This is a genomic window from Ruegeria lacuscaerulensis (assembly GCF_013031245.1).
GTDB classification, from domain to species: domain Bacteria; phylum Pseudomonadota; class Alphaproteobacteria; order Rhodobacterales; family Rhodobacteraceae; genus Ruegeria; species Ruegeria lacuscaerulensis_C.
Window position 1 is genome coordinate 227,969 of record NZ_WPZL01000004.1, and the last position, 56,784, is coordinate 284,752.

At 58.9% G+C, this 56,784-nt stretch carries 57 protein-coding genes (2 of these 57 only partly in view); 34 read left to right on the top strand and 23 right to left on the bottom strand.

All coding sequences use genetic code 11. The features are described 5' to 3' along the window. The 3 genes from GOX66_RS07550 to amaB form a co-directional block, all read left to right on the top strand. Nucleotides 1-1,161: the 3' portion of an ABC transporter ATP-binding protein gene (locus GOX66_RS07550; protein WP_170761203.1), read on the top strand. 549 nt of this gene lie to the left of the window's left edge; the window shows 1,161 of its 1,710 coding nt (coding positions 550-1,710); its start codon lies off the left edge, out of view; it ends in the stop codon at nt 1,159-1,161. 800 nt (nt 1,162-1,961) lie between these two features. Then, nucleotides 1,962-3,068, top strand: a complete 1,107-nt coding sequence (locus GOX66_RS07555) for a saccharopine dehydrogenase family protein (protein WP_170761205.1) — start codon at nt 1,962-1,964, stop codon at nt 3,066-3,068. Nucleotides 3,069-3,071: 3 nt separating this feature from the next. Beyond that, nucleotides 3,072-4,583: an L-piperidine-6-carboxylate dehydrogenase gene (gene amaB, locus GOX66_RS07560; RefSeq protein ID WP_170761206.1), complete on the top strand. Its 1,512-nt coding sequence runs from the start codon at nt 3,072-3,074 to the stop codon at nt 4,581-4,583. Nucleotides 4,584-4,619: 36 nt separating this feature from the next. On the opposite strand, the gene GOX66_RS07565 is transcribed toward amaB, so the two are convergent. Next, nucleotides 4,620-6,197, bottom strand: coding sequence for a DUF5928 domain-containing protein (locus GOX66_RS07565; RefSeq protein WP_170761208.1), 1,578 nt, complete (start codon nt 6,195-6,197; stop codon nt 4,620-4,622). 142 nt (nt 6,198-6,339) lie between these two features. Between GOX66_RS07565 and GOX66_RS07570 the strand changes: the two genes are divergently transcribed. Then, nucleotides 6,340-7,158: a sulfotransferase family protein gene (locus tag GOX66_RS07570; protein WP_170761210.1), complete on the top strand. Its 819-nt coding sequence runs from the start codon at nt 6,340-6,342 to the stop codon at nt 7,156-7,158. 162 nt (nt 7,159-7,320) lie between these two features. On the opposite strand, the gene ilvD is transcribed toward GOX66_RS07570, so the two are convergent. Beyond that, nucleotides 7,321-9,153, bottom strand: coding sequence for a dihydroxy-acid dehydratase (gene ilvD, locus GOX66_RS07575; protein WP_170761212.1), 1,833 nt, complete (start codon nt 9,151-9,153; stop codon nt 7,321-7,323). 106 nt (nt 9,154-9,259) lie between these two features. Between ilvD and GOX66_RS07580 the strand changes: the two genes are divergently transcribed. The 5 genes from GOX66_RS07580 (at nt 9,260) to GOX66_RS07600 (ending at nt 13,474) form a co-directional block, all read left to right on the top strand. Further along, on the top strand, nt 9,260-9,823 hold the full coding sequence (locus tag GOX66_RS07580; protein ID WP_170761214.1) for a helix-turn-helix domain-containing protein: 564 nt from the start codon (nt 9,260-9,262) through the stop codon (nt 9,821-9,823). A 29-nt stretch (nt 9,824-9,852) separates the two neighbouring features. Next, entirely contained in the window at nt 9,853-10,134 is a 282-nt protein-coding gene (locus GOX66_RS07585; RefSeq protein WP_170761216.1) for a CBU_0592 family membrane protein, read from the top strand. Nucleotides 10,135-10,156: 22 nt separating this feature from the next. Beyond that, nucleotides 10,157-11,293, top strand: a complete 1,137-nt coding sequence (locus GOX66_RS07590) for a Hint domain-containing protein (protein ID WP_170761218.1) — start codon at nt 10,157-10,159, stop codon at nt 11,291-11,293. A gap of 142 nt (nt 11,294-11,435) precedes the next feature. Further along, nucleotides 11,436-12,290, top strand: a complete 855-nt coding sequence (sseA, locus tag GOX66_RS07595) for a 3-mercaptopyruvate sulfurtransferase (RefSeq protein WP_170761220.1) — start codon at nt 11,436-11,438, stop codon at nt 12,288-12,290. After that, complete coding sequence (locus tag GOX66_RS07600; protein ID WP_170761222.1) at nt 12,290-13,474, top strand: amino acid aminotransferase; 1,185 nt, start codon at nt 12,290-12,292, stop codon at nt 13,472-13,474. Before sseA ends, GOX66_RS07600 begins: the two co-directional genes overlap by 1 nt. Nucleotides 13,475-13,515: 41 nt before the next feature. On the opposite strand, the gene GOX66_RS07605 is transcribed toward GOX66_RS07600, so the two are convergent. The 3 genes from GOX66_RS07605 to GOX66_RS07615 form a co-directional block, all read right to left on the bottom strand. Continuing rightward, entirely contained in the window at nt 13,516-13,941 is a 426-nt protein-coding gene (locus GOX66_RS07605) for a hypothetical protein (RefSeq protein WP_170761224.1), read from the bottom strand. A 128-nt stretch (nt 13,942-14,069) separates the two neighbouring features. Further along, nucleotides 14,070-15,392: an ammonium transporter gene (locus GOX66_RS07610; RefSeq protein WP_170761226.1), complete on the bottom strand. Its 1,323-nt coding sequence runs from the start codon at nt 15,390-15,392 to the stop codon at nt 14,070-14,072. A gap of 33 nt (nt 15,393-15,425) precedes the next feature. Continuing rightward, on the bottom strand, nt 15,426-15,764 hold the full coding sequence (locus GOX66_RS07615) for a P-II family nitrogen regulator (protein ID WP_170761228.1): 339 nt from the start codon (nt 15,762-15,764) through the stop codon (nt 15,426-15,428). 257 nt (nt 15,765-16,021) lie between these two features. On the opposite strand from GOX66_RS07615, the gene GOX66_RS07620 reads away from it, so the two are divergent. Then, on the top strand, nt 16,022-18,208 hold the full coding sequence (locus tag GOX66_RS07620; RefSeq protein ID WP_170761230.1) for a transglycosylase domain-containing protein: 2,187 nt from the start codon (nt 16,022-16,024) through the stop codon (nt 18,206-18,208). A 62-nt stretch (nt 18,209-18,270) separates the two neighbouring features. On the opposite strand, the gene leuB is transcribed toward GOX66_RS07620, so the two are convergent. Together leuB and GOX66_RS07630 are read right to left on the bottom strand one after the other, a co-directional pair. Continuing rightward, nucleotides 18,271-19,374 (bottom strand): 3-isopropylmalate dehydrogenase, encoded by a 1,104-nt coding sequence (leuB, locus tag GOX66_RS07625; protein WP_170761232.1) that lies wholly within the window; start codon nt 19,372-19,374, stop codon nt 18,271-18,273. A gap of 131 nt (nt 19,375-19,505) precedes the next feature. After that, complete coding sequence (locus tag GOX66_RS07630) at nt 19,506-20,399, bottom strand: LysR family transcriptional regulator (protein ID WP_170761234.1); 894 nt, start codon at nt 20,397-20,399, stop codon at nt 19,506-19,508. Between the two features lie 85 nt (nt 20,400-20,484). On the opposite strand from GOX66_RS07630, the gene GOX66_RS07635 reads away from it, so the two are divergent. After that, nucleotides 20,485-21,384, top strand: coding sequence for a Rossmann-fold NAD(P)-binding domain-containing protein (locus tag GOX66_RS07635; protein ID WP_170761236.1), 900 nt, complete (start codon nt 20,485-20,487; stop codon nt 21,382-21,384). Between the two features lie 6 nt (nt 21,385-21,390). Here GOX66_RS07635 and GOX66_RS07640 read toward each other — a convergent pair whose 3' ends face one another. The 5 genes from GOX66_RS07640 to leuC form a co-directional block, all read right to left on the bottom strand. Then, complete coding sequence (locus GOX66_RS07640) at nt 21,391-22,419, bottom strand: endonuclease/exonuclease/phosphatase family protein (protein ID WP_170761238.1); 1,029 nt, start codon at nt 22,417-22,419, stop codon at nt 21,391-21,393. After that, entirely contained in the window at nt 22,416-23,246 is an 831-nt protein-coding gene (locus GOX66_RS07645) for a hypothetical protein (RefSeq protein ID WP_170761240.1), read from the bottom strand. Before GOX66_RS07645 ends, GOX66_RS07640 begins: the two co-directional genes overlap by 4 nt. A 332-nt stretch (nt 23,247-23,578) precedes the next feature. After that, a complete protein-coding gene (gene leuD / locus GOX66_RS07650; protein ID WP_170761242.1) occupies nt 23,579-24,184 on the bottom strand; it encodes a 3-isopropylmalate dehydratase small subunit in 606 nt (201 codons plus the stop codon). Nucleotides 24,185-24,226: 42 nt separating this feature from the next. Further along, nucleotides 24,227-24,781, bottom strand: coding sequence for an HdeD family acid-resistance protein (locus tag GOX66_RS07655; RefSeq protein ID WP_170761244.1), 555 nt, complete (start codon nt 24,779-24,781; stop codon nt 24,227-24,229). A 37-nt stretch (nt 24,782-24,818) separates the two neighbouring features. After that, the gene (leuC, locus tag GOX66_RS07660; RefSeq protein ID WP_170761247.1) at nt 24,819-26,222 is read right to left on the bottom strand and encodes a 3-isopropylmalate dehydratase large subunit; all 1,404 of its coding nucleotides are present in this window, start codon (nt 26,220-26,222) and stop codon (nt 24,819-24,821) included. Between the two features lie 252 nt (nt 26,223-26,474). Here leuC and GOX66_RS07665 point away from each other — a divergent pair, with 252 nt between their 5' ends. From GOX66_RS07665 to GOX66_RS07680, 4 genes are all read left to right on the top strand, one after another. Then, nucleotides 26,475-27,827 carry a mechanosensitive ion channel family protein gene (locus tag GOX66_RS07665; protein WP_170761249.1) on the top strand — a complete coding sequence of 451 codons (1,353 nt, stop codon included), beginning with the start codon at nt 26,475-26,477 and terminating at the stop codon, nt 27,825-27,827. A 164-nt stretch (nt 27,828-27,991) separates the two neighbouring features. Beyond that, entirely contained in the window at nt 27,992-28,351 is a 360-nt protein-coding gene (gene rsfS / locus GOX66_RS07670) for a ribosome silencing factor (protein ID WP_058276550.1), read from the top strand. A gap of 44 nt (nt 28,352-28,395) precedes the next feature. After that, on the top strand, nt 28,396-28,866 hold the full coding sequence (gene rlmH / locus GOX66_RS07675; RefSeq protein WP_170761251.1) for a 23S rRNA (pseudouridine(1915)-N(3))-methyltransferase RlmH: 471 nt from the start codon (nt 28,396-28,398) through the stop codon (nt 28,864-28,866). 1 nt (nt 28,867) lies between these two features. Next, nucleotides 28,868-29,353 (top strand): flavodoxin family protein, encoded by a 486-nt coding sequence (locus GOX66_RS07680; protein WP_170761253.1) that lies wholly within the window; start codon nt 28,868-28,870, stop codon nt 29,351-29,353. Between the two features lie 2 nt (nt 29,354-29,355). On the opposite strand, the gene GOX66_RS07685 is transcribed toward GOX66_RS07680, so the two are convergent. Next, nucleotides 29,356-29,703, bottom strand: a complete 348-nt coding sequence (locus tag GOX66_RS07685; RefSeq protein ID WP_170761255.1) for a hypothetical protein — start codon at nt 29,701-29,703, stop codon at nt 29,356-29,358. Nucleotides 29,704-29,739: 36 nt separating this feature from the next. After that, nucleotides 29,740-30,438, bottom strand: a complete 699-nt coding sequence (locus GOX66_RS07690; protein ID WP_170761443.1) for a DUF599 domain-containing protein — start codon at nt 30,436-30,438, stop codon at nt 29,740-29,742. An 82-nt stretch (nt 30,439-30,520) separates the two neighbouring features. On the opposite strand from GOX66_RS07690, the gene GOX66_RS07695 reads away from it, so the two are divergent. From GOX66_RS07695 to GOX66_RS07720, 6 genes are all read left to right on the top strand, one after another. Beyond that, nucleotides 30,521-31,969: an FAD-linked oxidase C-terminal domain-containing protein gene (locus GOX66_RS07695; RefSeq protein ID WP_170761257.1), complete on the top strand. Its 1,449-nt coding sequence runs from the start codon at nt 30,521-30,523 to the stop codon at nt 31,967-31,969. A 25-nt stretch (nt 31,970-31,994) separates the two neighbouring features. Beyond that, the gene (glcE, locus tag GOX66_RS07700; protein WP_170761259.1) at nt 31,995-33,095 is read left to right on the top strand and encodes a glycolate oxidase subunit GlcE; all 1,101 of its coding nucleotides are present in this window, start codon (nt 31,995-31,997) and stop codon (nt 33,093-33,095) included. A gap of 4 nt (nt 33,096-33,099) precedes the next feature. Further along, nucleotides 33,100-34,422 (top strand): glycolate oxidase subunit GlcF, encoded by a 1,323-nt coding sequence (glcF, locus tag GOX66_RS07705; RefSeq protein ID WP_170761261.1) that lies wholly within the window; start codon nt 33,100-33,102, stop codon nt 34,420-34,422. 118 nt (nt 34,423-34,540) lie between these two features. Then, nucleotides 34,541-35,332, top strand: coding sequence for a trypsin-like serine peptidase (locus GOX66_RS07710; protein WP_237212535.1), 792 nt, complete (start codon nt 34,541-34,543; stop codon nt 35,330-35,332). Continuing rightward, nucleotides 35,329-36,144, top strand: coding sequence for a trypsin-like serine peptidase (locus tag GOX66_RS07715; RefSeq protein WP_170761263.1), 816 nt, complete (start codon nt 35,329-35,331; stop codon nt 36,142-36,144). The genes GOX66_RS07710 and GOX66_RS07715 overlap by 4 nt, the downstream gene beginning before the upstream one ends. A gap of 122 nt (nt 36,145-36,266) precedes the next feature. Continuing rightward, entirely contained in the window at nt 36,267-36,734 is a 468-nt protein-coding gene (locus tag GOX66_RS07720; protein ID WP_170761265.1) for an Hsp20 family protein, read from the top strand. Between the two features lie 221 nt (nt 36,735-36,955). On the opposite strand, the gene GOX66_RS07725 is transcribed toward GOX66_RS07720, so the two are convergent. The 3 genes from GOX66_RS07725 to GOX66_RS07735 all read right to left on the bottom strand — a co-directional run bounded on the left by GOX66_RS07725 (nt 36,956) and on the right by GOX66_RS07735 (nt 39,819). Beyond that, entirely contained in the window at nt 36,956-37,705 is a 750-nt protein-coding gene (locus GOX66_RS07725) for a hypothetical protein (protein ID WP_170761267.1), read from the bottom strand. Between the two features lie 330 nt (nt 37,706-38,035). Further along, nucleotides 38,036-38,215, bottom strand: a complete 180-nt coding sequence (locus GOX66_RS07730) for a hypothetical protein (RefSeq protein WP_170761269.1) — start codon at nt 38,213-38,215, stop codon at nt 38,036-38,038. Between the two features lie 128 nt (nt 38,216-38,343). Continuing rightward, a complete protein-coding gene (locus GOX66_RS07735) occupies nt 38,344-39,819 on the bottom strand; it encodes an NAD-dependent succinate-semialdehyde dehydrogenase (protein WP_170761271.1) in 1,476 nt (491 codons plus the stop codon). A gap of 270 nt (nt 39,820-40,089) precedes the next feature. Between GOX66_RS07735 and GOX66_RS07740 the strand changes: the two genes are divergently transcribed. From GOX66_RS07740 to GOX66_RS07775, 8 genes are read left to right on the top strand one after another with little or no spacing between them, the layout of a single operon-like run. Next, a complete protein-coding gene (locus GOX66_RS07740) occupies nt 40,090-41,169 on the top strand; it encodes a coiled-coil domain-containing protein (RefSeq protein WP_170761272.1) in 1,080 nt (359 codons plus the stop codon). Nucleotide 41,170: 1 nt separating this feature from the next. Further along, nucleotides 41,171-41,425 carry a hypothetical protein gene (locus GOX66_RS07745; protein WP_170761274.1) on the top strand — a complete coding sequence of 85 codons (255 nt, stop codon included), beginning with the start codon at nt 41,171-41,173 and terminating at the stop codon, nt 41,423-41,425. Continuing rightward, the gene (locus GOX66_RS07750) at nt 41,418-42,536 is read left to right on the top strand and encodes a hypothetical protein (protein ID WP_170761276.1); all 1,119 of its coding nucleotides are present in this window, start codon (nt 41,418-41,420) and stop codon (nt 42,534-42,536) included. The genes GOX66_RS07745 and GOX66_RS07750 overlap by 8 nt, the downstream gene beginning before the upstream one ends. Nucleotides 42,537-42,592: 56 nt before the next feature. Beyond that, entirely contained in the window at nt 42,593-44,521 is a 1,929-nt protein-coding gene (locus GOX66_RS07755; RefSeq protein WP_170761278.1) for an AAA family ATPase, read from the top strand. Then, nucleotides 44,518-45,441 carry a hypothetical protein gene (locus tag GOX66_RS07760; protein ID WP_170760765.1) on the top strand — a complete coding sequence of 308 codons (924 nt, stop codon included), beginning with the start codon at nt 44,518-44,520 and terminating at the stop codon, nt 45,439-45,441. The genes GOX66_RS07755 and GOX66_RS07760 overlap by 4 nt, the downstream gene beginning before the upstream one ends. Then, on the top strand, nt 45,438-46,775 hold the full coding sequence (locus GOX66_RS07765) for a DUF6638 family protein (RefSeq protein WP_170761280.1): 1,338 nt from the start codon (nt 45,438-45,440) through the stop codon (nt 46,773-46,775). Before GOX66_RS07760 ends, GOX66_RS07765 begins: the two co-directional genes overlap by 4 nt. Further along, the gene (locus GOX66_RS07770) at nt 46,776-47,042 is read left to right on the top strand and encodes a hypothetical protein (RefSeq protein ID WP_170761282.1); all 267 of its coding nucleotides are present in this window, start codon (nt 46,776-46,778) and stop codon (nt 47,040-47,042) included. A gap of 11 nt (nt 47,043-47,053) precedes the next feature. Beyond that, a complete protein-coding gene (locus tag GOX66_RS07775) occupies nt 47,054-47,698 on the top strand; it encodes a DUF1523 family protein (protein WP_170761284.1) in 645 nt (214 codons plus the stop codon). Between the two features lie 65 nt (nt 47,699-47,763). Here the strand turns inward: GOX66_RS07775 and GOX66_RS07780 are convergent, their stop codons facing one another. The 6 genes from GOX66_RS07780 to GOX66_RS07805 all read right to left on the bottom strand — a co-directional run bounded on the left by GOX66_RS07780 (nt 47,764) and on the right by GOX66_RS07805 (nt 55,005). Continuing rightward, the gene (locus tag GOX66_RS07780) at nt 47,764-48,858 is read right to left on the bottom strand and encodes a flagellar basal body P-ring protein FlgI (RefSeq protein ID WP_170761286.1); all 1,095 of its coding nucleotides are present in this window, start codon (nt 48,856-48,858) and stop codon (nt 47,764-47,766) included. Then, on the bottom strand, nt 48,855-49,865 hold the full coding sequence (locus GOX66_RS07785) for a flagellin (RefSeq protein ID WP_237212536.1): 1,011 nt from the start codon (nt 49,863-49,865) through the stop codon (nt 48,855-48,857). Before GOX66_RS07785 ends, GOX66_RS07780 begins: the two co-directional genes overlap by 4 nt. Next, on the bottom strand, nt 49,865-51,316 hold the full coding sequence (gene flgK / locus GOX66_RS07790) for a flagellar hook-associated protein FlgK (protein ID WP_170761288.1): 1,452 nt from the start codon (nt 51,314-51,316) through the stop codon (nt 49,865-49,867). The genes GOX66_RS07785 and flgK overlap by 1 nt, the downstream gene beginning before the upstream one ends. 33 nt (nt 51,317-51,349) lie before the next feature. After that, complete coding sequence (locus GOX66_RS07795) at nt 51,350-52,645, bottom strand: flagellar hook protein FlgE (RefSeq protein WP_170761290.1); 1,296 nt, start codon at nt 52,643-52,645, stop codon at nt 51,350-51,352. A gap of 98 nt (nt 52,646-52,743) precedes the next feature. After that, the gene (locus GOX66_RS07800; protein ID WP_170761292.1) at nt 52,744-53,580 is read right to left on the bottom strand and encodes a flagellar motor protein MotB; all 837 of its coding nucleotides are present in this window, start codon (nt 53,578-53,580) and stop codon (nt 52,744-52,746) included. Nucleotides 53,581-53,667: 87 nt separating this feature from the next. Beyond that, nucleotides 53,668-55,005: a FliI/YscN family ATPase gene (locus tag GOX66_RS07805; protein ID WP_170761294.1), complete on the bottom strand. Its 1,338-nt coding sequence runs from the start codon at nt 55,003-55,005 to the stop codon at nt 53,668-53,670. 87 nt (nt 55,006-55,092) lie between these two features. On the opposite strand from GOX66_RS07805, the gene GOX66_RS07810 reads away from it, so the two are divergent. The 5 genes in view from GOX66_RS07810 to GOX66_RS07830 are tightly spaced (at most 11 nt apart) and all read left to right on the top strand, a layout consistent with a single transcriptional unit that may run on beyond the window. Beyond that, entirely contained in the window at nt 55,093-55,479 is a 387-nt protein-coding gene (locus tag GOX66_RS07810) for a FlgB family protein (protein ID WP_170761297.1), read from the top strand. An 11-nt stretch (nt 55,480-55,490) separates the two neighbouring features. After that, nucleotides 55,491-55,877, top strand: coding sequence for a flagellar basal body rod protein FlgC (flgC, locus tag GOX66_RS07815; RefSeq protein WP_170761299.1), 387 nt, complete (start codon nt 55,491-55,493; stop codon nt 55,875-55,877). Between the two features lie 11 nt (nt 55,878-55,888). Beyond that, nucleotides 55,889-56,179, top strand: coding sequence for a flagellar hook-basal body complex protein FliE (fliE, locus tag GOX66_RS07820; RefSeq protein ID WP_170761301.1), 291 nt, complete (start codon nt 55,889-55,891; stop codon nt 56,177-56,179). 4 nt (nt 56,180-56,183) lie between these two features. Beyond that, on the top strand, nt 56,184-56,456 hold the full coding sequence (locus GOX66_RS07825) for a flagellar biosynthetic protein FliQ (RefSeq protein WP_170761303.1): 273 nt from the start codon (nt 56,184-56,186) through the stop codon (nt 56,454-56,456). Beyond that, nucleotides 56,456-56,784: the 5' end (the start) of a flagellar hook-basal body complex protein gene (locus tag GOX66_RS07830; protein ID WP_170761305.1), read on the top strand. The gene runs 382 nt beyond the window's last position; 329 of the gene's 711 nt are visible here — the first part of the coding sequence; its start codon is at nt 56,456-56,458; its stop codon lies off the right edge, out of view. The genes GOX66_RS07825 and GOX66_RS07830 overlap by 1 nt, the downstream gene beginning before the upstream one ends.

Genomic DNA, 56,784 nt, shown 5'->3' on the forward strand with positions numbered 1-56,784 from the left:
CTGGATGTATCCGTTCAGGCCCAAATTCTGGGCCTGATCAAAGAACTGGCGCAGGAACGGCAAGTCGGCGTCATTCTGATCACCCACGACATGGGTGTGATTGCGGACACAACTGACAAGGTGACGGTGATGTACGCGGGCAAGGTCGTCGAATCCGGCCCAACGGCGCAGGTGATGGGGCAGCCCAGACATGAATACACCAAATCGCTGATTGCCGCCGTACCGCGGCCTACGTTGAAACTGCACCGCTTTCCTCAGATCAGCTATGGCGGACGCGAAACCCGCTTCGCGATTGAGGATATGGCCCGGCATTGGCCCAAGGTGAACAATGATACCTCGAAGCCAGTGTTTGAAATCCGCAACCTGACCAAGAAATTCCTGCAACGTCGCGGATTGTTGCCGTGGGACCGCACCTATTTCACTGCTGTTGACGATGTCAGTTTCGATATTCGGGCGGGCGAGGTGTTCGGCGTTGTGGGCGAGTCCGGCTCGGGCAAATCCACTGTCGCGCGGATGATTGCTGGCCTCTATCCCGTGGACGGAGGCACAATTACCTTTGACGGGCAGGTGGTCAGCGATCTGACCAACAAGGCTGCGTTGGATGCCTATCGCAGGAACATCCAGATGATCTTTCAAGACCCTTATTCCTCGCTCAACCCCCGTATGCGGGTTGACGATATCGTGGCCGAACCGATCCGCCATCACCGCCTGATGGACGGGGTCGATATCAAGCGCCGCGTTGACGAATTGCTGGATCAGGTCGGGTTGGGCCACGAGGCCGGGCTGAAATACCCGCACGAATTCTCGGGCGGTCAGAGGCAGCGGATTTCCATTGCCCGCGCACTGGCAACGCAGCCGCGGTTCCTGATCTGTGATGAGCCGACCAGCGCGCTGGACGTTTCGATTCAGGCGCAGATCCTGAACATCCTCAAGGACCTGCAGGAACATCTTGGCCTGACACTTCTCTTTATCAGCCACGACCTGCCGGTGGTGCGTCAGATGTGCGATCGGGTGGCCGTGATGAAGCAGGGCAAGGTGGTCGAGCTTCAGGAGACCAACGACCTGTTTGCCAATCCACAGACCGACTATGCAAGCGAATTGCTACGGCTGATGCCCAAGTTGGATGACCTGTCGACCGACGGTCTGGAGGCAGAGGCCTGAAAATTGGATACCCAACGGCCCTTCACCCGGGCATTTGGACGTGCGCAGTCATTAAAGCATTCAACTGTTTCAGACTCATGCGGGTGTGTTGTGTCAGGTCTGTCTCTGAAGCTGGGGGCTTCAGAGGGGAGACGTGTTTCAGGACATTAGGGACTTGCTGAGCGCGCCTGAGGCGCTACGCGAGCCCGCCAAACGGCAGGTGTCGGCGAATCCATGGGAACCAGGGCGATCAAGGGGCTCAGCGAACCGGTCGAGCTGTGGCGCCTGGATCAAATGACGCACTACACCCGGTCATGCCGGCACTGCTTTGTCGGGCGCGAACACGAGCTGTTTCTGTTCTCGGCTATATTCGACCCTGATCCGGTCGGTCCTGATCCGCTTGGCCGGGACGGACCTGATTTTCGCCCACGCCCTGATCCGTTACGGATCCTATGCGACGCTGGTGAAACCCGAACGCGCGGCTGCAATGATGCGTTCGACCAGTTTCGGCACATTGTCCACCGCAGTAGAGTCGCAGGCGCAAAGCAGAGCGCTATGCTTTTCTGTCAGCGCAGTATTGGTTTGGCACCCGTGTAGCTGGTTGTGATCTGCTGTAGAAGATTAATGTCAGTTCCTCCCGTTCGGTCCAAACAATGGCCTGCCGCGTGGTGAGGTTGAATGACCGGGCCAGACAGCAATGGCGACGTATTGACGAAAATGCCGTCGAAATGACGCCGGTTTCAGCGATTTCGTCAAGATTACCCCTGCAGTTCGAACAGCCGCAGCCTCATACTTATTGAAAGCGAATGAGGAGGCGCGTTTTGAGCTGGAATATTTGTGTCATCGGAGCAGGCAAGATCGGTCAGATGATCGCCACCTTGCTGCAATCATCTTCCAACTATTCGGTCACGGTAGCCGACCGGGACCTGGCGGCGTTGTCAGGATTGAACCGGCAGGGGATATCGACGCGGCAGATCGATGTGGATGACGAAAAACAGTTGACCAAAGGGCTTATTGGTTTCGATGCCGTCATTTCGGCAGCCCCGTTCTTTCTGACACCCAGAATTGCCAGTGCTGCCAAAGCCGCGGGTGCGCATTACTTTGATCTGACCGAAGACGTTGCGGCCACCAATGCCGTACGCGAACTGGCGCAGGACAGCGAAACGGCGTTCATGCCGCAATGCGGTCTGGCACCGGGATTTGTCGGCATCGCCGGGTCGTCGCTGGCGTCCGAGTTCGATGAACTGGACAGCCTGCACATGCGGGTGGGTGCCCTGCCGCTTTATCCGACCAACGCCTTAAAATACAACCTGACATGGTCGACCGACGGTCTGATCAACGAATACTGCAACCCCTGCGATGCCATCGTGAATGGCGAGCGCGTCAAAACCGCTCCGCTGGAAGATTATGAGCTGTTGGGTCATGATGGCGTGGAATATGAATGCTTTAACACTTCGGGCGGGTTGGGAACTTTGCCCGAAACGCTGGACGGCAAGGCGCGGGCGGTGTCTTACCGCTCGATCCGGTATCCCGGTCATTGCGACATCCTGAAACTGCTGCTCAAGGATCTGGGGCTGGAGCGCCGCCGCGATCTGCTGAAGGACATCTTTGAGACTGCGTTGCCGCGCACGGATCAGGACGTGGTGCTGGTCTATTGCACCGCCAAGGGCATGATCGACGGTACCCTGCGCGAGAAATCCCTGATCAACAAGAGCTTCGCCCGCACCATCAACGGGCAGGTCTGGAGCGCCATTCAGGTCACTACCGCCGCAGGCGTTCTGGGCGTGGTCGACATGATGCGAGCCGGTGCTCTGCCCACGAAAGGATTTGTCCGGCAAGAGCAGGTGAAGCTTGCCGATTTCCTCAACACTGAATTTGGCCGGCTCTATCGCGCCGGCGACGTAACCGAACAGAACAAGGCGGCCTGAGATATGAAAGACATCGTAATGACAGCCCAAACCACACTTGCGAACCTGGATCTGACAGAGGCCGAACTGACGGGTGGAACGCTCAAGGTGACGTCTCCGATCGATGGCAGCCTGCTGGCCGAAGTGCATGAGACACCGGTGGCCGAGATGGATGCCATCTTTGCCCGCTCCAAGGCCGCGTTCAAGGAATGGCGTGTCGTTCCCGCCCCGCGCAGGGGTGAGCTGATCCGCCTGCTAGGCGAGGAACTGCGCGCCGCCAAGGACGACCTGGGTGCTCTGGTCAGCTGGGAGGCCGGAAAGACCACTTCCGAAGGTCTGGGCGAAGTGCAGGAGATGATCGACATCTGCGACTTTGCCGTTGGTCTATCGCGCCAACTTTATGGTCTGACCATCGCCTCCGAGCGTCCCGGCCACCGGATGATGGAGACCTGGCATCCTGCTGGACCGGTCGGTGTGATCTCGGCCTTCAACTTCCCTGTCGCCGTCTGGTCGTGGAATGCGGCACTGGCGCTGGTGTGCGGAGATCCGGTGATCTGGAAACCGTCCGAGAAATCGCCGCTGACGGCGATGGCCTGCCAGAAAATCTTCGAGCGCGCCCTGGCCCGATTTGGTGACGCGCCCGAGGGGCTGTTGCAAACCCTGATCGGCGGCGCGGCGCTGGGTGAGGTGCTGGTGGCCAGCGAGGATGTTCCGGTGATTTCGGCCACGGGTTCCACCCGCATGGGCCGCGCGGTGGCACCAGTCGTGGCGCAGCGTTTTGGCAAGTGCATTCTGGAACTGGGCGGAAACAACGCGATGATCGTTGGCCCTTCGGCCGATCTGGAAATGGCGGTGCGCGCCATCGTGTTCTCGGCCGTTGGTACCGCAGGCCAGCGCTGCACCACCCTACGCCGCCTGATCGTGCATAACTCGATCCGCGCGGAATTGGTGAGCCGTCTGAAAAAGGCCTATGCCGGTCTGCCCATCGGCAACCCGCTGGCCGAAGGCACGCTGGTCGGCCCGCTGGTGGATGAGGCCTCGGGTGGCGCCATGGCTGCGGCTTTGGAGTCTGCGAAGGCTGAAGGCGGCACCGTGTTTGGTGGCAATCGTGTGACCGACGGCGTGCCTGCAGGTGTCTATATGGAGCCCGCCATTGTTGAAATGCCCGGCCAGACCGAGGTGGTGAAGACCGAGACCTTTGCCCCCATCCTCTATGTCATGGGCTATGACGATTTCGACGAAGCGCTGGAAATCCAGAATGACGTGCCGCAGGGCCTGTCTTCCTGCGTATTCACCCTGAATATGCGTGAGGCCGAACAGTTCCTGACCGCAGCCGGTTCGGATTGCGGCATCGCCAACGTCAATATCGGGCCTTCCGGTGCCGAGATCGGCGGTGCCTTTGGTGGCGAAAAGGAAACCGGCGGCGGGCGCGAAAGCGGTTCGGACGCGTGGAAAGCCTATATGCGCCGTCAGACCAACACGGTGAACTATTCGGCTGAACTGCCGCTGGCTCAGGGTGTCAAGTTCGACATCTGATCAATCGGCCCGGCGGCCCCAAACGGCGTCGCCGGGTCAGTCCGCAAACAGGTAGTCCAGCCGCATCACGGCCTGAGCCTTGTCATCCGAGACACCCAGAAACTCGGCCACTGCCGCTTCGTTCTCCTCACGCGGATTGGATTCCCGGATACGCAAGTACCCGTCGATCCCAGCCCCCCGGATCAACTCGGATTCATAAGCCAGAGAATTGCGCAGAGCAGGAACCAGACGCGCCACGGTTTCCGTCGGGCTGTTCTCGCCAGCCAGACCGACCCGGCGGGCATGCCCGATCAGATAGTCGTCGGAATACTCGCATTCGATTTCCAGAACATGGGTCCTGGCCTGATCGGCGCAGAAATCCTGAATGATATCCAGATCGGCCGGGTCCACGCATAAAACCAGTTTGTCGGTCTCAAAGCTGTCGAACAACATACGCACGACGGCCCGCCGATGACGGGAGCGTTTGATCAGAGTGGTTTCAATCCCCCCGAGATCGGGCAGGGCCGTTTCCTCTTCGTTGAACAGATATTCGACACAAGGGATATCGGTCTCGGACACGATCTGATCGACGAGGCGCTTGGCGACATGCCATTTTTTGCAGGTGATCAGGAAAATCTCACGTTCGGGCCCCAGCGTATTTCCGGCCTCCCAGAACCGTCGCCCAAAACGGCGGCCAACACGTCCACGCCCAGTCAGGAACCCATAAAGATTCCGCCCTTCACCCGAGATTTTAAACTCGACCCCTTCGCTGGCATAGAGCTTGCCCAGCCGCTCTTTCAGTTCATGCGCCTCGGGGCTGATCTTGCGGGCAAACAGGTAATCCTGCCCCAATAGCATGTCGAAATGATCGTTGTAGAACGTCACCGGCATACCGTAGTCCGAGAACATCAGGAATGTCGGGGTCCGGTTTTCGATCTCTTCCTTCGGGACCAGGTGGCGGACGAGTGTCTGGAAAAAGGTCTCATCCGGAATCCAGGTGGTCGAGAAGAAGCGGACCACATCCGGGCGTTGTCGCAGAAAGTCCAGTATCATCTCAACGGTGCGGCGGCGCAGACACCACCACTGGGAACCGATCATGATCTGAAGGTCCGCCGGTATCTCACGCGTCAGACCAAACCGTTTCTGCAATTCGTAAGATGTGTAGAACAACCTGCTCTGGGTGCGCTCATTGAAATGGTGGCGATAGATCAGCCGGTCCTCTTTCATGCCGGTCTTGATCCAGTCGCTGGCGAAGAAATCGTGGCTTTCGACAAAGTCCTTATCGTTCTCGTCCAGAAACCAGTGGGTGTATTCCGCCGTCTTGATGGCCATGCAATCGCCCGACAGCATGTAGAAATGAGTGGCGCGTGGAAACGCATCGACAGCCGCCGCCACGGCATTCAGGGTCGCCTGCACCAAAGACCACGCCCCCCAGCCGCATTTGATACGTTTGGCGGCAAAGGTCACGTTCGGATTGTCCTTCAGAGCGGTCCGGATTCGGTCATAGGCCACGGCGCTGGCGCGTGCATCAAAGTGAATGGCCATGCAATCCCCGGCGGCCGTCAACTGTTCGGCCTGCGCGATGATCGCGTCAGGGTCTTTATGACACAGTAGAATATAGGCAATCCTTGCCATTTTGTTTCTTTGAATTCCGTTTCCGCCTGTTTCCAACCGTGATACTGAGGATGAGCGATTGAATAAACAGAATATTTTTGTTTCTTTGGTTGGAAAAGCGGGTGTGTGTATCGAGTTCTGACCTGTTAAGGAGGCGCAGCAGATGGGTTTTCCCGGCACATGGATGACCGAAAGCGAAAGCATGGTTTACCGTGTTGTGCCGAAATGTGCCTGCTCGACGATCGGGCAGATCATGTATTACTCGGATCATGGCCGGTTCTTTGACGGGGATATCCACGACGCAAAGGACGGGATGCACAAATGGGCGTTTGACGACAGTCAGGGCCGGATCTCGGGCAATGTCCGAAACCACACCTCTTTTTCCTTCACTTGCGTGCGCAACCCGTACACCCGGATTCTGAGCTCGTTCTTCGACAAGATCTGCGGCATACAGAGAAACGGCAAACGGTACCGGGGCAATCTGGTGCCGACGCTCATCTACAATTACGGGATCGAAGTGGGGGGGGACGACGGCAAGGGCGAGTTCGACCAGATCGCCAGCTTCCGTCGCTTTCTGCTGTTTGCTCGGGATACGATCCGGTGGCGCAGACCGATGGACCCGGACATACACTGGTCAGCCATGTCCGGTCATGTATCCACTTTTATTGTGAATGGCGGTCACTATGACCGGATTTTCTGGACCGAGAAATTCAACGACGGTATGCAGGGCGTTCTGGAAAATCTGGACACACCGCATGCGGTAAACCTGTCTGAGATTCCGCGGTTTAACGAATCCGAAGGGCACGGCCCCAAGCGTGCACACCCGGTTGAAGATTACTTCGACGATTTGTCGATGCATCTTGTCTACGAAATCTACAAACAGGATTTCGAACTGTTCAGATACGATTTCGAGAACCCGGCCAACAAAATGCCGGTTGGTGAGATCGATCTGGATGAAGTTCACGCCAAACTCGGAGACTGAGGCGAGAAACGGGTCTCCCGCCCATCGTCAATGTCGCTGAAGCGACCTCTCCTCTGGTTGGGCCCGGCGCCGCGCTCTGCGCGGCGCCGGGCCCAAGTCCGAACGTAGCATCGGCTTAGCCGATGGTCCGCTTCGGGCGCGGGAGCGTTTTGGGATTTCAGATCAGACCTGACGCACGGCCCCTTTCGCCGCGCTGGTTGTTAGCTTGGCATAGGCTTTGAGCGCCGTGGAGACCTTGCGCTTGCGTGGCTCTGCTGGCACCCATCCCTTTTCGTCCTGCTCTTCGCGCCGCGCCGCCAGTTCTTCGTCTGATACGGCCAGATGGATGGTGCGATTGGGGATGTCGATCTCGATCTTGTCGCCCTGTTTCACCAGGCCGATCTCTCCGCCCTCGGCGGCTTCGGGTGAGACGTGGCCAATTGACAGGCCGGATGTTCCGCCCGAGAAACGACCGTCGGTCAGCAAAGCGCAGGCTTTGCCCAGACCTTTGGATTTCAGATACGACGTCGGGTACAGCATTTCCTGCATCCCCGGTCCGCCACGCGGACCTTCGTAACGGATCACCACCACATCACCCGCTGTAACCTTACCCGTCAGAATGTCGTTGACCGCCTGATCCTGGCTTTCACAGACATAGGCGGTTCCCGTGAAGGTCAGGCTGTCTGGATCGACTCCCGCGGTTTTCACGATGCAACCCTCGCGGGCGATATTGCCGAACAGAACCGCCAGACCGCCGTCCTGGCTAAAGGCATTCTCCTTAGATCGGATTACGCCGTTTTCGCGGTCTGTATCCAGTTCTTTATACCGGTTCGACTGGCTGAATGCTTGCGTGGTGCGCACGCCACCCGGGGCAGCTTTGAACAGTTCCTGTGCCCTGGGGTTGTTGGCAATCTTGATATCCCAATTAGCAATCGCCTCGCCCATTGTTGCCGAGTGGACAGTGCTGCAGTCTTCGTGCAAAAGGCCTGCCCGGCCAAGCTCACCCAGGATCGAGAAGATGCCGCCTGCGCGGTGGACGTCTTCCATATGCACATTTTCGGTGTTCGGTGCGACCTTGCACAGGCAAGGGACCTTGCGGCTGAGCCGGTCCATGTCGGACATGGTGAAATGCACCTCGCCCTCATGCGCGATGGCCAGCAGGTGCAGGACGGTGTTGGTGGAGCCTCCCATGGCGATATCCAGGCTCATGGCGTTTTCAAACGCCTCGAACGTAGCGATTTCGCGCGGAAGGAAGCCTTTTTCGTTCAGATCATAGTGGCGCTTGGTGATCTCGACGATCCGGCGGCCGGCTTCAAGAAACAGCTGCTTGCGGTCCGCATGCGTGGCGAGTGTAGAGCCATTGCCTGGCAGCGCCAGACCCAGCGCTTCGGCCAGACAGTTCATCGAGTTGGCTGTGAACATGCCCGAGCACGACCCGCAGGTAGGGCAGGCATTTTCTTCGATATGTTTGACCTGCTCGTCGGTGTAGTGATCATCGGCAGCAGCGACCATCGCATCCACCAGATCGATTTTCTTGACGTCCAGATCCTCAATGTCGATCTTGCCGGCCTCCATCGGGCCACCAGAGACAAAGATCGCCGGAATGTTCAGACGCATCGCTGCCATCAGCATGCCAGGGGTGATCTTGTCACAATTCGAGATGCAGACCATCGCATCCGCGCAATGGGCGTTGACCATGTATTCCACCGAATCCGCGATCACCTCACGCGAGGGCAGCGAATACAGCATCCCGTCGTGACCCATGGCGATGCCGTCATCCACCGCGATGGTGTTGAATTCTTTGGCGACGCCGCCCGCGGCCTCGACCTCGCGCGCGACCATCTGACCCAGATCCTTCAGGTGCACGTGGCCCGGCACGAACTGGGTGAACGAGTTGACAATGGCGATGATCGGCTTGCCGAAATCGCTCTCGGTCATTCCTGTGGCGCGCCACAGGCCGCGGGCACCGGCCATGTTACGGCCGTGGGTGGAGGTTCTGGATCGGTACATTGGCATGATGCTGTTTCCCTTTTGCCGCGGTTGCGATATGCGGGCAGTGTGCGTTATAGCGCACGTACCACATGTGCGCTATAACGCACAAGAGGATTCGCGAGACGATATGATGGCACCGGACGATATCACACTGAAGCTCAGAGATGTACGGGCGGCCTCAGGGCTGAGCCTGTCCAAAGTGGCCGAGATGACCGGCGTCAGCAAAGCCATGCTGGGTCAGATCGAGCGTGGCGAATCCAGCCCCACCATCGCAACGTTGTGGAAGATCGCAAAGGGGTTCCAACTGCCGCTGAGCGCGCTGATAGGCACCGCGGCCCTGCGTGATACGCCCGGAACAGATGTCTTCCGCACTGTGACCTTTCCCGGCAGCATCGAGGTCAAGATCGTCTTTCCCTTTGATCCAGCGCTGCGGGCCGAGACGTTTCACGTCAATCTTGCCCCGAACCAGAGCCATGAATCCGCGGCCCATGCCGTTGGCGTAACCGAAGAGGTCTTTGTCCTGAACGGCGCGCTGGATATTCTGCGGGACGGGGATTGGGTGCCATTGCAAGCCGGGCAGGGGCTGCGATTTGCGGCCGATTTGCCGCACGGCTACCGTGCCGGCGATCAGGGGGCTGCATTTCTGAACATGCACCATTACTCACAACTTGATGCTTTGGCCTCGATCGGCTGAGCCTCACCACAATATTATAAGGAAAGGCCATGGCCGCGCTTCTGGATTACCTGACATTGGCCGATGCCATTGGTTCTATTGGGGCCCTGGTCGTTGTAGCCGCTTATTTCGCCACGCAGATGCGGATGATGAATTCCGATGATCTTGCCTTTCCGGTGTTGAATCTGGTGGGGTCAATTCTGATCGTCTATTCGCTGCTCGAGAATTTTAACCTGGCATCAATGCTGATCGAGTCTTTCTGGATAGTAATCAGTATGATCGGCATCTTGCAGTACATCCGATTGCGCCACGACAAGTCGCCCAAATCCTGAGGCGGCCGGAAGAAAGTGAATTATGGCTTTTATTTCAGAGATTGATTTCCGTGGCGGCAACGGGGTCGCCGGCGGGGAATATGTCGAGGTTACTCTGGGTCCTGATGACGATCCCGCGGATTTTACCATCAGCGCCTATGATAATGACGGGACCCTGCATACCACGTCTGGTATTCCGGGGGGTGAGGTTTCGCTGGACACCCTGACAGGTGTTCCTCACCCGGATGACCCTGCCTTTACAGTTTATGTAATTCCACTGGGGTTGCGGAACGGGCCAAGCAATCCGAACGAGGCGACCGGGGTTGCGCTGACCGAAACCTCAACGAATACGGTGCTGTCCTTTTCCAGCGGCATAAGACCAGGGACAATTAATGCAACTGAGGGCGCCGCCAGCGGGAATTCTTCAAACCCTTTTTTGGACCATCGTGATCTCAGTCCCGGCGAAAGCTATCAATGGGACATTTTCGGAAATCTAACTTTGGGGCCTTCAACCTCGGGTGACTCGGTGCTCTGCCTGACAGCTGGCAGTCGCGTACGCACACAAAAAGGTCTGGTTTGCCCGTCACACTTGGCCGTTGGCGATCTGGTATGGACAATGGATCGCGGCTATCAGCCCTTGCGCTGGGTCGGTATCCGTCATGTATCTGCGCAAGAATTTCAGAAACTGCCGAAACAAGTCCCGTTCCGCCTGTGCAGGGATGCGTTGGCTGAGGGTGTTCCGCAGAAAGATCTGATTTTGTCTCCGCAGCATCGCGTTTTGATACGATCTGAGGTTGCACAGCGTATTTTCGGCGCGGATGAGGTTCTGGTCGCAGCGAAAAAGCTAGATGGATTCGCTGGTGTCAGTGCTGTGCAGAACTCTGATGGCATAACATATGTGCATCTGCTGTTTGATCGGCATGAAATAATCGAGGTCAACGGCGCGCTGGTCGAAAGCCTGTTGATCGCGGATCAGTCGACTTCGGGCCTGCTGGACGGGTCTCTGTGGGGGCAGGGGGACACCCTTCCGTCGGTCATGTCCGCGTCGGAACCGTGCCGCCAGATTGCGACCGGGCCTCGTCTGCGCACGATGCTGGAGCGGATACGGAAGAACCACAAACCGCTGCAGTCCCCGGTCTTTCGGGCAATACCGACCCAGCACAATCTGAATCGTATTTAAATCTGCCAAAACTACCCTAATGACCTGAAAGTGCGCGCTCAGACCGCCGACTTATCAACAGTGCCAGCGTCGTTCATCCGGCATCTTGCGTCACAATTCACAGCGGTATAGGGACAGAACTGCGCGCAAAGGAGAGGCTTTGATGAAGGACGATCCGAAAACACTCGTTTCCACTGAATGGCTTGCCGCCCATATCAAGGACCCTGACCTGCGGGTTCTGGACGGATCGTGGTACCTGCCGCAACAAAAGCGGGACGCGGAAGCCGAATATGAAGCGGCTCATATCCCCGGCGCGCGGTTCTTCGACATTGATGAGATATCCGATCAGCGTTCGGACCTGCCGCATATGGCGCCTCCGGTCGAGAAATTCATGTCGCGGCTGCGGGCGATGGGCGTAGGCGATGGCCATCAGGTCGTGGTCTATGACGGTGCCGGGCTGATGTCGGCCGCACGGGTCTGGTGGCTGTTCCGCCTGATGGGGCAGGAGAACATCGCCGTCCTGGATGGCGGTTTCCCCAAATGGCGGGCGGAAGGGCGCGAGATTGAGGATCTGCCCCCAGTGATCCGTGATCGCCATATGACCGTGCGCGTACAAAACCACCTTGTCCGCGATGTCACCCAGGTGTCCGCCGCCGCCAAGCTGGCTGATCATGAAATCATCGACGCCCGGTCCCCCGCCCGGTTCGCGGGAACCGAGGCCGAGCCGCGCGAAGGCCTGCGTTCGGGTCGTATTCCGGGTTCGCGCAACGTGCCCTTTGGCACTCTGCTGAACAGGAACGGAACGATGAAGTCGCCCGACGACTGCCGCGCCGTGTTCGAGGCCGCGGGCGTCGACCTGTCGAAACCGGCGATCACATCGTGCGGATCGGGCGTGACCGCCGCGATCCTCAGCCTTGCGCTCGAGCGTATGGGCAAGAAAGACCACTCGCTTTATGACGGCTCCTGGGCCGAATGGGGTGCCTTCCCGACCCTGCCCGTCGCAACCGGAGAGACCTGATGTTCGAACATCTCAAACCACAGCCCGCCGACAAGATTCTGGCCCTGATGCAAATGTATCGCGACGACCCGCGCGATCAGAAGATCGACCTGGGTGTTGGTGTGTACAAGAACGCCGAAGGCGTCACTCCGGTGATGCGCGCGGTGAAAGCTGCTGAACAGCGCATCTGGGAAGAACAGGAAACCAAGGCCTATACGGGGCTGGCCGGTGATCCGGCCTATGCGGATGCCATGATCGGCCTGATCCTTGGCACGTCGGTCCAGCGCGGCAATATCGCGGCGGTCGCCACGCCCGGCGGTACCGGCGCCTGCCGTCAGGCCTTTGAGATGGTCCGCATGGCCAACCCCTCGGCCCGTGTGTTCGTGTCGAACCCGACCTGGCCGAATCACCTGTCGATCCTGAACTATCTGGGCATGGAGACGATCCAGTACCGCTATTTCGACGGCGACACACGCGGCGTCGATTTTGACGGCATGATCGAGGACCTGAAGACCGCGAAAGCGGGCGACGTGGTTCTGCTGCACGGCTGCTGCCACAACCCGACCGGCGCCAACCTGAACATGGTGCAGTGGCAAGAGGTCGTGAACCTGATCAACCAGCTTGGCCTCGTGGCGATGATCGACATTGCGTATCAGGGCTTTGGTGACGGCCTCGAAGAAGATGCGCAGGGGGCCCGTCTGGTTGCCTCATCGGTCAAGGAATGCCTGATCGCGGCGTCGTGCTCCAAGAATTTCGGCGTCTATCGGGAACGTACCGGTTTGCTGATGGCGATAAGCGCAGATGCGGGTCAGACTGCACTCAATCAGGCGACGCTGGCGTTCTTGAACCGTCAGAACTATTCCTTCCCGCCGGATCACGGAGCGCGGATTGTGACCACGATCCTGGCGGACGACGCATTGCGCGCCGACTGGGCCGCCGAGCTGGAAGAGGTGCGTCTGTCCATGCTGGGACTGCGTCAGCAGTTGGCTGACGAACTGCAGCGCCTGAGCGGTTCGGACCGTTTCGGCTTTATCGCCCAGCACCGCGGCATGTTCTCGCGCCTCGGCGCGGCACCGGAGCTGGTCGAGAAGCTGCGCGTCGATCACGGCATCTACATGGTCGGCGACAGCCGCCTGAATATCGCCGGGCTGAACGCGACGACCGTGCCGATTCTGGCCAAGGCGATTGTCGACGTCGGCGTCTGACACGTGAACGGCTTGACTGCGGGCGGCTTTGCCGCTCGCGGTCAGCTGACCTGATAATGCGGATGATAGATTGAATATACCCGCACATATTTGATTTTTCCGCGCGGGCTCAGGTCGTAAAACGCGCACATCATCAACCGGAATGATGTTCCGGCCTTGTGCTGAACACCGACCCATTCCAGATCCTGTTTGCACAGAAAGTCGATCGGCGCCTCGGTGGCAATTGTAGTTTCATTGCTCATGAAATGGATGTGAGGCTGGATGGTCTCTTGCATGATTTCCGAGACACTGGTCCAAAAGCCCACGGCCTCATCTTTGCCGCTGTTTCGGGCGGCTTTGGGAATGTACTCGAATACCGCGTCGGGTTCGTACCATTTGTCATAGAATTCGGCATGTGTGATTCCGGTGCCGGCGCAGGCACCGTTAAAATCGCTGATGTATTCCCTGTATTGCACTTCGGTGATCATGGTGTTCCGCCTTATTTGGGGTCAGCCGCATGGCGGTATTTTATCACGAATCCTGACGTGACGGTTTTGCAAAGCGCAAAACGCCCCGGCGGACAGGCCGGGGCGTTTCTGATTGAGCGGTAAAGGTCTTAGCCCTTGGAGAATTCCGGGTAGGCTTCCATACCCAGTTCCGCCATGTCGAGGCCGTTGATCTCGTCCTCTTCGCTGACACGGATGCCGACAGTAGATTTCAGGACGGTCCAGAGGACCAGAGCACCTGCAAATGTGAAAACACCGTAGGCGATGATGCCCAACAACTGTGTGCCCAGGCTCGCCTCACCATAGAAGATCACGGCGATGGTGCCCCAGATACCAGCGAAGAGGTGAACCGGAATCGCACCGACAACGTCGTCGATCTTGAACTTGTCCAGCATCGGGACAGCGAACACGACAATGATGCCGCCCACAGCGCCGATCCACAGCGCGCCGAACAGGGTCGGGGCCAGCGGTTCGGCGGTGATCGAGACCAGACCGGCCAGCGCACCGTTCAGCACCATGGTCAGGTCAGGCTTTTTGTACAGAAGCTGCGTCATGATCAGAGCAGCGACTGAGCCCGAAGCCGCGGCCATATTGGTATTGGCAAAGATGCGCGACACGTCCGAGACATCGCCCACGGTGCCCATTGCCAGCTGCGAACCGCCATTGAAGCCGAACCAGCCCAGCCACAGGATGAATGTCCCCAGTGTGGCCAGTGCCAGATTGGAGCCGGGGATCGGGTGAACCCTGCCGTCTTTATACTTGCCGATGCGGGGGCCAAGGATGATGGCACCTGCAAGAGCCGCCCAGCCGCCAACCGAGTGTACAACGGTCGAACCGGCAAAGTCGGAAAAGCCTGCCTCAGACAGCCAGCCGCCGCCCCACTGCCACGAGCCCGAGATCGGGTACATGATACCGGTCAGCACGACCACGAAGGCGAGGAAGGGCCAAAGTTTGATCCGCTCTGCCACGGCACCGGACACGATCGAGGCGGTTGCTGCCACGAAGACCAGTTGGAAGAAGAAGTCCGACCCGATTGAGGCATAATCCAGCGCCGCATCCGCGGGTGCCACGCCTACGGCGTCCAGCTTTGTGGTCGAGAAGAACGGGCCCAGCCAACCGGTGATGCTCCAGCCATCGCCGGGATACATCAGGTTGAAACCGATCAGCCAGTACATGATCGCGGCGATGGAAAACAGCGCCATGTTCTTGATCATCTGCATGGCCACGTTCTTTGACCGCACCAGCCCGCCTTCGAGCATGGCAAACCCGGCGGCCATGAAGAACACCAGAAAGCCGCCCATCAGAAACAGCAGAGTGGTGAAGATATATTGCGTGTGTTGCGCGGCCTCGCCGGTGACGGCCTCTTGCGCAAGACCCATCTGCGGCAGCGCGACGATCGCGGCGGCAGGTATGAGAGTTTTCATCAGGTTCATAGTCAGTCCTCGAATGGTGGTGAGTGCGGGCGCCTACAGCGCCTCTTCGTTCGTTTCCCCGGTCCGCACGCGCATGGCCTGCTCGACATCGAGGACGAAAATCTTGCCGTCGCCAATCTTGCCAGTCTTGGCGGTTTTGGTGATGGTATCGACGATCTGTTCGGTCATCGTGGCAGGCACCACGATTTCCAGTTTGACCTTGGGCACGAAATTCACCTCGTATTCGGCCCCGCGATAGATTTCCGTGTGACCAGATTGCGAGCCGAAGCCCTTGATTTCGGTCACCATCATGCCGCGCACGCCAGCGTCGGTCAGTGCCTCGCGCACCTCCTCGAGCTTGAACGGCTTGATTGTCGCAATGATCAGTTTCACGGTTTTCCCCTCTGCTTCCCCGGTCACCCGGCTTGTTTGCACCTGCAGAAAAAAGCGTGCCTTAACGCGGTAAGGAACGATTCAGGGCGTGGCTTGACCAAGAAATTGGCGGCTTGGTGCACAATTTTTGCACAAAAATGATCAATCGATTAAAAATTAGGCAAGATACAGAAGTTGCTTGCGGGAATTTCATACCTCTACTTCAGGGATGTGGCAGGGTATGGTGCGTCAAAATGATAACCGGGCAGAGTTTGAGCATGACTGAGTCCAGGCGCCGCAAGACACCGCTTGTTGCGGACAAAAGATACCCGTCGAAAGGGCGCAAACCCACGACGACCAAGCGCACCGCGAAACCCGCGGGCAAAAAGGCTGCCGCGCGCAAAACGACGGCGCGCAGGACCACCCGGAAGAAGACGCGCAAGAAATCCGGTGGTGGTGGAGGCGGGTTTTTCCGTCGGTTGTTCCGCTGGGTCTGGCGGTTGGTCTGGGGTGTGACATGGCGCGTCGGTGCGGTTGCGGCTTTGCTTCTGGCGCTGGCCGTTGGGGTTGTCTATACGTCACTGCCCGATGTGGATGCATTGCTGGACGGCCGGGCGCGCGGCTCGGTGACATTGCTGGATCGTGACGGCAAGGTCTTTGCCTGGCGCGGCGATCAGTTTGGCGGGGTGATTACCGCCGATACCGTCTCGCCCCATCTGAAGAATGCCGTGGTCGCCACCGAGGACAAGCGCTTCTATCGCCATTTCGGCGTCAGCCCGCGTGGCGTCGCCAGCGCCGTGCGCATCAACCTGAGCGAAGGGCGTGGGCCGCTGTCCGGCCATGGCGGGTCCACCATCACGCAGCAGACGGCCAAGCTGTTGTGTCTGGGTGTGCCATATGTACCCAGCGAATGGGACTCCGAGGCCGCCTACGAGGCCGATTGCCGTCAGGGCTCGCTGTGGCGCAAGGCCAAGGAAGCGGTCTATGCGATGGCGATGGAGGTCAAATACTCCAAAGATGAGATTCTGACCATCTATTTGAACCGGGCCTTCCTGGGCGCAGGCGCGCGTGGGTTCGAGGCTGCCAGCCAGCGCTATTTCGGGATATCCGCCGCCGAGGTAAGCCCGTCGCAGGCCGCGATGTTGGCCGGCCTGTTGGTTGCGCCAACGCGTTATGCGCCCACGAACAATCTGCAACGTTCGCAAGACCGGGCGCGTTTGGTGCTTGGGTTGATGGAGGCGCAGGGATATCTGACCGCCTCGCAGGCCAGCCGCGCGCGCAGCACCCCAGCGCAGCTTTCCGAGGCCGCGGCCGCACGCGCAGGCGGGTATTTCGCCGACTGGGTGATTACCGAACTGCCCAGCTATTTTGGCACTGACACCACCGATGACGTTGTGATCCGCACCACGCTGGATCAACGGCTGCAGAAATCGGCGGAAGAGGCGCTGAAATATATTTTTCAGGAGAAAGTGCGTGAAGGGTCCAAAGCGCAGGCCGCCATTGTCGTGATGTCGGCGGATGGCGCCGTACGGGCCATGGTCGGTGGACGCAAGACGCAGGTGTCGGGTGCCTTCAACCGTGCGACGCAGGCCTTGCGTCAGACCGGGTCGTCCTTCAAACCCTTCGTCTATGCCACTGCGCTTGAACTGGGGTATTCGCCGCTGGATACGGTGGTCGACGAGCCCTATTGCGTCAACATTCCCGGTTCGGGCCAATGGTGCCCCAAGAATTACACTCACAAGTTTTATGGCCGGGTGACGCTGGCGGATGCGCTGAAGAATTCGCTGAACATCCCGGCGGTGAAAGTGGCCGAGGTTGCGGGGCTGGACAATGTCCGCACGGTTGCCAGCGAATTCGGTATCGAAAGTGATCTGGCGCAGGGACCGGCGCTGGCGTTGGGCGCGTCGGAAAGCACGCTGATCGAAATGACGGGGGCGTATGCCGGTATCCTGAACGGTGGCTCGGCCGTGGAACCCTTTGGCCTGTCCGATCTGAAATTGCTGGGCGACGACAAACCTATGATGGTGAAGACGTCCGGTATCGGCGAACGTGTGATCCGGGATGAGGCTGCCAAGCAGCTGACATGGATGATGGAGCGCGTCGTTTCAGAAGGCACCGGTGCGCGGGCGAAGCTGCCCGGATGGCAGGTGGCGGGCAAAACCGGCACAACCCAGGCCGCGCGGGATGCATGGTTCATCGGCTTCACGGCGGACTACGTGACGGGCGTCTGGATGGGTTATGACGACAACACGCCCTTGTCCGGCGTCACTGGCGGTGGCCTGCCCGCTGAAATCTGGAAAGAGACCATGTTGCGCGTGACCGAGGGGATGACACCAACACCTTTGCCCATGATGGCGCCCGAGCCCCCGGTGAAAACCGCGCAACCGCAGCAACAGCGTCGTCGTCAGGGTAACGGGCTCGAGAAGGCCATCAACAACCTGCTGAACAATATCTTCGGCAACTGAGGGGCCAAATAAAAAGGCGGTGCGCAGGGCACCGCCTTTTTTTTGTCTAAACTGGTGCCTGATCAGAGGCTTTCGTCCAGAGCCGCCAGAATGGCGTCGCCCATTTCGGTGGTCGAAACCGGCTCGACCCCTTCATCGGCCAGCAGATCGCCGGTGCGGACACCGTCGGACAATACCTTTTCGATGGCGGCCTCTAGGCGGTCCGCCTCGGCGCCCTGATCAAAGCTATAGCGCAGAGCCATGGCGAAGCTGAGGATACAGGCGATCGGGTTGGCCTTGCCCTGGCCGGCGATGTCGGGGGCCGAGCCATGCACCGGTTCGTACATCGCCTTGGGGCGACCATGGGCCATCGGTGCTCCCAGGCTGGCCGAGGGCAGCATGCCCAGCGATCCGGTCAGCATCGCCGCACAGTCGGACAGGATGTCGCCGAACAGGTTGTCGGTGACGATGACGTCGAACTGTTTGGGTGCGCGCACCAGCTGCATTGCACCGTTATCGGCATACATGTGGGTCAGTTCAACCTCGGGGTACTCGGCGGCCACACGGTCCATGACCTCGCGCCACAGAATGCCGGATTCCATGACGTTGGCCTTTTCCATCGAACAGACCTTCTTGTTCCGGCGCATCGCCAGTTCGAAGGCCGTGCGCGCGGCGCGTTCGATCTCGGATTCGGTGTAGCGCTGGGTGTTGATGCCGACGCGCTCATTGCCTTCTTCGAAGATACCGCGCGGCTCGCCAAAATAGACACCCGAGGTCAGCTCGCGCACGATCATGATGTCGAGTCCAGCGATGATGTCTTTCTTCAGCGACGAGAAATCCGCCAGCGCGTCAAAGCACTGGGCCGGGCGCAGGTTGGAATGCAGGTCCATTTCCTTACGCAGGCGCAGCAGCCCGCGTTCGGGCTTCAGGCTGAAATCCAGATCGTCGTATTTCGGACCGCCAACAGCGCCCAGCAGGACCGCGTCCGCCTCATGCGCCTTGGCCATGGTCTCGTCCGTCAGGGGCGTGCCGTGCGCGTCATAGGCCGCACCGCCCACCAGATCCTCGCTCACGTCGAATTCCAGGCCACGGTTCGCACCGAACCAGTCGATTACTCTGCGCACTTCGGCCATGACTTCGGGGCCAATTCCGTCTCCGGGCAGGATGAGGAGCGAGGGGTTGGACATGAAGGATCTCCTTGCGTTTCGTCGCAATGGCCCTAGCGTCTGCGCCGCATCGGGTCAATGAGACGAACCGGCCTAAACGCTGCTTGTGCACGGGAAATTCTCAATATGGGCGAAAATGGCCGGGAAACCGTTCAAAGGCCGGCCTTCAACCCCTCGGCCAGCAGGTCCCAGACACGCCGGATTCGTGGTGTCTGCCGCATCGCCTGCGGCGCGGCCAGCCACACAGGAAGAACCGGAATCTCCACATCCAGCGGCAGGACTTCGACATCCGGGTCGGCCTCGGCCACAGTCACCTGACTGAATCCAATGCCACAGCCGGCGCGGATCAGTTCCCAATAGGCGCTTTGCAGGTCGCAGCGGGTTGCAAAACTGCCCTTGCTGGCTGGCCATCCTTTTTCCCGCATCTTGGTTATGATCTGTTCGTTGGCGTCAAATCCGACGAGATCATGACTGAACAGGTCTTCGGGTTTTTCGGGCCGCCCTGCGCGGTCCAAATAAGACCGGGCCGCGCAAAAGCACAACGGCACATCCCCCAGGTAGCGCGAGATGATATCCATCTGTTCCGGGCGGTACATGCGCACCGCGATATCGGCCTCGCGGTAAAGCAGGTTTTCGGTGGCGTCGGTGGCGACCAGTTCCAGCTGAATTGCCGGTTCCTTCGCACGAATCTGCGCCAGAATTGGCGGCAACAAATGGTGTGACGCAAAAACCGAGGCCGTAATGCGCACCGATCCCTCAAGTTGCTGCGATTGCCCGGCAGCCGTCAGGCTGAACGCGTTCATGGCGGAATGCATTTTCTGTGCCATCGGCAACAATTGCGCGCCCACCTCACTGAGCTTTAGGCCGCGCGCGTGGCGGTCGAACAGCGACACACCCAGTTCATCCTCAAGCGCGTGAATCTGACGGCCCAGTGTCGGTTGGCTGCGGTCCAGCCGTCGTGCAGCCGCAGACAGCGAGCCGGTTTCGGCCACGGCCAGAAAACTCTGGATCAGCGACCAATCAGAGTGGGTGATAGATCTGTCCATTCAAAAATGAATACACGTTCTGCGTTTCCCGGCAATTCCCTGATTGAACTGAATAGCTCATTCTTTCTGCGGACAGGAGGTGACCATGACTCAAACCGTTCTCATTCTGGGCGCAACAGGCCGGTTCGGCCGCAATGCGAAAGTTGCTTTTCGGAACGCGGGGTGGTCGGTGCGGGCTTTCGATCGCAAAACGCAGGACCTGCGGCAATCCGCGGAAGGGGTAGACGTGATCGTGAACGCGTGGAACCCGCCCTATCCCGACTGGGCGCGACTGGTGTCGAAGCTGCATCAGCAAGTGGTCTCAGTGGCGTCGGACACCGGAGCGACCGTGATGATCCCCGGGAATGTCTATGTGTTCGGCGAGCGGACACCCGGCCCGTGGTCAGGGGCAACGCCGCATATGGCGCAAAACCCGCTGGGCCGGATCAGGGTTGAGATGGAAGAGGCCTATCGCAAATCGACGGTGAGGACGATTGTGTTGAGAGCCGGTGATTTTATTGACACCTGTGCCTCGGGCAATTGGTTCGATCAGATTCTCATCAAGCACCTGTCGCGCGGTCAACTGATCTATCCCGGACAGCCCGACATTCCCCATGCCTGGGCCTATTTGCCGGACCTGACCCGTGCGGCGGTTGCGCTGGCTGAAATCCGGGACAGCGTGCCGCGTTTCTGTGATGTGCCGTATCCGGGGTACACCCTGACAGGCGCAGACCTGGCGCAGTCCCTGTCGCGCGTACTTGGTCATGAGATACGCGTGAAGCAGATGAACTGGTGGCCCCTGTACATGGCCCGCCCGTTTTGGCGCCTGGCACCGCATTTGATTGAAATGCGATACTTGTGGGACCTGCCGCACAGCCTGGACGGGACGTTCTTTGATCACCTGATCGACGGATTTGAGCAGACTGAATTGGATGAGGCAATCAGGAGCGCCATCCCGGAATCAAACCAACCTCGGTCACATCCGAATGTCGCGGTCGGTGCCTGAAAGTGGTTAAGGCGCGGAAACATCGACCCAGATCAATCGATGCCTGCTGGCTTGTTCTGCGGATTTACGCAGCGGTGTAGCCACCTCTGGCCAGAAAATACCCGCATCTTCGACGCGCAGATCGGACGAAGGCAGCACATAATCCACCCGCATCTCTCCCACGGCTTTCCAGACCACAGTGGTCAGAGCACCCGACGGGTCGCTGGGCTGCGGGTCCTGGATTCGCGGGTCGGCAAGAAGGTTCAAAATCGCCTCCTTGCGACCGTCGCCACGCGAGGGGTCGAGATTGGCGTCCCCTGCAATCACAAACGCACCGTCGGGCTTGCGCCCCAGTTCACCGTCCAGAAGTGCGGACCAGAGGCGGATTTCGTCCCGGTTGCGTAATCCGTTGCGATCCTCAGGTCCGTCAAACACCGGCGGGGCGGCGTGAAAAGTCATAACGTCCAATTGCCCGATTGGCGTTTCCACGGGCACAATCCAATGTGCAACCGAGGACAGGCGCTGAATGCCTTGGGCCTCCTTCGAAGGGAAGGGGCCTTTCTCCGTAACGGGCAATTGCGCGCCCGGTAGGTCGCGCCACAGTAGACGGGTAAAGTCCTGCACGGCCTCTTCGCGGATGGCAAAGCGCGACAACACCGCAAGCCCGCCCTCACCAGTGAAACGCCCCCAACCCTGCGCGTCTGCGGGGCCGGAAGTGCGTCCGTCCCCATTCAGGTCCAGAGATGCGTCGACGCCCGAATTCGGCTGCGCCGCGAAGTAGTAAGGATAATCTAGCCCGGCCTCGCGCAATTGTTCGGCCAGCGCCATGAGGGATCGGCCATCCAGATCCCAATCGATACCCTGTAGGGCGACGATATCCGGTCGCGCGGCGACCAGAACATCGACTACCGCCTGTACCTGCGTATCGCCACGCTGGATGTCACGCAGCAAAATACCGGGCCCATCTCGGCTGAGTTCCGTATTGTAGGTGGCAATGCGCACTGTCTCTGCCTGAGCCATCACCGGCAACAGCAGCAGAAGCAGGATGCGGATCATGCGGTCTGCGTGGACTCGGCTGTGGAATAGGCGCGCCGCTTTTCAACGATCAGATTGGCAATGCGCAAAGTGGCCATGCCGCGCATAATCATGCTGGCTGGCAGGAAAGCCCAGGCGCTCATCGTCCAGATCAGGGTCTGAGGATTGCTTAGCGAGATCGGGTTGGCATAGTCAGTGAGCATCTTGATCAGGGCCGGGATCAGGAATGGCAACAGCACGCCGATCGAGATGTTCAGGCGCCCGTCGCGCTGCAGGCGGGTGACCACATCACCCCCTTTGGTGGGGTCGAACAGGGGCAGGTTGGTCCAGACATTGAACGCGCCATTTCCGGTCGGCCAGCCACGTATTTTCACCGCATAGGCAAAGCTGCCGATAGTCACCAGCGCGGCAACATAGGCGACACTGGCTGAAATGCGGACCAGTTCGATCAGGGGCGGACTGGCATCCGCGGGCAGCATCAGAACGATAAGGCGCACAGGCGAATATGGAAAGTCGACCACATTGGCGACGCCCAATCCGACGGCATAGAAAGCCGTAGTCAGTTCGGTCGGTGCGTAGGCGTTTTTGCAGACCAGTGTCAGAAAAGTGACCATCGACATGAGGCCGACAAAACGCAGGCGGTTAACAGGCGGCGCGTCGCGGAATTCGATAAAGCTGGGAAAGGCCGAGTTGTATTCGGCGAAAGTCAGAAAGAATGCGAGAATGGCGAGAAAGACGACAATCTCGGTGCCATTCGTTGACGATACGGGCAGGTACAACGCGGGGGTCAGCACCATCAGCGCTACTAGTAATCCCCGAATCGCCGCCCCTGTTGTGCGCGCAATCACTATCCGAACCCTTTCAAACTGGATTAGTCGATTCTTCGCCGACTTCATTCCAACTTGTGCCCGCCGCATTATTGTTTTTTGACGGATGCCTCTTTAGCGCCAACACTGGCCCCGATCGGCAATTCGCTCAAGCCAAGGTGCAGAAAACACGGCATTTCGGGCAAAATGATGGCGAAACTGGTGCGTGTTTGCATCATTTCTGACGCAAATACGACGTGTAGATCGGGTTGTCCTCTACATGTTGTGGTTGCTAAGGGCGTAACCCCAAGAATGCGAATGGGGCCGCCTCGGCGACCCCATTAAGTTGAGTACTCACAGATTCGTCCACAGAATCAGACCCAGGGGCGGGCCTGGCTTGCATGATCTTCGAATTTGTCGATGTGGTGATCTTTTTCCATCGTCAGGCCGATATCGTCCAGACCGTTCAGCAAGCAGTGCTTGCGGTGCGGGTCGACGTCGAACTCAATCACGACACCATCCGATGTGGTGATCTGCTGATCTTCCAGATGCACGGTCATGCGGGCGTTTTCACCCTTGTGTGCGTCTTCCATCAGGATCGCGTGGTGCTCTTCTTCGACGACGATGGGCAGGATGCCGTTCTTGAAGCAGTTATTGAAGAAGATGTCGGCAAAGCTGGTCGAGATCACCACCTTGATGCCGAAATCCTTGATTGCCCAGGGCGCGTGTTCGCGCGACGAGCCGCAGCCGAAATTGTCGCCTGCGACCAGAATTTCAGCCTCGCGGTAGGCAGGCTTGTTGAGAATGAACTCTTCGTTTTCCTGCCCGTCATCGTGATAGCGCATCTCATCAAACAGCACGACACCCAGACCGGACCGTTTGATGGTCTTCAGGTGTACTTTGGGAATGATCATATCGGTATCGATATTGATCAGCGGCATCGGGGCGGCCACCCCGTGGACTTTGTCAAACTTTTCCATGTTCACACTCCTGCGGGAGAGGGCCGCGCCCATGCCCCGCGATTAAGCTTGTTTCGCTTCCATTGTTTCGTCTTTGGGTGCGTCTTTGATGAAGAACGCCATGAAGACCAATCCGAACCCGTTAAACAGCATCTCGATGCCCAGCAGGATACCCAGCAACTGGAGCAGCACCGCAGGATCGGTGGCTGCAAAACGCCAGATCAGCACCGCCAGGACGATCGACATGAGGCCCGAGATCAGCGTGGCCCAGAAAAACTGCGTCCCGCGCATCTGGAACGACAGGAAGATCCGCGCAATGCCACCTGCCAGAAACAGGATCAGCACCACTGTGGCCAGCGTCACTGTTCCCTGCAGCGGATGGTCCAGAAAGGACCACCCCAGGAACAGCATCACCACACCCATGATGAATGACAGGACTTTGTTGCCGGTTCCCTCAACGGTGAAACCGCCCACAACTTGCAGCGCGCCCGAGATCAGCAGCAACACTCCGGTCACCACTGTAACGGCAATCGACGCCACCGCTGGCGCGCCCAGCACGAATATGCCGAACGCTATGGATAGGAGCCCCAGCAGGAGCCATTTGACCCAGTCACTCATGTCTTCAATCCCTCAAATATCTAGTTATGAGGGGACTTTACATCAGTTCACGCACGTCTGTCAGCCGTCCCGTGATTGCCGCTGCGGCAGCCATCGCGGGGCTCAACAGATGGGTGCGTCCGCCCCGGCCCTGACGGCCTTCGAAGTTGCGGTTCGAGGTCGCGGCGCACCGCTCACCCGGCTGCAACTGGTCGGGGTTCATCGCCAGACACATAGAACATCCCGCCAGACGCCATTCGAAACCGGCCTCTTTGAAGATGTCGGCCAGACCTTCTTCCTCGGCCTGAGCGCGAACAAGGCCCGAGCCCGGCACGACCATGGCGCGCAGGCCGTCCTTGATCTTCTTGCCCTTCAGGATCTCAGCCGCAGCGCGCAGGTCCTCGATCCGACCGTTGGTGCACGAGCCGATAAAGACGGTATCGATTTCGACATCGCTCAGCTTTTGGCCAGCTTCCAGACCCATGTATTCGATCGAACGCCGGGCCGCGTCGACCTTACCGCCTTCGAAATCTTCAGGCCGTGGCACGGTTGCGGTGATCGGCAGAACGTCTTCGGGGCTGGTGCCCCAGGTGACGACCGGAGCAATGTCTTCGCCGCGCAGGGTGATGACCTTGTCGAAATGCGCGTCTTCGTCTGTGTAGAGCGTTTTCCACCAGTCCATCGCGGCTTCCCACTGGGCACCTTTCGGCGCGTGGGGGCGGCCTTTGACGTATTCATAGGTCGTCTCATCCGGTGCGATCAGGCCCGCGCGGGCACCGCCCTCGATGGCCATGTTGCAAACGGTCATACGGCCTTCCATCGACAGGTTGCGGATCGCTTCGCCGCAATACTCGATGACATAGCCGGTGCCGCCGGCGGTGCCGGTCTCACCGATTACGGCCAGAGTGATGTCCTTGGCGGTCACACCCGGCTGCAGTTTGCCGGTGATTTCCACCTTCATGTTTTTGGATTTTTTCTGAATCAGGGTTTGAGTGGCCAGAACATGCTCAACCTCCGACGTACCGATACCGTGGGCCAGAGCGCCAAATGCGCCGTGCGTCGCAGTGTGGCTGTCGCCGCAGACCACGGTCATGCCGGGCAGGGTCCAGCCCTGTTCCGGGCCGACGATGTGGACGATGCCCTGACGGACGTCATTCACAGGATAGTAGTGAATGCCGAAATCCTTGGCATTCTTGTCCAACGCTTCGACCTGAATGCGCGACTCGGGGTTTTCGATCCCGTTCACACGGTCCGGCGTGGTCGGCACGTTGTGGTCCGGTACCGCGATGGTCTTTTCCGGCGCGCGCACCTTGCGGCCCGCCATGCGCAGGCCTTCGAAGGCCTGCGGACTGGTGACTTCGTGCACCAGGTGGCGGTCAATATACAGCAAACAGGTGCCATCATCGGCTTCGTGCGCGACATGGGCATCCCAGATCTTGTCATAGAGTGTTTTGGGGGACATCGGTCCTCTCCCGTATGTTTTGAGATATGCTGGCGAGTGGCTGGGCGCCGCTTATAGGCGGGCCAGAACCGTGCGGGCGGCCCCAAAGAACCGTTCACGCAGGCGCGTGCGGTCTTGCAACGTCGGAGCTGGGGCCAAATAGACTCTCATGCGCACCAGATATATCGCGACCACCCGTCAATCAAGGTTCAATCCGGCGTCAGGCTTGCATCGCCCCGCATTGCTGTCCAAGCTGCGGCGCAGGAGACGTATATGAACCAAGACCTGATCCCAAGTTCGCTGTCGGGCCTCTACGAAAATATGCTCGCGGCTTTTTCCACACAATTCGAAAAACTTGTCGATCTGATCGTCACACCGGGCTGGCGGCAACACCAACTGGTCATCATTCTGGTTCTGTGGGCGCTGGCCTATATCCTGAAACTGGTGACGCAAGGCCGGTGGGAGGCTTGGGCCCGCGCCCGCACTGGCTGGCCCAAATGGCGGCTACGCACTCTGGTGCAGCTGATGCAGCGCCTGACTCTGGTGTATTTCGTGCTGATGTCCTGGATGGTGTACCTGCTGATGCAGCAGATAACCTGGCCATCGCGCAGTTACATCATCGGTGTGATCGCGACGCTGACCGTCGCGTGGCTGGCGATTGCACTGGTGGCCCGGCTGGTGCGCAACCGGACCCTGCGGCGGATCTTCAAATGGGCAATGTGGGTCTATGCAACGCTGATTGCGTTGAATCTGACCGACGACGTGGCCGGGTTTCTGGACGGGGTGGCCCTGTCGATTGGCGATCTGCACATCTCGGCGCTGGGTATTCTCAAGGCCATTCTGTTGATTGGCGTTCTGCTGACCCTGGCCCGCATCGGTACCCGCGCTGCCGAGCGGGGGTTGCAGAGTAACGATGACATTACCCCGTCGATGCAGGTTCTGTTGGCCAAGGGCATACAGGTGCTGCTCTACGGTGCCGTCTTTCTGGCAGCCATCCGCACTTTGGGATTCGATCTGACCGGCATCGCGCTGCTGTCGGGGGCAATCGGTGTGGGCATCGGGTTTGGTCTGCAAAAAGTGGTGTCGAACCTGATTTCCGGCATCATCATTCTGATGGATCGCTCGATCAAGCCGGGCGACGTAATCTCGTTGGGTGATACCTTCGGATGGATCAATGCGCTGGGTGCGCGCTATGTTTCGGTGGTGACGCGGGACGGGCGCGAGTACCTGATCCCGAACGAGGATCTGATTACCAATCAGGTGGTGAACTGGTCGCACTCTGACCGGTTTGTGCGCCTCGATCTTGATTTCGGCACCAGCTACGACGACGACCCGCATCAGGTGCGGGCAACGGCGATCCGGTCTGTGAAGGCGGTCACGCGGGTGCTTAGCGGCGGGTCGCACGAGCCGGTCTGCCACATCACCGGGTTCGGTGACAGCAGCGTGGACTATGTGCTGCGTTTTTGGATCAGCGACCCGACCAAGGGGCTGACCAATATCCGGGGCAACGTTTATCTGGCTCTATGGGATGCTTTCAAGGAAGAAGGTATTTCCATCCCCTTCCCGCAGCGCGAGGTTCGGCTGCTTTCCGACGGCGCAGGTGCGCAACAGATCGCCAAAGAGTGACTGCCCGTGCGGGCGCCCCAGCGGCCTTTCATTGAAATATTGCATTTCGCTTGTTACCTTATTAGTACCCCGGCGCCGGGGTTTTGCGGCGCGCAGCAAAGGAGGACTATGTCCTGTCTCTACATACACAGGCGGGTTTGCCCGCCGATGATCGGGCCAATGTAATGGCCCACTCTCAGTCAATCAGCGACAAGCTGCTTGAACGTATCCTTTCCTCACTTTCCGATGACAAGGCCGAAGATGTCGTGCAGATCAACCTGCAGGGCAAGTCCTCGGTGGCGGATCATATGGTGATTGCCTCGGGTCGTTCGACCCGTCAGGTCTCGGCCATGGCGGAAAAGCTGACGGATCGCATCAAGCAGGAATTCGGTTTCACCTCGAAGGTCGAAGGCAAGGATGCCGGCGACTGGGTGCTGATCGATACGGGCGACGTGATCGTCCATATCTTCCGCCCCGAAGTGCGTGAATTCTATCAGCTGGAAAAGATGTGGCTGCCTCAGGGCGGCAGCGCCTCGGCCAACTGAGGCGCCATCCCGGCCTGTATTGGGAGGCCGGAGGCGAGAGAAATATGCGTATAAGCATAGTTGCGGTCGGACGATTGCGCGCCGGACCGGAGAAGTCCCTGCTTGATGATTACCTGACCAGATTTGACCGGACCGGCCGTGCGCTGGGCCTTGGACCCGCGCGCGTGATTGAGGTCGAAGACAAGAAGAACGCGGGTATGAGCGCCGAGGCCGCGCTGCTGCGCAAGGCGCTGCCCAAGGGTGCGGTGATCTGTACGCTCGATGAACGCGGGCGGGTGATGTCCTCGCCCGATTTTGCCCAAAAGCTGGGTGGCTGGCGTGACGCCGGGCGGCAGGATCTGGCGCTGATCATTGGCGGGGCGGACGGAATAGACCCTGATCTGCGGGCCGAGGCCGATTTTTCCATTTCCTTCGGGTCGATGGTCTGGCCGCATATGCTGGTTCGTGTGATGCTGGCCGAGCAACTTTATCGGGCCGCAACCATCCTGTCTGGCGGCCCTTATCACCGGGTCTGACATGGCAAAGCTTCTGATCGTTTACCATTCCCGCACGGGCGGTGCTCGGCAAATGGCCGAAGCGGCGGCCGAGGCCGGGCGGGAAGAAGCAGACATCATCCTGAAATCTGCGGATCAGGCTGGCCCTGAGGACTTGCTGCAAGCGGATGGATACATCTTCTGCGCACCCGAGAATCTGGCGGCGATATCGGGTCTGATGAAGGAGTTTTTCGACCGCAGCTACTATCCCGCGCTAGGGCGGATTGAAGGACGGCCGTACGCTCAGATGATCTGCGCCGGGTCAGACGGGGAAAACGCGGCCCGACAAACGGCGCGGATCGCGACAGGCTGGCGATTGAAAGAGGTGCAACCTCCGCTGATCATCTGCACCCATGCGCAGACGCCCGAGGCGATCCTGGCCGAAAAAACCATCCCCGATAAACAGCTGGACAAATGCCGCGAGATCGGGCTGGCCATGGCCGCCGGATTGGAAATGGGCCTGTTCTGATTTCAGGGCAGGGGGACGACGAAAGTCTTTTCGGCCCAGCCATCGACACTGCACCGCGCCTGTATCCGAACCTGTGCCATCCCTTCCGGAATCGCCACTCCGCTGAGAGAACGGGTAAAGGGCTGCTCATGCTCGTGCGGGTGGTGCAGCACACGCATACCCAACTCGTTGCCATCCATATCCAGCACGCGCCAGCCGTCGGCATAATGGTCCCAGCCCGTGTCGGGATGAGAGACCGTCACGTCGAATCTCCACGTCTCACCATTGCGCTGCGCGGTGGCGTTTTCGATTACGGGATCATCGGCAAGGGCCGGTGTCGCTATTAGTGCTGAAAGAACAAGATATCTCATAGTGCGAACCCTAACCATTGTCGGAGCGCTATGCGATCACGATCCGGTGTTGAGCAAAACCGCGCGCGAATGCGAGGTAAATTCTCGACGGTACAGCATGGCCAGCGTGATCACCGTGCCAAGGATCAAGGCCAATGGCCCCAAAATCCACGCCACCGCCGCCAACGCGAAATAAGTCGCCCGCAATCCGCGATTGAAGCTACGCGCCGCAGTGACGCAGATCTCGGCCGCCTGTGCCGCGCGGGGATAAACGTCAGGGTGTTCGGGGTCGTTCGGGACGGCCGCCATCAGAACCGCGCAATAGCCGAACAACCGATGCGCCCAGACATATTTCAGGAACGCGTTGCACAGAAACAGCAGAATAATCAGGATTTTGACCTCCCACACCATCGTGGGCGCGCTGCCAAGGGCCAGATCCTCGGCAACGCCTGCCAGACGTTGCGGGTTGCCCAACAGGGCGAGCCCGCCGCCAATGGCGATCATGGTGGTCGAAGCAAAGAACGTGCTGCCCTGCCGCATCGCGGCAACCACCTGGGCATCAAACATGCGTGGCTGTCTGGTCACCATCTCTTTCATCCAGTCGCGGCGGTAATCGTCCATGATCTTACCGACCGATGGCCTTCGCGGCGACGGATTCTCGACCCGCCAGCCGATCCAAAGCCATGCACCAAGCAGCAGCAGAATGCCGACATAGTCGATCGGCGAAAACGGAAGAGATTGGGTGATCCAGGACATGAGCGCGACACTACGTCGTGGCATCGCAACTTGCCAGATCGGAAAATTGGTAATATTATTTTACCAAACCGGAGGATCAGCCATGGACATGCCAACGCCAAACCCCGACGTGCTGCGCCGTAAGGCCTTGGTTCAGCAGCGGTTGCTGAAGGTATTGCCTGAAGATGCGGTGATCCACGACCCCGCTGAGACACGCGCCTATGAATGCGATGCGCTGACGGCCTACAAGTGCCCTCCAATGCTGGCCGTTTTGCCGTCGACCACGCAAGAAGTATCAGATGTGCTGCGCATCTGTTGCGAGGAAGGTGTGCCGGTCGTTCCACGCGGATCGGGTACCTCGCTGGCGGGTGGGGCCCTGCCGACCGCCGACTGCGTTATCCTCGGCGTCGCCCGCATGAACGAGGTGTTGGAGGTCGACTATGACAACCGTTTCATTCGGGTTCAGACTGGTCGCACCAACCTGAGCGTGACCGGTGCCGTGGAAGAGGATAACTTCTTCTACGCCCCCGACCCCTCGTCGCAGCTGGCCTGCGCCATCGCGGGTAATATCGCGATGAACTCGGGCGGCGCGCATTGCCTGAAATACGGCGTAACCACCAACAACCTGCTGGGCGTAAAAATGGTCCTGATGGATGGCAGCGTGGTCGAGATCGGCGGGACGCATCTGGATTCGGGCGGGCTGGACCTGCTGGGTGTCGTTTGCGGCTCCGAGGGGCAGTTGGGCGTCGTGACCGAGGCGACCCTGCGAATACTGCGCAAACCCGAAGGTGCCCGACCTGTTCTGATGGGGTTCGATGACAACGAAGTGGCTGGGCAATGCGTGTCCGACATTATCAAGTCGGGCATCCTGCCTGTGGCTATCGAGTTCATGGATACGCTGTGCATCAGGGCTTGCGAGAATTTTGCCCATGCGGGATATCCCGACTGTGCCGCATTGCTGATCGTTGAGGTCGAAGGCTCTGACGCCGAAATCGACTATCAGTTGTCGAAGATCATCGAGATCGCAAAGCGCCACAACCCGGTTGAGCTGCGCGAAAGTCAGTCGGCCGAAGAAAGTGCGAAAATCTGGCTGGGCCGGAAATCGGCTTTCGGAGCGATGGGGCAGCTGAACGATTACATGTGCCTGGACGGGACGATCCCGGTTTCGGCGCTTCCGGAGGTTCTGCGCCGGATTGGAGAGATGAGCGAAGAATACGGCCTGCCCGTCGGCAATGTGTTCCATGCCGGCGATGGCAACATGCACCCGCTGATCCTGTTCGACGCCAACAAACCCGGCGATCTTGAGAAATGCGAGGCGTTTGGTGCCGACATCCTGAAGCTCTGCGTGGATGTGGGTGGATGCCTGACCGGAGAGCACGGCGTGGGTATCGAAAAGCGGGATCTGATGTCGCATCAATACACACCCGCCGACCTTGAGGCGCAGATGACCGTCAAGGATGTCTTCGATCCTAAATGGCTGCTGAACCCCGCCAAAGTATTCCCGCTCAGCGCCTCCGAAGCTCGGAGAAATGCGCTGATGGCAGCGGAGTAATCGGCTCTAACACAGAAGAAATGCGATGAAACCTGAGACAGAGGCCGAACTGGCCGAGATAGTGGCCGATCTGAAAGAACCGGTGCGTATAGCCGGGGGCGGCACCCGTGGCGTTGCCGGGCCCGGGACCACGATTGAGACATCCGGGCTGAGCGGTATTACTCTGTATGAGCCCGGCGCGCTGACCATCGTGGCAAAGGCGGGCACGCCGGTGGCCGAGATCGAAGCCGCCTTGGAGGCCGAAGGTCAGCAACTGGCGTTTGAGCCGATGGATCACCGGGGCTTGCTCGGCACCGTTGGCGAGCCGACCATTGGTGGTGTTGTCGCCGCCAACATCTCGGGTCCTCGCCGGATTCAGGCCGGGGCTTGCCGGGATTTCCTGCTTGGCGTGCGCTATGTCGATGGCACGGGGCGGGTGGTCAAGAATGGCGGCCGGGTGATGAAAAACGTCACCGGATATGATCTGGTTAAACTTATGGCGGGTTCCTGGGGTACCTTGGGGGTTTTGACCGAGGTGTCCCTGAAGGTTTTGCCAAAGCCCGAAGCGACCGCGGCTATGGCCGTACAGGTGCCGGATGCGGCAACTGCGATTCAGACTTTGTCCGCAGCGCTGAAATCTCCGTTCGAGGTCAGCGGTGCAGCCTATGACCCCCAAACCGGCCGCGCCCTGTTACGGGTCGAAGGATTCACGGATTCGGTAGCCTATCGAGTTGATCAACTGAAGTCCGTTTTGTCCGATTCCGGTGAGATCGACGAGGCCGAACAACCCGCCGACCTGTGGCGTGCCTTGCGTGATGTCACGGCGTTTCATGGTCAGGATGGTGATGTCTGGCGCATTTCCGTGAAGCCAACCGACGCGCCGGACATCGCGGCGCGGCTGCAGGCGTATCAAACCCTGTTCGATTGGGGCGGAGGTTTGATCTGGGCGCTGGCCTCAAAAGCCACCGATCTGCGCGCGCGGTTGGGTGTGCATGACGGTCACGCAACTCTTGTGAGGGTCGATGCGGCGACCGCTGATGCTCTGGGCAGGTTCCAACCCGAACCCGCGGGATTTAAGGCTCTAACTAAGGGTTTAAGGCAAAAATTCGACCCACGCGGTTTGTTCAATCCGGGCCTTATGGGGTAAGCCGATGCAGACGATGTTCACCGAAAAACAGCTGCAAGACCCGGCGATCCGAAGGTCGAACGATATCCTGCGCAGTTGTGTCCATTGTGGGTTCTGCACCGCGACCTGCCCGACCTATCAGGTGCTGGGCGACGAACTGGACAGCCCCCGCGGGCGTATCTACCTGATCAAGGACATGCTTGAGAATGAGCGTGTTCCGGATGAGAAAACGGTCAAGCACATTGATCGTTGCCTGTCCTGTCTGGCGTGCATGACAACCTGCCCTTCGAGCGTGCATTACATGCATCTGGTCGATCATGCTCGGGAGTATATTGAACAGAACTACAAACGCCCCTTTACGGATCGCGCTCTGCGTTGGGTACTGTCGAAGATTCTGCCCTACCCCACGCGGTTCCGCTGGGCCCTGATCGGGGCCAGGCTGGGCCGTCCATTCCGGTTCCTGATGCCGGATGCGCGGTTGCGGGCGATGCTGGACATGGCACCAAAACACATCCCGCCGGTCAGCCGAAACGACGACCCGCGGAGCTTTGCCGCAAAAGGTCCTCGCCGCAAACGCGTGGCGCTCATGACGGGCTGTGCGCAAAAAGCGCTGAACACCGATATCAACGACGCCACGATCCGCCTGCTGACGCGGATGGGATGCGACGTTGTCGTGGCCGAAGGGGCGGGGTGCTGCGGCGCGCTGACCCACCATATGGGCAAGACCCGCGACAGCCACAAAGCCGCAGAGGCCAATATCAGAGCCTGGATTGCGGAAATGGACGGCGACGGGCTGGACGCCATTGTCATCAACACATCGGGCTGTGGCACGACCGTCAAGGACTATGGCCATATGTTCCGCAATGATCCTCTGGCGGGCGAAGCAGCCCGGGTGTCCGAGATCGCCTTGGATATCAGCGAGTTGCTGGTGCAACTGGATCTGCCTGGTGGCGACGACAAGAATCTGATCGTTTCATATCACGCGGCCTGTTCACTGCAACATGGGCAAAAGGTCAATTTACACCCCAAGGACCTGCTGAAAAAGGCTGGTTTCTCTGTGTTAGAGCCTGTTGACAGCCATCTGTGCTGTGGCAGCGCCGGCACCTATTATCTGATGCACCCCGAAATCTCGGGTAAACTGAAACAGCGCAAGATCAGAACCCTTGAGGCGAAAAACCCCGATGTGATCGCGGCCGGCAATATCGGTTGCATGATGCAGATCGGTTCGGGCACGAAAGTTCCTGTTTTGCACACGGTCGAGCTGCTGGACTGGGCCACGGGTGGCCCAAGGCCGCGGGCGATGCGTCATCGCCACAAAGGTGACCTGGATGTTCCGATCCTGAAGTAAGCGCGGTTGATGCAGCACTGCATCAGTCGTCACCTGAAACAATATCCGGTGCCATCGCCCTATTTTCGCCCCACCCGGCACATAGGAAGGTAGGCCAAAAGCAACGCCGGAGAACCGCTTGCAAAACTGGATCAAGGCTTTAGCGCTGGCACTCATGCCGATGGCCGCCATGGCGCAGGATACCGGGCTGAAAAGCCTCGACACTACCGATGCCGGTCGGGCGTGGATGGCTGTTGGCCGTCTGAACATAGATGGCGCGGGGTTTTGCACCGGGACGCTCATATCGCCGACACTGGTTCTGACCGCGGCGCATTGCCTGTACGACAAGGTGACGGGCCAGCGGATCGACCTGTCTCAGGTCGAGTTTTTGGCGGCCTGGCGCCTGGGTCGCGCCTCGGCCTACAGAGCCGCCCGTCAGGCAGTTGTTCACCCGCATTATCAGTTTGACAATGGAACCTCTGCAGCCCGGATTGGCAGCGACATCGCGCTGATCGAACTGTGGCAACCTATTCGGAACACCACCGTGATCCCCTTTGAAACCGGCGACCGACCTGGTCGCGGCGAAGAGGTAGGCGTTGTTTCTTACGGGCAGGACCGGTCCGAGGCTCCGGCACTTCAAGAGGTCTGCTCGGTCATGACCCGCAGGTCCGAGATTCTGGTGATGTCCTGTGATGTGGAATTCGGGTCATCGGGCGCTCCGGTCTTTTCCTTTGAGGGCGACCGCCCGCGTATCGTGTCCGTGGTCGCGGCCAAGGCCGAGTTCAACGGCCGGCGTGTCGCGGTCGGCACCACGGTCGAAGGGTCCCTCAACTTGTTGCATGCCGAATTGTTGGCAGGACGCGGATTTCATGCCTCCACGCCTCAGGGCAGCAGCAATCGGAATGTCGGGGCTCGGTTCATTAGGCCATGACACGTTTTTTCCTGAATGTTCTGCTGTGCCTGTCGGTCTTGTCGACCGCATCCCACGCCCAAAGTGGCAAGCGCAAACTGACGGACCGGGATGATCTGTATGGTTGGGAAGCGGTGGGGCGTCTGGACATTGGCGACCAGGGGTTCTGCACCGGCACCTTGATTGCGCAGAACCTGGTTCTGACGGCGGCCCATTGCGCGGTTGAGCGCGGGACTGGCGAACCTTACGCCCCCGGCAAAGTGACATTCCGGGCCGGGCTGAGCGATGGTCAATCACTGGCCGACCGCAAAGTCGTTCAGATCGCGGTCCATCCGGATTACGACGACAGCGCGCGCCTGTCTGCCGAGGTTGTCCGCGCGGATGTCGCGCTCATGCGGCTGGAACAGCCCATCCCCTATTCCGTGGCCGACCCTTTTGCCCTGCATAGCGGGCGCGTTGCGGGGGACGAGGTCAGTATTGCATCCTACGGGCGCGGTCGGTCTGAGGCAATCACGCGAGAACGATCCTGCCGCATTCTGCAACGGCGGCAGGGGCTGATCACCTTCAACTGCGATGTCACCTTTGGGTCTTCGGGTTCGGCTCTGCTGGCTCGAAAAGGCCCGCGCTGGCAGATTTTGTCGGTCGTGTCCGCCGTCGGATCAGATGGTCGCCAGAAAGTTGGGTTCGGTATGGAACTGTCTGGAATTGTTAGCGAACTGAAGGCGAGTCTGCGCCGCGATGCTCCGCAACCCAAGGCCGCGATACGCCGTTTGCAGGTTGGATCAGGTAAGTCGAATTCGGGCGCGAAGTTCATCAGCTCGGGCGGGGGTTGAACTCGGTCAAATTGCTACCCATGTGAACTGTACCGGGTCGCCACGAACGGGGCTTGGTATATTCCACCGCCCGTCCAATCGGAGGGCAAAACATACATCGCTCAAACATGAGGATATGACACATGCGTACATTTGATTTTGCACCGCTGCACCGCGCCACTGTTGGCTTTGACCAGATCGCCGATATGATGGATCGCGTTCTGACCAATGATGTGGCTCAGCCCAGCTATCCGCCCTACAACATCGAGAAAACCGATGCCGACACCTATCGTATTTCGGTCGCTGTCGCTGGATTTTCGGAAGATGACCTGTCCGTCGAAGTGAAGGAAAACGCGCTGATCGTTGCCGGTAAGAAAGCCGCCGAAGACAAGGACCGCAGCTATCTGCACCGTGGTATCGCCACCCGCGCGTTCGAGCGTCGCTTTGCCCTGGCCGATCACGTGCGCGTCACCGGCGCGAGCCATGAGAACGGCATGCTGAACATCGACCTGAAACGCGAGGTGCCCGAGGCCCTGAAACCGCGCCGGATCGAGATTTCTTCGTCCAAGGCTATCGAAAAAGACGTGGTCGACGCCAAAGCCGTGAACTAAGGCAGCCGATCACCACGCCGCGGTAATCGTCTCCTCTCTGGATTACCGCACCTTGCGCCCCGCGTTCCTCCAGACGCGGGGCGTTGTGTTTTGGTCAAAGCGTCATTGGTCGATGAATTCGGACCGGTGAATTGAAAAAGGCGTCCACATCGTTGTGGACGCCTTATCTCTGATCCGGAACATGTCGCCGGTGATTGGGCTGCATGACCCGAAAAAGGTTATCAGGCCGCGATCCGTCTTCTGCGGTGGGCTACGAAACCCAGTCCGAGAACTGCGCCACCCAGCAAAAGAATCGAAGGGGGCAGAGGAACAGCGGCAACCTGAATTCCGTCGATCGCGAAGCCGTCATTCAGGTATGCACCTTCACCGCCATGCTTTGAATAGTTGGCGAGCGATATTGCTGCGGACTTGGTCGGGGCGCCGAAATCAATTGTTACCAGCCGGATGTTGCCGTCTGACAATCTGCGACCGTTCCGGATTTCATAACTTTCGCCAGCCGCGGAAATGCGGAGAAATCCCCCCGCATCGCTGGCGTCAGAAATTGCGAACATCAGTTTGCTGAACGATTTGCCACCGGCAAGTGCGACATCCCAATTCACACCCCAGGTATCATTGCTGTCCAGGAACCAGGAACCGCCGTTGGGAGAAATATTTTCGCGCCCAAAGACGCCACCCTCTCGCAAGGCCAGCATACGGCCGGAATTGCCCGGCAAACCGGCAACAGTGTCGCCTGAACCTACACCGCCCAGAGTTGAGAAGGTTCCAACCGAGGTTGAAAACCCGTTGGACACCTCACCCTCTCCACGGGCCGCGCCATGCGTTTCAAAGCCTTCAAAAACCTTGGAGCCAGACCCGAAATTCGATTTGTAAGATGCCTCGGTAAATTCGATCACATCGATCGTCAAGGCGTGGGCGCTGGCGGAGCAAAAGGCCGCGACGCTGGCAGCTGTGAGCATCTTGATGAGTTTCATCTAAAAAGTACCCCACATTGAATCTATAAACTATACTCCAAAATACCAATTTCGTAAAGTTTCGCGCTGGAATACTTCAACGAATTAAGGTGTTACGTGGATTATCCAGTAAGAATGCGAAGATAGTCGTGTTTCTGAATGTGAATAAGTCATCATTTAGAGGCCTTCGCTGAGATAGATTGACTCTACTCGCGTCATGCGGGACTGCATTTGCACAGGAGCTTGGATCGTTTTTTGCTGTCACAGATCCAATCGACCCGAGCATCGCCTCGCCAGGGAGCAGGATGGCCAGACCTTCGATCTTGGCGAGACCATAACCTCCGGTTGAGGTCAGGTCAGCATTGGGTCGTGGACCAGTTGCTTGCAGGCCACGGGCAGCGCGCCGTCCAGCGGGCCCGGGGTCATTTCGGACATTGGGTTGCGGCAGACCGTTTTGGTTACCGCGCGGTGGCCGTGTTGGTTTTCGCGTTCGATGGCACAGACATGGTCGCCGAAGGCTACGGTTTCCAACAAACAACCAAGCCTTTGCCGGGATAGCTGTCGTTCGTTGTGGTTTTGTTATGGTTGCGATTCAGTTTGATGGCAACCACGTCAGGATTGGCCATCGCCCAGAACAGACAGGCGATGGCCGGATCGGATCAGACCGACATGCAGACGTATTTCATCTCGAGATAGTCTTCCATGCCGTGATGGCTGCCTTCGCGGCCCAGACCGGATTGCTTGACGCCGCCAAACGGACCAAGCTCGGTCGAGATGATACCGGTGTTCACGCCAACGATGCCATATTCCAACGCCTCGGCCACTTTGTAGACGCGGCTGAGGTCCTTGGCATAGAAATACGAAGCCAGACCAAAGATCGTGTCATTGGCCATGGCGATCACGTCGTCCTCGTCCTCGAATTTGAACAGTGGGGCCAGCGGGCCAAAGGTTTCATCCTGGGCAACCATCATGTCTTGAGTAACGCCGGTCACGATGGTCGGCTGAAAGAAGGTGCCGCCCAGGTCATGCGGCAGACCGCCGGTCAGAACCGCGCCGCCCTTCGAGGTGACGTCCTCGATATGTTCCTGCACCTTGGCGACGGCATCGGCGTTGATCAGCGGACCTGTTGTGGTGCCCTCGGCCAGGCCGTCGCCGATCTTCAGCGCTTCGACGGCCGTCTTCAGTTTGGCGGCGAATTCGTCATAGACGCCAGCCTGTACATAGATGCGGTTGGCGCAGACGCAGGTCTGGCCATTGTTGCGGAACTTGCACAGCATTGCACCTTCGACAGCGGCATCCAGATCTGCATCGTCGAACACGATGAACGGCGCGTTGCCGCCCAGTTCCATCGAACACTTCATGACCTGATCGGCGGCCTGTTTCAGCAGGATGCGCCCTACCTCGGTCGAGCCGGTGAAGGTCAGCTTGCGCACGCCGGGGTTTTCGCAGAACTCCTTGCCGATCTCGCTGGAGCTTGAGGACGGCAGTACGTTGAACACACCCGCCGGGATACCAGCCTGTTCCGCCAGCACGCCCATGACCAGCGCCGACAGCGGCGTTTCTTTGGCCGGGCGTGCAACAAAGGCACAGCCTGCGGCCAGCGCGGGCGCGGCTTTGCGGGTGATCATCGCATTAGGGAAGTTCCATGGCGTGATCGAGGCCGCAACACCAATCGGCTGTTTCAGCACCATGATCCGCTTGTCGCGCTGGTGACCCGGGATGGTCTCGCCATAGACGCGCTTGGCTTCTTCGCCGAAGAATTCGATGAACGATGCGCCATAGCCGATCTCACCGATGGCTTCTGCCAGCGGCTTGCCTTGCTCGGCGGTCAGAATCTTGCCCAGATCCTCGGCATTCTCCATCATCAGGTCATACCAGCGGCGCAGGATTGCCGCGCGTTCTTTGCCGGTCAGCTTGGCCCATTCCTTTTGCGCAGCCTCGGCCTGTGCAATCGCACCCGCCACCTGAGCGCGGCTCAGATCTGCAACCTCAGCCACGACGTCGCCGCGTGCGGGGTTGGTGACGGCAAAGGTGCCGTTGTCGCCATCCACCCATTGACCCCCAATATAGGCTTTGGTCACCAGCAGATCGGGGTTTTTCAGGATTGATTTCAGGTCGGTCGTTGCGTCCAGCATGGGTCAGTCTCCGGCAGGAAAAAATTTGCGCGCACCCAATCATGTGGTGCGGGTTTTGTCCATGGCCACTCCACGAAGCGGATCACGCCAGATTCGACTGGAAGGGGGCACTGCGGTGGAGGCGCATTTCATCTTTGGATTGCGCTGTCCCGCCTATCTTTTTCCAACCGATTTTGCCAAAGTTCCCCTGATTTGGAGGCCCAAGGGGATGTAAATGTCCGTAACATTCCCTATCTTATTGGGTAAATAAGGAAAATAGGGATAGGAAAGATGTCGAACCAGCAGTTTGAGGCGTTGATTCAGGAAACTCAGGCCAAAGTGCGCGAGAGTCAGTCACAGATCGAAGGCCTGACATCCCGGATCGAAGCGGCCCGCGCCAAGATCGGCACCGCCGAGGCAGATATCGACATCGAAAACGCCACGCTTGAGGATGTGCACGCCCATACCGAGGTGATGAACGCCAATATCGCCGAACTGATCATGGGTCTGGACGACGTCACCAGCGCCTTTTCTAAGGATTTCGACGAGATGCGCTCGAAATCCGGGTGGGAGACGTTTGTCGGCATCTTCTCGAAAGGCAAATCCGAATCGATGCGGCAGGAACGGATGCGCACTGCCAATATCGACGACAAGCTGCAGGACCTGATCGCCAAATCCGACGTGATCGTAAAACTGCTGGAAGGGCAGCTGTCCGTACTGGAAGAGCAGCGCGTGAAGGTCGAGGAGAACCTGACCGTCACGCTGGACGACCGTGAGGCGACCGTGGCAGAACTGGAAACGCTGCGTGCCGAAATTCAGGGCATGGACCCGACGATCATCACGCTGGAAAACAAGATCAGCGTCGAACAGGACGCCGCTGCGCGGACCCAGCTGGAAACCGAACTGGCCGAACTGAACAAGCAATACAACGCCAAGGTTCAGGAAGAGCAGGTCAAACTGGCCAAAAGCCAAACGCTGGAGCGGTATATCGAAAAGGGCAAGACCTGGGTCGATTCCCTGCAGAACCAGGCGGCGACGCAGATGGTGCTGATCAACAAGCTGCAGACAGACACGCAACAGCGCGTGGTGCTGTATGACGCCCTGACCAAATCGCTGAAAACCGCACAGCAACAGGACGTGGCCCACCGCATCAACGAGATCGGCGTACAAACCGACCAAGAGGCGCAAACCGCCATGGCTGCCATCGGCACCGCAACCAATCAGAAAATGGCCGACATGCTTGAGGCGCATGAGGACCACATGGTCTTTGCCCGCGACGTGCTGGAGAAAAAAGCCAAGGCGGATGAACGCTTTGCCCGCCGCTTTGCCTCGATTGTCGAGAAGCATGATAAGAATTTGTATGGGGGCTAGAGTGCCGGAGAAGAGTAATAACGGTCTCTTCTGGATTGGTTGTACTTTAGTAGTCTGGCCATTTGCGGCACTGTACTTGTTAGGCCTCTATGCCAATACCGAATTTGGAAAGGACGTTTCACTGCTTCCGGGCTTCCTCGCCTTATTACTGGGATACGCAAGCGTTCCAATTGGCTTCTTGCTGCTGGCGTGGTTCCTCATCAAAAAATTGACAAGTGCGATTTCTGATTGGCGCTCAAGTACCTCCAATGACTAAACCCACCCACGACCATGTCGGCCTGACCGACACTTTCGCTTCGCGTCGCTATTTCCGCAAATTCGAGGTGATTACCGTCCACCTCTTGCGCGTGGCCGCGACGATGGAGGCGGAGGGCGCGATCAGCAAGCAAGAGGTGCGGATCGTGTCGCGCTACCTCTCGGGGCTGCTCTACACCTTCCGCGCGCTCAGCATGAAATACCTGCTGGTCGGGCGCGATACGGGACGGTTCTTTGGCAGCCTCGCCATGGATAAACGCGACAGCGGGTTTCCGGTGGCGGCAGAGCTGCTGACGATGGCCAATGACGCGCAACAGGCGCAGGTGCATCTGGCGAATATGCCATCCGAGGATGACCTGAAAACCGATATGGTTCGCACCATAATAGGCGATCAGGAAATCCCCACCAAACTGCAATTCGCGTTGTCGCAAAGGCTCTATTACGAGGAATTGCTGAAAGGTCAGCTGTTCTGGTCCCGCAACGACCCCGAATGCCACTGGATCGGGAATGAGGGGGATCGGCGCAGGTTCATGATCCACTGGGCGGTCTATGACAGCCAGATCAACTTGCCGGTCATCTACCTGATGCAGCTTGAGGACAGCGGCAAGACGGCCCTGCCCAAGGATCAGCGCCGCTGGCCCGAGGTGCAGGCGCATCTGATGGCGCAGTCCTTAGGCGGGTTGAAACTGGTGACCATTGCCAAAGGGTTCGATCAGGATTTCGACGACCTGCACCCCAAACACCTGCGCCGCATCCACGTGGGTCCGATGTATTCCTCGGCCTATACCGAGCAATCCGGCCCCCTGCGGCAGGTGCTAGAGGACGCGCAGGCACCCGAAGGTCAGGATTGGGCGCTGGCCTGGACCACGGAAGAGCTGGAAAGCGAAGAAGTCATCGAAGAACGCGCCGGGTGGTTTTCCACCGTCGAACGCGAGGTGTTCGCATTGGACCCGTTCGGCGGGCAGGGGGCCGAGACCGGGGCGACGCGCACCCAGCGGTCGATCATCCTGCCCCAGCGCCCGTTTCAGGTGCTGGCCGAACGCAACCCGCTGGGTTTCGCCGATGTACGCAAATTCGTGGTCAGCAAGACCGGACAGGTGTTGAGGTATTGAGGTTTTCGCCTTCGGCGAGAGTATGTTCGAAAAGATGAAGCAAGGGCTGTTTTGAAATGAGTTTGACGTCAGATCAGATGGAATTGCGCGAAGACGATATTCGCAAACACTATCCGGCTGCGACCGCCTTGCTGAACGGGTTCGAGCACGCGCCGCGTATTGCCAAACCCGTTGAGGCCGCTGTTGAACGGTCTCCGGGCGTGTCGACCGGGCGACGGTTCCGATCTACGACTCCGGGGCTGGTCACACGTCGTACCGTGCGCGCGGACGGCGTGCATCTGGTCGAGCGGATCGAGGCGTCGGACGATGGGGACGCGCTGGTGTCTCCGCCCCAGGCGACCACACAACAGGCGATCCGGCGCGCTATTGCCGTCGCTCTGGCCGTTGCTGAGGCCTATGCGGAACAGACCCCGCTGGCCGATCTGAAACGCGCCAATCTGGCCGGGGACCTGCCCGCTGCGCGCAAGACCGAATTCTCGGAACTGCTGACAGCCGAGGCGCTGATCACGCTACACACCTTCGGCAATGCGCTGGCTTATCTGATGTCCTCGCATCTGGGCGAGACCACCGTTGATATCGGTGAGATCGAAGAGGTTCTGACCGACAATGGTCAACTCGCCCTGCACGGCGCGTTGTGGGAGCTGGACCAGACGCTGGCCAAACACGCCCCCGACGATGCGCATCTGATCGCGGCCACCAGCGCCTATGCCGAGCAACTGATGGAGAAGGCCGCCCTGCGTGCCCAATCCGCAGGCCATCTGGCCCCGTTCCAGAACGCCGCCTGGCATATCGAGGCGGATGACCTGACGATCCGGGGGTTCGAGCCCGCCTCCAAGGCCAAATCCACAACCCTGACCATGACGTTCAAGAAACCGAACGAGGTGGTCGGCAACCATATCGCCAAGTATCAGGCGATGAAGCTGGCCAAGATGGTGATGGCCTATGATTTCGACCGCCGCCTGAACCCGTTTGCCGAGCTTGGCGGGTTCATCTTTACCTTCATGGGCGATGGCAAACCGGGCACCGGCAAAACCACTCTGATCCAGATGATGGCCGGGCTGATCAACGACTATTGCCAGCACGCGGGCTATCCGTTCCGCTATCAGAACCTGAGCACCGACAATATCGACAGCTATCAGGGCAAATCCGGCCAGAACGCCAAGGCCTTTATCAACACGATCATCGACCCCTCGGTCATTGGCTTTGGCACCATCGACGACATCGACCAGTTGGCAGGCAAACGCGGCGACCGGCAGTCGTCAGCCGGACAACTGGAAATCACCGCCGTTTTGATGGAGAGCTTCGCTGGCGCAAACACCGTCGTGCGCGGCAACTGCACCTTTGGCATGTTCTCGAACTACCCCGAGAATGTCGACGACGCTCTGCGTCAACGGGCAGGCGCTCGGTTCCTGGTGGACGGGCCGCAGACGCGCGAGGATTACATCGACATCCTGCACCTGCTGATGGGCCGCAACCACGACATCCCATTGGGCGAGCACGAAGCCTATGCCGCGCAGGAAATAAAAAAGGCCGTCGCCGCCAGTTTCGAAAGCCATTCCCACCCGCATGAAGAGGCTCTATTGCAGGTCTACGACCGCGTGTCCGGCGATATCGGCCAGATGGACACCATTGCCAAGCTGGGCACCTACCTCAAGGCGATCCAACAGGCGGATGAGCGGTTCACCGGCCGCGCGATCAAGAACATCACCGACGCGGTCAAGGTCCGGGCGATGGATTTCGAACTGCCCGACGAGTGGATGGAAAACCCCGACCTGTTCCTGTTCCGCGACTACGACACCAAGAAGGCCATGATCGAGGACCTGCGCCAGCCGATCACGGTCGAGATGGTGATCCAGGAGATCAACCGCTACGCCGACAGCGAGTTCCGCTATGCCGACAAGAACGACGAGGTCGCCATCGAGAATGCGGTGCGTGAGATGGGCCGGATGGAAGAGGCCAAGCGGCGGTATCTGGAGGGGAGATGAACTTTTACTATTGGAGTATCCCTTTTCCGTTCGTCCTATTCGCCTGTGCGGTCGCGATACTCATCCTACTGATATGTGCTGGGGTAAACGTTTCTTCGATTCATAGAAGGTGGAAAGTAGCAAAATGGCGATGGAAACGGCTCGACTCATTAGTGAGGACGGGCGCGATTATCACTCTAGTTTTTTTGCTGACCGTAGCTTTTCTCTCAGGTTTACCTACAAACAAAGATACTGAGGAAGGCGTTCCGAAACTCGAAGCTTTCATCAAGTCTAAACCGAATGAGATCGGTGACGCTCTTGCTGGCGTTTCCAGTACGCTAGCGTTTTTTTGGCTAATCTTGACTGTGATGCTGCAGGGAAAACAACTTTCTGCGCAAAAGCGCGAGCTCACTCTCACTCGTCTTGAGTTCAAGAAGATGTCAAAGGCTCAAGAAAAGCAGGTCGAAATTATGGATGTACAAAAGAACATCTTTGAAAAGGAGCAAAAGCAACGGGAAGAAGTCGAGGCCAAAGAAATTCTTGAGAGCCTAAAGCAGCGACTATTCAAACAATCAGAGTCTCTTCAAGAGGCTTATCTTAGGTGGCATTTGAAAGAACAAGAAGAACGTCGTTACTTGCGGATTGAGTGCTGGGATGATGGCATAGAAGAAAGGATAGGTGAATTCTGTGCAAGCTTAGCTGCGGCGGAACAGGTCTTAATTCCCACAGAAACCACTAGAGAGCGTGAGTTTTTCGAGAGACCGAATCTTCCGCAAGAGGCTTCGTTTATTGAAAACACTCTTAGAAAAATAAAGAGTGTTTTGCCTAGTCTTTCTGTAGCTGAACGGAACCGGGCACAAGACTTAGGGTTAGACCGAGCGGTCGATGACTGGTCCGCTTTGGCTCGACAAAAGGAAATCTGGAGCGATAGCGAAGCATGATCCGCCTCATCAAAAAAGGCCTGATGTTCGGCAACCTCGTCCACATCTCCAGCCCGGCTCTGGTCGAGCGGTATAACCGCGCGTTGCAGCATCTGGCGGGCAAGACGACGGCGCTGACGGATTTTCATGTCGATATCTCGGGCTATTCGCCGGAGGTGGGGATTGAGCTGGAGGATGAGCTCTACCTCAATCCCAACGGGGTCAACCGGCAGTTCATCCTGTTGACGACCGAGCAGAAGCGTGCGCCGCTGCTGAACGTCAAATTCTCGACCTCACGCGATATCCTGCGCGAATTCATCGAGATGAACGAGGCGCAGCTGTTCGCCCTGACCGCAACCGATGCGGTGGCTGGAGAGTTGGTGAACTCGGTCATCAAACTCACCACCCCACGCGACCTGTTGAACTTGCGCAAGATCGAGATCGAGGCCGACACCGCCGGCGGCACCCTGCGCAAGGCACAGCAATTGGCGGGCATGGTTGAGCAGTTCAAGGCAAAAGAGGACGCTTGGTTCGACGACGTGCTGATCGCCAGGATGATCGAAACGGCCAAGGAAACCGGTGACGTCACCCGTAATCCCGTACGTCTACGCCACACCGTGTTTGAACAGAAAAATTTCTGGACGGCGCATTTCGGCGGGCTGTATCTGTTCCCGGACATGGACCACCCCGCCGCGATCTGCATGGGCGACAAGCCCGACGATCTGCCAGTCAAATACGCATTCGACCCGTCGCAGCGGAACCAGATCGCGAAGTTCCTCGACTATAACGATCTGGTCGAACCCATCGTCAAAGCGCGCAGCGTGGACGCCGCCGCGATCCTCCAGCAGAAGATGGACTTCCTGACGATCGACGCCGCGGCGGATGCCGATGTCGACCTGACTGGGCTGGACCGCAGTGACATGCGTCGGCTGGCCCGCAACCATGCGGACCGCTTGCCCGAGGCCTACCATGGCCTTACGCAATTGTTGCGCTGGGCGACGGATGGGGGGCCCTGGCCGCGCATTACATCGGATCATCCGGCCTACTTCTATACGCTGCGCGCCGCTAATACGCCGAACCGTGATCTGGTGAACATGCTTTTGGCTGAGCTTGCCCCGCTGGACCCGCGCCAGATGTTCATCTGCCATAAGGAATTGTTCTACCGTACTTACGCGCGGTGGCCCGAAGCCAAGAAAGCCTATGTTGCCGACTTCCTCGCGCGCGAGTATCAGGTGGACAAAGCGGGCGCCCGCGCCGCACTGTTCGGGCATGAACCTGACATGAGCGGCAACGACCGGATCAGCGATGACATAATCGCCCGCGTCGGACCCTGGGGCGCGGTAGGGAGAAGATAGATGTTCGTCGCACTTCGTTTTCTGATCCCACTGCTGATCGTTCTGACCATCCTATACGTTGGCGTGTCGATCTATTCCCGCTGGGTGCGTCGCGGTAAACTTATCGCGCATTGGGAGAAAAAAGGTATGACCGGCGATCGGGACGCGTTTGTCCAACGCGGTCTGCGCAAATACGACGGATCGTTTCGCAAGAAGCTGATCCTTGGGATCTACATAGTGCCATTGAGCCTGATCGCGATCCTGATTTACGTCACGAATTTCATGTGAGGGTTTCGCTTATGCGTTACATCAAATGGGCTATCATCATTCTGTTCTGGGGCACGGTCGCCTCGGTATTGAACTATACCTTGCCGCAACATGATGTGGTTCGGATTTCAGATACTTACGAAAAGCGCATCGATCCTGGCGAAAACAGTATTTTCTGGTCGGTGCAGGACGTTGGCAGCGATCCCACAACACCGAACCGGGACGTATTCTTCATTCAGACCCGCAAGGCCAATGGCAAAGTCATGGTCTACCGGAACGAAGATACCGGCTGGGGATGGCCGCCCTATTTCAAGCTGAACTCCTCGAATCTGCAGGCCGAGGCGGCTGATCTCAAATCTACCGCGGAAGCCCCCCGGTGGGCTGTCGTGCGCCACTATGGCTGGCGCAGCGAGTTTCTGTCGATCTTTCCGAACGCTGTGAAAATCTGGCAGGTCGACAACCCGGATGTCCGAATCATCCCGTGGTTCAACATAATCTTTCTGACCGTGTTCTTTGCTCTGCTCTGGGCAATCTGGGTGCGCTGGCGCAGATTTCGTGCGGCGCGCGTAGATCCCATGCTCGAAAACATGGAGGATGGCCTGTACGCCGCCGGCGACGCAATCGAGGAACGCAGCGGCAGATTCAGGAAGTGGCTGAACAGCTGGAAATCAAAGTGATAACGGCGGGGGTCACTTGACCCCGTCATTGCGTTCCAATCTGACCGGAATGGCAGCCGGGTTCTTCAGCGGACGACGAACTCGGCATGCAGCGCGCCCGCGGCTTTGATCGTCTTCAAGATGTCGATCATGTCGCGGGGCGAAACGCCAAGCGCGTTCAACCCGGCCACGACCTCGGAAAGGGTGGTGGCTTCGGGTATCTCGGCCAACCCTGTTCCTTCTTCTTCTTCGATCCCTGCAAATGTTCGGGGAACGACAACCGTTTCGCCGCGCGCGAATGGGTTGGGTTGAACCGCTATCGGAGCCTCCTCAACAGTCAGCGTCAGATTGCCCTGCGAAACTGCAACCCGTGAGATGCGCACTTCCTGCCCCATAACAATTGTACCCGAGCGCTGGTCGACGACGACCCGTGCTTTGGTTTCCGGTTCCACCAGAATGTTCTCGATCCGACCCAGCGCGTGAGCTGTCGAAATCGCCTGCGTTGCGGCGATGTTCAGTTCAACAGTGCCAGAATCCCGCATGATGGCGACGGCCCGGTTGAACTCGGTGTTGATGGCGGATTCAATGCGGCCCGCAGTTGTAAAATCCGGCTCCCGCAGGGCAAGCCGCATTTGGGTCAGCGTTGACAATTCAAACTCGATCTCACGTTCTACCCGCGCGCCCGACGGGATAACACCAGAAGTGGGGACGCCCCTGACGACCGAAGCCGCTTCACCCTCGGCCACCGCACCACCGGCCAGAACGGTACCCTGTGCCACCGCGTAGATCTGGCCGTCCGCCGCATTGAGCGGCGTCATGATCAGAGTCCCTCCCAGCAGACTCTTGGAATCTCCGATGGCGGAGACCGTCACGTCAATCTGCCCGCCGACCCGCGCAAACGGGGGCAGGCTGGCCGTCACCAGCACAGCCGCCACGTTTTTGGGCCGAAAATCCTCACCCGTAACGTTCACACCCAGCCGTTCCAGGATGTTCGACATAATCTCTTCTGTGAAAGGCGAGTTTCGCAGCCCGTCACCAGTGCCGTTCAGGCCGACAACCAGGCCGTACCCGACCAGATCGTTGCCCCGGACCCCGTCGAAATCCACAAGGTCCTTCAGCCGGATCGCGCCAGCGGACGCAATTCCGGGGAGCAACATCAATAGGAAAGCCAAAAGTTTCATCTCAGGAAATTCACCAGCGACAGGTTCGCATTGCGAACGGTGACGGAATACAGGCTTTCCAGTTGAAACTGGACGGTTTGCAATTGCGCTGCGGTTTCGTAGGGATCCGCGGCAATCAACTCATTCCGGCTGTATTCCAGGCTTGTCTGCGCCGCGCTGTTGCGTGTCGCGGCCTGTTCGATCCGAGCCTCGGCTGCACCCACCTGAGCCCGGAGGTTCACGATTTCGTTCTGCGTATTGGCCAGATCGACACCCAATTGAGTAAACAAGGCCGTGCGTAGACCCGACGGTAAATTCAGGGCATTGTCGGACACCAAAGCGGCCACAGCGATATCCCGCAGGGCATCCTTGATTGCAGGATCGGTTGCCGTGAGGGGAATGCTGACACGCTCGTTCTCAGATATCTGCATCGGCGCAAGCGAGGTATCCGAACCCTGATAGATCACCGCATCAAACCCGGCCGGATCATTAAACCAATCTTCAGCCGCCTGCCTGATATCTGTCACGGTGGTCAATCCGGTCAATTCAGTCTCTAAAGCGCCCAAAAGCGTGTCCGCGGAGGGCAGGGGCGAGACATCGGTCGCCACGCCGGAAAACAGGCTGCGACCTCCCGCGCGCGTGTTCAGTGCCGATATGATCGTGTCCAATTCGTTACGTGCCTGAACCGACGCATTTTCATGGCTGACCGCCTGGTTCGACGTTCCAAAAGACAGCAGGGATGAGGCAAACTCGGTCACCGACTCACTGACCGTCGTCAGGCTCAGTTGCATGGCATCCGTGAACAGTCCGGCCTCGGCGGTCGAGACCCGAAACGCGTCCAGCCTGGACAAGCTGCGATCCAGGTCCAACAGGTGAGAATAGTCCCCATCCAGACGGCCCGACACGTCCTGAACCTTGCCGGTGGACACTTCATAGGAAAGGGTTTCGATCTGGCTTTTGATTTCAGTGGAACGGCTTCGCAGGGTCATCCCGCGCGCCAGATCACCGATAGACGTCAAATTCATCATCACAACCTCAATAGAGTATCCATGAGTTCATCCACCACCGAAATGATCCGCGCATTCGCGGCATAGGCCTGCTCGATCTGCATCAGGCGCTGCAATTCCTGATCGGTATCCACACCCTGTTCGGCCTCGATTTGCGCCATTTCCAGCCGGGCGCTGTTGGCAAAGGTCAGGCGCTGGCTGGCGGTATGGGCGTCCGCCCCGGCTTTGGAGAGCAGTGCCTCGGTGATTTCGGCGGCGCGCATGTCGCCTGTGCCAAAGACCGCACCTGCAACAGGACGTGCGTCGCTCAGAATTGCGCCGAAGGCCTGCAATTGTGTGGCGTCGCCCGGATCACCAGGGGTCGCCGCGCCAAGCCCCGCCCGCAGCCTCCAACTGTCGCCGCCGTTGTCGGGATCGACAATTGTGTTCAGGCTGATGCGAGACGCAAGCCCGGCCGGGGCGGTCACGTTGAACCGGTTGCCGTCATCGTTGAAAAGACCCGGATCGGTCGGCAGTGCAGTGGGATCCAGACCAGGTGTTTCAAACCGTTCGATCAGATCTCGGGCGACCGTATCCAGATTGGTCTGAGCTTCAACCGTCAACTCATCGCGGATCTGAAATTGCGCCGCCAACGCCCCCCCGCGTATCTGAGCGCTGTCACCGCTGGTGCGAACAGGTTTTCCGTTCATTTCCAGGCCCGACAACAATCCGTTTGCCACCGTCATGTGCGGTTTGGTGTCCCCGGTTGTTGTAAAGGAGAACTCGGCGGCTGTGTTTTCGAGCAGAATCAAGCCGCCATCAGAGTAGAGTGAGACCTGATCGTTTGCCCGCGGAACCACATTCACCGGGATCAGTTCGTTGACCTGATCAATCAGCACCTGCCGCTGGTCCAGTAAGCCTCCAATATCCCCGCCTGAATACTTGATTGCCGGTATTTTGGCGTTCAGTTCTTCGATATCCTTCAAGGTTTGGTTCAGGTTATCCACCTGCTTGCCGATTGTCCGATCCGCGTCCGACCGCAACTGCCGCAGTCCTTCGGACGCCGCGTTGAGGCCTGTTGCCAGGTCGCGTCCAGTGCGGGCAACCTGATCCAGCCGTTCAGCCGAATCCGGCAGGCTTGCCGCCGTTATCAGGCTGTTGTCGAAATCTGCCAGCCGGGCGGATAGCGAGGTCGCCTCATCCGCCGTGCCCACGAGGGTTTCAAACCGAGAGTGAAAGCCGGAGATGGTGGTTTGATGCGCCAGATCAGCGTCGGTCGTGCGGCGATTGGCAGTCAGGACCGGATCCTGATGCCGGACCACGCCGACCGTCCGCACCCCGGTGCCCGAAATCGTGTTTGTCGTTAGTTCCAGTGACCTGCGCGCATAGCCTGGTGTCAACGCATTGGCGATATTGTCCGAAACAACCGACGCGCCGCGACCTGCGGCCGTCAGGCCGCTCAGGGCGTTGTTGAATGCCGTCGTCATGTTCATGAGACCGGCCCCTTTCCTGGGTCAAAACCCAAATCAGCGTTTGATATTTGTCGTTTCCTGCAGCATTTCGTCCACAGTCTGAATCACCGTGGCGCTAGAGGAATATGCGCGTTGGGTCTGAATCAATGAGGTCAGCTCGGTCGCGATGTCCGTGGTCGATTCCTCGCGCGCGAAGGACACGAGATCTCCGGTCGGGCCCTGACCTGCATTCCACAGGAAGAAAGTGCCGCTTTCCCGCGATGGGGCGTAGGTCTGGCTGTCCATAGCCGTCAAACCGTTGGGGTTGGGAACATCGGCCAGCGGAATCTGGAACATACGACGGCTGACACCCGTGTCATAAAACGCGTAGACATAGCCGTTCTCATCGACCTGAACACTGGTCATCGTGCCCACCGCCGATCCGTCACGGGTGATCGACACCGGCGCGAAGGTGTCGGACAGTTGCGTGATTCCGTCCGCGTCGCCGATCAGGCCAATATTGATCTCCATCGGGCCACCGGCAACATTCACGACCACGCTACCGGTTGCGGGGTCATATGCGCCGCCTGACACAGCCGTCACGCTGGCCAAAGTCCCACCCGCCGTCCGACTGTCGGTAAAGGTCAGCGTGTATTCCCCGATGACCGCCCCGCCCGAGGCCGAATCGCGCAGGATCATGGTCCATTCATTGCTGGTTCCGGTTGCGGGAACGGTTGGCACGAGCTCGATATCGACGCTTTCGGATTTGCCCAGGTTATCGAAATATTCGACGGACAGAGGCTGAGTGTCCCCAGGCGCCCCGGCATCCGTCGCCGCTGCGGGCAGGTTCATGCGCAGGTTCATCTGTGTGGTCGGGGCGCCGGACAGCTGATTGACGCTCAGCTGGATGGGTTCCAGCGCGGCAGGCGTGTCACGCGGGACCGAAGGAATCGAACCGTCCGGGTTGGCGCGCCAGCCCAGCAGGACAAGGCCGGATTCAGTGACCAGATATCCTTCCTCATTGGTGCGGAACGAGCCGGTCGTGGTCAGAAGCATCTCGTTGGACCCGCCTGCAATCTGCGAGCTGGGGCGCACGGGCAGCATACCGCGGCCACGCACGGCCAGATCGGTTGAATTGTTGGTGGTGACCAAAGACCCCCGCTGATCGATCAGACGCTGGCTGGTGGTTCTGACGCCACCCGCCGAATAGCTGCCGCCCTGGCCGGAGGTGACCATGGAATGGAAATCCGTCTCGACCCGTTTGTAGCCGAAGGTCGAAGAATTGGCGATATTGTCGGAAATTGTGGCCAACCGGTTGGCGTTGGCCTTCAATGAGGCCACACCGGCGTTCAGCGAAGAGGAAATTGTCATTGGCACGCCCTTCTGTTGCGTCAATCGTTGATGCAACAGCTAACGCGCCGGGCCTTAACAGCGCGCTAACAGGTAAAATGCGTTCTATCCAATTGCCCTCAGGTGTTGCGCAGAAAGATGATCTCGATCCTGTTGTTCCGAACCGCCATCGGGTTTTCGTCGGACAGTTCCCGGTCGGCGTGGCCGGTGACGCGATCCAGCCTGAGTGCCGTGACACCCTTATCCTCAAGCAACTGTCGCACCACTTGCGCGCGTGAAGTCGACACATCCCAGGACGGATCGCGCGCCAAAACGACTGGTGAGGCGCTGACGTGCCCCTCGACGGCCACGTCATTTGCCACCAAATCAGAGGACCGCGCCACCACCAGTGCCAGAGCACGCATCATCGGTGTCGGCTTGTCCGTACCGGATTCGAAAAGCGGTTGCGCGTCGGTATCAAACAGCTCGACCACCAGGCCCTCATCCGTGACGCGGGTGACGATATGTTTGAGCAACTTGTCCGACACCATGCTTTCGCCGGTGCGCCCCAATAGCTGGGCTTCCAGTGTGGAGAAATCCTCGGACATTTCCTTGCCGCCATCGGGATTCACTCCGATCGATCCCCGCGCCTGTCTGGCGATGGTGGGGTGCCGCTTGGCAGCACCCGATCCGTCCATCACCATGGTCAGTTCCGAGAACATATTGTTGCCGCCAAAGGCGCCATCGCCGCCGCCCGAGACCGGATTCACCGGAATCGTGGGCGAAAAATAATCCGCCAGCCCCTTGCGTTGTTTTTCAGTCGTCGCGTTCAGCAGCCACATCAACATGAAGAACGCCATCATGGCTGTGACAAAGTCGGCATACGCGACTTTCCACGCGCCACCGTGGTGACCATCGCCACCTGACACACGTTTCTTCTTGATGATGATTGGCGCCGCATTGGATTGCGCACCCATCTCCACCACCTTTTTTTGTCACCCGGCTACCGGGGTAGCAGCGCAGGTCTTAAGGCTGGCTTAACACTTAAAACTGTTCGGACTTCTTTAAACTGGCAGGTTGGCTGTCGCCCGCCGCAGGATCAGTTGCAGGCGGTCGAAGCTGTTCTTGATGCCAACAGCTTCGGTCTTGCCAAAGAAAGTGTCGAGTTCCTCATGCACGCGCACCGCCTGATCCAGCAGCGGGTCCGCGCCTTCGGCATAAAGACCGGCCTTGATCATGACCTCGGACTGTTCATAGCTGCCGACCAGCTTGCGGGTTTCCGAGATCATCCGGTTTTCTGCCTCGGACGCCGCGCCCGGCAGGCTGCGCGAGACCGAGCGGCTGAGGTCGATGGCCGGAAACCGCCCACGCTCGGCAATGTCACGGCTCAGCACGATATGGCCGTCCAGAACCCCGCGCAGGATATCCGCCACCGGTTCGTCCATATCCGATCCGGCGACCAGAACGCTGAATACGGCGGTTATATCACCCTGATTGGCGGTGCCGGGCCCCGCCCGTTCACATAGCCCGGCAATCAGGGGCGTTACCGACGGTGGAAAGCCGCGTAACGATGGCTGCTCACCCATCGCAACGGCGATTTCCCGATGCGCTTCGGCAAAACGCGTGACCGAATCGGCCAGAAACAGCACGTTCAGCCCCTGATCGCGCAGGTATTCGGCCACTGACATTGCCGACCATGCACAGCGCCGCCGCGCCAGGGCTGACTGGTCCGAGGTGGCCGCCACTATGACCGAGCGCTTCATCCCCTCGGCCCCCAGCGCGTGTTCGACGAAATCGTTCACCTCGCGCCCGCGCTCGCCCACCAGTGCGACGACCACAGCATCTGCCTGCATTGAACGCGCCAACGTCCCCAGCAGCGTGGATTTACCCACACCCGACCCTGCAAACAGGCCGATTCTCTGCCCCTGCACCACAGGCAGCATGGTGTTGAGTATGGCCAGCCCGGTCTCCATCCGCGCACCCAGTGACTTGCGCGCGACGGCGGGGGGTGGAGCACGCATGATGTCCTGTTCCTGCGCGCCCGTCAGCAGGGGTTTGCCGTCCAACGGTTTTCCGAACGGATCGACCACCCGTCCCAGCCAGTGCATTCCCGGGGCAAAAGCGGGGGTCTGTTCCAGAATCACCGGGTCGCCGAGACAAACTCCATCAGGCGCGGCGCCGGGCAACATGTGGGTCAGATCAGAATCAACGTGCAACACTTCGCCCGGCAGTTCCGGCCCGCCGCGCCGCCGCAACGTGAGATGATCACCGATACGGGCCTGTCCCTCGAGCCCCTGTATTTCAATGACGCCACCCGCAACCCCTGACACGCGACCCATATGGCGCGTGGCGGACAGCCGGTCGAATTCGCATTTCAGAAGCATCGGGTCGAGATCGGACATCGTGGGTTCTCCAACGGGTTTCTGAAAACGCTTTCTAAAGGATTCGGGGTTAAGCCTTGATTGAAATTGATCGAGGGAGAAGCCCCGATGTTCTATGACCTGAACGTCTTTAAGACCGCGTACGCAATGGCAACCCATGCCGGGCAACGGCAGGCCGTCATCTCGCGCAACATGGCCAATGCGGATACACCGGGATACCAGCCCCGTGATGTCGAGGCCTTTCAGAAAACATTTGAGACCCCGGGCCGTGACGTCACCATGATCGCCACGCGGCAGGGCCATCTGCACGGCGACAACGGCCCGCAGATCTGGGCCGAGTTTGAGGCCGAGCCTTCGGGTGAACCCAACGGCAATGGTGTGTCGATCGAGGAAGAGATGCTTAAGGCTGTCGAGGTCAGGCGCCAGCATGATCGCGCATTGGCGATCTACAAATCCTCCATGAACATTCTGCGCAGCAGTCTGGGCCGGGCATAAGGGGTCGAAAGTTGAGTGATTTTTCCCATTCGCTGACTGCATCGGCCAGTGCCCTGCGGGCACAGGCAGCGCGGCTACGCCACGTGTCCGAGAACATCTCGAACGCTGATACACCCGGTTATCGCCGCAAAACGGTTCCGTTCGAGGCCGTTGAAAAAGACGGGCAAGAGATGATGCTGGCCGGGCGTGTCAAGTTGGACCGCCGTGAGTTGTCGCGCATCCATGATCCAAGCCATCCGATGGCCGATGATACCGGCTATTACCGGGGCTCGAATGTCGATCTGATGATCGAGATCGCCGACGCGCGCGAGGCGCAGCGCAGCTATGAAGCCAACCTCAAGATGTTCGATCAAACACGTCAGATGTCGTCGAGCCTTATGGAACTCCTCAGAAAATAAAGGACACCCGAATGGATATTCGATCCCTGAACGCTGCGCAGAACTATGCCGTTGCACGCCCCGCAACCCAGGCCAACCCCGATCACGCCGGAGCGGCACAGGGGCTTCGGTCGACCTTTCAGGACTTCACCACAACGCTGAAACATTCGGAGCAGATGTCCGAGGCGGCGATGACCGGTCAGGCCGACCCGCATGCGCTGGTGCAGGCGCTGGCGCAAACCGAGCTGGCGGTGGAAACCGCCGTCATCGTGCGCAACAAGGTCGTCGAGGCTTATCAGGAAATCTTGCGGATGCCGGTCTGACGCAATGCTGAGCGAAGGTCTCTTCTATGACATCGTGCGTCAGGCGCTGTGGGTCGCGGTGATCACCTCGGTCCCGATCCTGGCAGTGGCTTTGGTCTCGGGCCTGATTGTCGGTCTGTTCCAGGCGCTGACCTCGGTGCAAGAGATGACGCTGACCTTCGTTCCCAAGCTGATCGCAATCGTCGTCGTGTTCTGGATTTCCATGGGCTTCATGACGCAGACGCTGGTCACGTTTTTTACAGGAACGCTCATCCCACTGATCGCAGGAGGTCGCTGATGGATACCGCCTATGTCACCCTGTCCCGCCAATCCGGGCTGATGAACGAAATGCGGCAGGTGGCGAACAATATCGCCAATGCCAACACCACCGGATACCGCCAGCAGGGGCTGGTGTTTTCCGAGTTTGTCCGCGTCATGCCCGGCAACCCGTCGCTGTCGATGAGCCGGGCTGAGGTGCGAAACACCTCGCTGCAACAGGGTTTGCTGACCGAGACGGGTGGGCAGTTCGACTTTGCCATCGAAGGTGACGGCTTCTTCTTGGTTGAAACCCCCGCGGGCAATCGTCTGACGCGCGCCGGCGCCTTTGCCCCCAGCGCCGAGGGTGA

Bases quoted from the DNA above. Each gene is read 5' to 3' on its own strand.
- amaB (WP_170761206.1), top strand. From the start codon at position 3,072: ATGAAAGACATCGTAATGACAGCCCAAACCACACTTGCGAACCTGGAT.
- GOX66_RS07565 (WP_170761208.1), bottom strand. From the start codon at position 6,197: ATGGCAAGGATTGCCTATATTCTACTGTGTCATAAAGACCCTGACGCG.
- GOX66_RS07570 (WP_170761210.1), top strand. From the start codon at position 6,340: ATGGGTTTTCCCGGCACATGGATGACCGAAAGCGAAAGCATGGTTTAC.
- ilvD (WP_170761212.1), bottom strand. From the start codon at position 9,153: ATGCCAATGTACCGATCCAGAACCTCCACCCACGGCCGTAACATGGCC.
- GOX66_RS07580 (WP_170761214.1), top strand. From the start codon at position 9,260: ATGGCACCGGACGATATCACACTGAAGCTCAGAGATGTACGGGCGGCC.
- GOX66_RS07585 (WP_170761216.1), top strand. From the start codon at position 9,853: ATGGCCGCGCTTCTGGATTACCTGACATTGGCCGATGCCATTGGTTCT.
- GOX66_RS07590 (WP_170761218.1), top strand. From the start codon at position 10,157: ATGGCTTTTATTTCAGAGATTGATTTCCGTGGCGGCAACGGGGTCGCC.
- sseA (WP_170761220.1), top strand. From the start codon at position 11,436: ATGAAGGACGATCCGAAAACACTCGTTTCCACTGAATGGCTTGCCGCC.
- GOX66_RS07600 (WP_170761222.1), top strand. From the start codon at position 12,290: ATGTTCGAACATCTCAAACCACAGCCCGCCGACAAGATTCTGGCCCTG.
- GOX66_RS07605 (WP_170761224.1), bottom strand. From the start codon at position 13,941: ATGATCACCGAAGTGCAATACAGGGAATACATCAGCGATTTTAACGGT.
- GOX66_RS07610 (WP_170761226.1), bottom strand. From the start codon at position 15,392: ATGAACCTGATGAAAACTCTCATACCTGCCGCCGCGATCGTCGCGCTG.
- GOX66_RS07620 (WP_170761230.1), top strand. From the start codon at position 16,022: ATGACTGAGTCCAGGCGCCGCAAGACACCGCTTGTTGCGGACAAAAGA.
- leuB (WP_170761232.1), bottom strand. From the start codon at position 19,374: ATGTCCAACCCCTCGCTCCTCATCCTGCCCGGAGACGGAATTGGCCCC.
- GOX66_RS07630 (WP_170761234.1), bottom strand. From the start codon at position 20,399: ATGGACAGATCTATCACCCACTCTGATTGGTCGCTGATCCAGAGTTTT.
- GOX66_RS07635 (WP_170761236.1), top strand. From the start codon at position 20,485: ATGACTCAAACCGTTCTCATTCTGGGCGCAACAGGCCGGTTCGGCCGC.
- GOX66_RS07640 (WP_170761238.1), bottom strand. From the start codon at position 22,419: ATGATCCGCATCCTGCTTCTGCTGCTGTTGCCGGTGATGGCTCAGGCA.
- leuD (WP_170761242.1), bottom strand. From the start codon at position 24,184: ATGGAAAAGTTTGACAAAGTCCACGGGGTGGCCGCCCCGATGCCGCTG.
- GOX66_RS07655 (WP_170761244.1), bottom strand. From the start codon at position 24,781: ATGAGTGACTGGGTCAAATGGCTCCTGCTGGGGCTCCTATCCATAGCG.
- leuC (WP_170761247.1), bottom strand. From the start codon at position 26,222: ATGTCCCCCAAAACACTCTATGACAAGATCTGGGATGCCCATGTCGCG.
- GOX66_RS07665 (WP_170761249.1), top strand. From the start codon at position 26,475: ATGAACCAAGACCTGATCCCAAGTTCGCTGTCGGGCCTCTACGAAAAT.
- rsfS (WP_058276550.1), top strand. From the start codon at position 27,992: ATGGCCCACTCTCAGTCAATCAGCGACAAGCTGCTTGAACGTATCCTT.
- rlmH (WP_170761251.1), top strand. From the start codon at position 28,396: ATGCGTATAAGCATAGTTGCGGTCGGACGATTGCGCGCCGGACCGGAG.
- GOX66_RS07680 (WP_170761253.1), top strand. From the start codon at position 28,868: ATGGCAAAGCTTCTGATCGTTTACCATTCCCGCACGGGCGGTGCTCGG.
- GOX66_RS07685 (WP_170761255.1), bottom strand. From the start codon at position 29,703: ATGAGATATCTTGTTCTTTCAGCACTAATAGCGACACCGGCCCTTGCC.
- GOX66_RS07690 (WP_170761443.1), bottom strand. From the start codon at position 30,438: ATGTCCTGGATCACCCAATCTCTTCCGTTTTCGCCGATCGACTATGTC.
- GOX66_RS07695 (WP_170761257.1), top strand. From the start codon at position 30,521: ATGGACATGCCAACGCCAAACCCCGACGTGCTGCGCCGTAAGGCCTTG.
- glcE (WP_170761259.1), top strand. From the start codon at position 31,995: ATGAAACCTGAGACAGAGGCCGAACTGGCCGAGATAGTGGCCGATCTG.
- glcF (WP_170761261.1), top strand. From the start codon at position 33,100: ATGCAGACGATGTTCACCGAAAAACAGCTGCAAGACCCGGCGATCCGA.
- GOX66_RS07715 (WP_170761263.1), top strand. From the start codon at position 35,329: ATGACACGTTTTTTCCTGAATGTTCTGCTGTGCCTGTCGGTCTTGTCG.
- GOX66_RS07720 (WP_170761265.1), top strand. From the start codon at position 36,267: ATGCGTACATTTGATTTTGCACCGCTGCACCGCGCCACTGTTGGCTTT.
- GOX66_RS07725 (WP_170761267.1), bottom strand. From the start codon at position 37,705: ATGAAACTCATCAAGATGCTCACAGCTGCCAGCGTCGCGGCCTTTTGC.
- GOX66_RS07735 (WP_170761271.1), bottom strand. From the start codon at position 39,819: ATGCTGGACGCAACGACCGACCTGAAATCAATCCTGAAAAACCCCGAT.
- GOX66_RS07740 (WP_170761272.1), top strand. From the start codon at position 40,090: ATGTCGAACCAGCAGTTTGAGGCGTTGATTCAGGAAACTCAGGCCAAA.
- GOX66_RS07750 (WP_170761276.1), top strand. From the start codon at position 41,418: ATGACTAAACCCACCCACGACCATGTCGGCCTGACCGACACTTTCGCT.
- GOX66_RS07755 (WP_170761278.1), top strand. From the start codon at position 42,593: ATGAGTTTGACGTCAGATCAGATGGAATTGCGCGAAGACGATATTCGC.
- GOX66_RS07760 (WP_170760765.1), top strand. From the start codon at position 44,518: ATGAACTTTTACTATTGGAGTATCCCTTTTCCGTTCGTCCTATTCGCC.
- GOX66_RS07765 (WP_170761280.1), top strand. From the start codon at position 45,438: ATGATCCGCCTCATCAAAAAAGGCCTGATGTTCGGCAACCTCGTCCAC.
- GOX66_RS07770 (WP_170761282.1), top strand. From the start codon at position 46,776: ATGTTCGTCGCACTTCGTTTTCTGATCCCACTGCTGATCGTTCTGACC.
- GOX66_RS07775 (WP_170761284.1), top strand. From the start codon at position 47,054: ATGCGTTACATCAAATGGGCTATCATCATTCTGTTCTGGGGCACGGTC.
- GOX66_RS07780 (WP_170761286.1), bottom strand. From the start codon at position 48,858: ATGAAACTTTTGGCTTTCCTATTGATGTTGCTCCCCGGAATTGCGTCC.
- GOX66_RS07785 (WP_237212536.1), bottom strand. From the start codon at position 49,865: ATGATGAATTTGACGTCTATCGGTGATCTGGCGCGCGGGATGACCCTG.
- flgK (WP_170761288.1), bottom strand. From the start codon at position 51,316: ATGAACATGACGACGGCATTCAACAACGCCCTGAGCGGCCTGACGGCC.
- GOX66_RS07795 (WP_170761290.1), bottom strand. From the start codon at position 52,645: ATGACAATTTCCTCTTCGCTGAACGCCGGTGTGGCCTCATTGAAGGCC.
- GOX66_RS07800 (WP_170761292.1), bottom strand. From the start codon at position 53,580: ATGGGTGCGCAATCCAATGCGGCGCCAATCATCATCAAGAAGAAACGT.
- GOX66_RS07805 (WP_170761294.1), bottom strand. From the start codon at position 55,005: ATGTCCGATCTCGACCCGATGCTTCTGAAATGCGAATTCGACCGGCTG.
- GOX66_RS07810 (WP_170761297.1), top strand. From the start codon at position 55,093: ATGTTCTATGACCTGAACGTCTTTAAGACCGCGTACGCAATGGCAACC.
- fliE (WP_170761301.1), top strand. From the start codon at position 55,889: ATGGATATTCGATCCCTGAACGCTGCGCAGAACTATGCCGTTGCACGC.
- GOX66_RS07825 (WP_170761303.1), top strand. From the start codon at position 56,184: ATGCTGAGCGAAGGTCTCTTCTATGACATCGTGCGTCAGGCGCTGTGG.